Origin of the sequence: Halobacillus sp. HZG1 (assembly GCF_035818575.1) — a bacterium.
Lineage (GTDB): Bacteria > Bacillota > Bacilli > Bacillales > Halobacillaceae > Halobacillus > Halobacillus litoralis.
Genome location: NZ_JAYLVQ010000078.1, coordinates 1 through 44,696 on the forward strand (window position 1 = coordinate 1; position 44,696 = coordinate 44,696).

The 44,696-nt window shown below is 44.0% G+C and carries 44 protein-coding genes; 5 read left to right on the forward strand and 39 right to left on the reverse strand.

Features of this window, described 5'->3' with window-relative positions; all coding sequences use genetic code 11:
* Positions 1–346: 346 nt before the first annotated feature.
* From VKA52_RS15985 to VKA52_RS16000, 4 genes are all read right to left on the reverse strand, one after another.
* The gene (locus tag VKA52_RS15985; RefSeq protein ID WP_160914869.1) at positions 347–1,471 is read right to left on the reverse strand and encodes a M20/M25/M40 family metallo-hydrolase; all 1,125 of its coding nucleotides are present in this window, start codon (positions 1,469–1,471) and stop codon (positions 347–349) included.
* Positions 1,472–1,542: 71 nt separating this feature from the next.
* A complete protein-coding gene (locus tag VKA52_RS15990) occupies positions 1,543–3,117 on the reverse strand; it encodes an acyl-CoA carboxylase subunit beta (protein ID WP_326316415.1) in 1,575 nt (524 codons plus the stop codon).
* Positions 3,093–3,914, reverse strand: a complete 822-nt coding sequence (gene mce / locus VKA52_RS15995) for a methylmalonyl-CoA epimerase (protein ID WP_439108897.1) — start codon at positions 3,912–3,914, stop codon at positions 3,093–3,095. Before mce ends, VKA52_RS15990 begins: the two co-directional genes overlap by 25 nt.
* Positions 3,915–3,920: 6 nt before the next feature.
* A complete protein-coding gene (locus VKA52_RS16000) occupies positions 3,921–5,576 on the reverse strand; it encodes an acyl-CoA mutase large subunit family protein (protein WP_326316416.1) in 1,656 nt (551 codons plus the stop codon).
* Between the two features lie 177 nt (positions 5,577–5,753).
* Between VKA52_RS16000 and prli42 the strand changes: the two genes are divergently transcribed.
* On the forward strand, positions 5,754–5,867 hold the full coding sequence (gene prli42, locus VKA52_RS16005) for a stressosome-associated protein Prli42 (RefSeq protein WP_226590761.1): 114 nt from the start codon (positions 5,754–5,756) through the stop codon (positions 5,865–5,867).
* A 62-nt stretch (positions 5,868–5,929) separates the two neighbouring features.
* Here prli42 and VKA52_RS16010 read toward each other — a convergent pair whose 3' ends face one another.
* The 11 genes from VKA52_RS16010 to VKA52_RS16060 all read right to left on the reverse strand — a co-directional run bounded on the left by VKA52_RS16010 (position 5,930) and on the right by VKA52_RS16060 (position 18,405).
* Complete coding sequence (locus tag VKA52_RS16010; RefSeq protein ID WP_326316417.1) at positions 5,930–6,448, reverse strand: L,D-transpeptidase; 519 nt, start codon at positions 6,446–6,448, stop codon at positions 5,930–5,932.
* A gap of 36 nt (positions 6,449–6,484) precedes the next feature.
* On the reverse strand, positions 6,485–7,435 hold the full coding sequence (locus tag VKA52_RS16015; RefSeq protein ID WP_160914879.1) for an aromatic acid exporter family protein: 951 nt from the start codon (positions 7,433–7,435) through the stop codon (positions 6,485–6,487).
* A 131-nt stretch (positions 7,436–7,566) separates the two neighbouring features.
* A complete protein-coding gene (locus VKA52_RS16020; protein WP_160914881.1) occupies positions 7,567–7,998 on the reverse strand; it encodes a BrxA/BrxB family bacilliredoxin in 432 nt (143 codons plus the stop codon).
* 323 nt (positions 7,999–8,321) lie between these two features.
* On the reverse strand, positions 8,322–9,641 hold the full coding sequence (locus tag VKA52_RS16025) for a dihydrolipoamide acetyltransferase family protein (protein ID WP_326316418.1): 1,320 nt from the start codon (positions 9,639–9,641) through the stop codon (positions 8,322–8,324).
* 19 nt (positions 9,642–9,660) lie between these two features.
* Positions 9,661–10,644 (reverse strand): alpha-ketoacid dehydrogenase subunit beta, encoded by a 984-nt coding sequence (locus tag VKA52_RS16030; RefSeq protein ID WP_160914885.1) that lies wholly within the window; start codon positions 10,642–10,644, stop codon positions 9,661–9,663.
* A 15-nt stretch (positions 10,645–10,659) separates the two neighbouring features.
* On the reverse strand, positions 10,660–11,652 hold the full coding sequence (locus VKA52_RS16035; protein ID WP_206945654.1) for a thiamine pyrophosphate-dependent dehydrogenase E1 component subunit alpha: 993 nt from the start codon (positions 11,650–11,652) through the stop codon (positions 10,660–10,662).
* A gap of 19 nt (positions 11,653–11,671) precedes the next feature.
* Positions 11,672–13,093, reverse strand: a complete 1,422-nt coding sequence (gene lpdA, locus VKA52_RS16040) for a dihydrolipoyl dehydrogenase (RefSeq protein WP_326316419.1) — start codon at positions 13,091–13,093, stop codon at positions 11,672–11,674.
* Between the two features lie 15 nt (positions 13,094–13,108).
* Positions 13,109–14,194 (reverse strand): butyrate kinase, encoded by a 1,086-nt coding sequence (gene buk, locus VKA52_RS16045; protein WP_160914891.1) that lies wholly within the window; start codon positions 14,192–14,194, stop codon positions 13,109–13,111.
* Between the two features lie 14 nt (positions 14,195–14,208).
* Complete coding sequence (bcd, locus tag VKA52_RS16050; protein WP_160914893.1) at positions 14,209–15,312, reverse strand: branched-chain amino acid dehydrogenase; 1,104 nt, start codon at positions 15,310–15,312, stop codon at positions 14,209–14,211.
* An 11-nt stretch (positions 15,313–15,323) separates the two neighbouring features.
* Positions 15,324–16,226 (reverse strand): phosphate butyryltransferase, encoded by a 903-nt coding sequence (gene yqiS / locus VKA52_RS16055; protein ID WP_326316420.1) that lies wholly within the window; start codon positions 16,224–16,226, stop codon positions 15,324–15,326.
* Positions 16,227–16,329: 103 nt separating this feature from the next.
* A complete protein-coding gene (locus VKA52_RS16060) occupies positions 16,330–18,405 on the reverse strand; it encodes a sigma-54 interaction domain-containing protein (RefSeq protein ID WP_160914897.1) in 2,076 nt (691 codons plus the stop codon).
* Between the two features lie 135 nt (positions 18,406–18,540).
* Here VKA52_RS16060 and VKA52_RS16065 point away from each other — a divergent pair, with 135 nt between their 5' ends.
* The 3 genes from VKA52_RS16065 to VKA52_RS16075 are packed head-to-tail and all read left to right on the forward strand — an operon-like array spanning position 18,541 to position 21,468.
* Positions 18,541–18,777 (forward strand): DUF2627 domain-containing protein, encoded by a 237-nt coding sequence (locus VKA52_RS16065; RefSeq protein WP_160914899.1) that lies wholly within the window; start codon positions 18,541–18,543, stop codon positions 18,775–18,777.
* A 43-nt stretch (positions 18,778–18,820) separates the two neighbouring features.
* On the forward strand, positions 18,821–20,728 hold the full coding sequence (locus VKA52_RS16070) for a DUF294 nucleotidyltransferase-like domain-containing protein (RefSeq protein WP_326316421.1): 1,908 nt from the start codon (positions 18,821–18,823) through the stop codon (positions 20,726–20,728).
* A complete protein-coding gene (locus VKA52_RS16075; protein ID WP_326316422.1) occupies positions 20,728–21,468 on the forward strand; it encodes a 3'-5' exonuclease in 741 nt (246 codons plus the stop codon). Before VKA52_RS16070 ends, VKA52_RS16075 begins: the two co-directional genes overlap by 1 nt.
* 233 nt (positions 21,469–21,701) lie before the next feature.
* Here the strand turns inward: VKA52_RS16075 and VKA52_RS16080 are convergent, their stop codons facing one another.
* Positions 21,702–23,051 (reverse strand): aspartate kinase, encoded by a 1,350-nt coding sequence (locus tag VKA52_RS16080; RefSeq protein WP_326316423.1) that lies wholly within the window; start codon positions 23,049–23,051, stop codon positions 21,702–21,704.
* A 207-nt stretch (positions 23,052–23,258) separates the two neighbouring features.
* Between VKA52_RS16080 and VKA52_RS16085 the strand changes: the two genes are divergently transcribed.
* Positions 23,259–23,540 carry a hypothetical protein gene (locus tag VKA52_RS16085; RefSeq protein WP_326316424.1) on the forward strand — a complete coding sequence of 94 codons (282 nt, stop codon included), beginning with the start codon at positions 23,259–23,261 and terminating at the stop codon, positions 23,538–23,540.
* A 40-nt stretch (positions 23,541–23,580) separates the two neighbouring features.
* Here the strand turns inward: VKA52_RS16085 and spo0A are convergent, their stop codons facing one another.
* The 23 genes from spo0A to spoIIIAA all read right to left on the reverse strand — a co-directional run bounded on the left by spo0A (position 23,581) and on the right by spoIIIAA (position 44,065).
* The gene (gene spo0A, locus VKA52_RS16090; protein ID WP_160914906.1) at positions 23,581–24,360 is read right to left on the reverse strand and encodes a sporulation transcription factor Spo0A; all 780 of its coding nucleotides are present in this window, start codon (positions 24,358–24,360) and stop codon (positions 23,581–23,583) included.
* Positions 24,361–24,597: 237 nt separating this feature from the next.
* Positions 24,598–25,848 (reverse strand): SpoIVB peptidase, encoded by a 1,251-nt coding sequence (gene spoIVB, locus VKA52_RS16095; RefSeq protein WP_326316425.1) that lies wholly within the window; start codon positions 25,846–25,848, stop codon positions 24,598–24,600.
* A 234-nt stretch (positions 25,849–26,082) separates the two neighbouring features.
* Entirely contained in the window at positions 26,083–27,804 is a 1,722-nt protein-coding gene (recN, locus tag VKA52_RS16100) for a DNA repair protein RecN (RefSeq protein WP_326316426.1), read from the reverse strand.
* Positions 27,805–27,820: 16 nt separating this feature from the next.
* The gene (gene ahrC, locus VKA52_RS16105; protein WP_089651776.1) at positions 27,821–28,270 is read right to left on the reverse strand and encodes a transcriptional regulator AhrC/ArgR; all 450 of its coding nucleotides are present in this window, start codon (positions 28,268–28,270) and stop codon (positions 27,821–27,823) included.
* A gap of 63 nt (positions 28,271–28,333) precedes the next feature.
* Positions 28,334–29,158: a TlyA family RNA methyltransferase gene (locus VKA52_RS16110; protein WP_160914910.1), complete on the reverse strand. Its 825-nt coding sequence runs from the start codon at positions 29,156–29,158 to the stop codon at positions 28,334–28,336.
* Positions 29,159–29,163: 5 nt separating this feature from the next.
* Entirely contained in the window at positions 29,164–31,056 is a 1,893-nt protein-coding gene (dxs, locus tag VKA52_RS16115) for a 1-deoxy-D-xylulose-5-phosphate synthase (RefSeq protein WP_326316427.1), read from the reverse strand.
* Between the two features lie 18 nt (positions 31,057–31,074).
* A complete protein-coding gene (locus VKA52_RS16120; RefSeq protein ID WP_160914914.1) occupies positions 31,075–31,674 on the reverse strand; it encodes a hypothetical protein in 600 nt (199 codons plus the stop codon).
* A gap of 705 nt (positions 31,675–32,379) precedes the next feature.
* Positions 32,380–33,258 carry a polyprenyl synthetase family protein gene (locus VKA52_RS16125; RefSeq protein WP_326316428.1) on the reverse strand — a complete coding sequence of 293 codons (879 nt, stop codon included), beginning with the start codon at positions 33,256–33,258 and terminating at the stop codon, positions 32,380–32,382.
* Positions 33,259–33,261: 3 nt separating this feature from the next.
* Positions 33,262–33,504 carry an exodeoxyribonuclease VII small subunit gene (locus tag VKA52_RS16130; protein ID WP_442788854.1) on the reverse strand — a complete coding sequence of 81 codons (243 nt, stop codon included), beginning with the start codon at positions 33,502–33,504 and terminating at the stop codon, positions 33,262–33,264.
* Positions 33,488–34,840 (reverse strand): exodeoxyribonuclease VII large subunit, encoded by a 1,353-nt coding sequence (gene xseA, locus VKA52_RS16135; RefSeq protein WP_160914918.1) that lies wholly within the window; start codon positions 34,838–34,840, stop codon positions 33,488–33,490. Before xseA ends, VKA52_RS16130 begins: the two co-directional genes overlap by 17 nt.
* An 11-nt stretch (positions 34,841–34,851) precedes the next feature.
* Entirely contained in the window at positions 34,852–35,703 is an 852-nt protein-coding gene (gene folD / locus VKA52_RS16140) for a bifunctional methylenetetrahydrofolate dehydrogenase/methenyltetrahydrofolate cyclohydrolase FolD (RefSeq protein WP_206945683.1), read from the reverse strand.
* Positions 35,704–35,725: 22 nt separating this feature from the next.
* On the reverse strand, positions 35,726–36,103 hold the full coding sequence (gene nusB, locus VKA52_RS16145; protein ID WP_326316430.1) for a transcription antitermination factor NusB: 378 nt from the start codon (positions 36,101–36,103) through the stop codon (positions 35,726–35,728).
* Positions 36,104–36,263: 160 nt separating this feature from the next.
* A complete protein-coding gene (locus tag VKA52_RS16150) occupies positions 36,264–36,671 on the reverse strand; it encodes an Asp23/Gls24 family envelope stress response protein (protein ID WP_160914924.1) in 408 nt (135 codons plus the stop codon).
* A 15-nt stretch (positions 36,672–36,686) separates the two neighbouring features.
* The gene (gene accC / locus VKA52_RS16155) at positions 36,687–38,045 is read right to left on the reverse strand and encodes an acetyl-CoA carboxylase biotin carboxylase subunit (protein WP_160914925.1); all 1,359 of its coding nucleotides are present in this window, start codon (positions 38,043–38,045) and stop codon (positions 36,687–36,689) included.
* Positions 38,046–38,061: 16 nt separating this feature from the next.
* Positions 38,062–38,571 carry an acetyl-CoA carboxylase biotin carboxyl carrier protein gene (gene accB / locus VKA52_RS16160; protein WP_326316431.1) on the reverse strand — a complete coding sequence of 170 codons (510 nt, stop codon included), beginning with the start codon at positions 38,569–38,571 and terminating at the stop codon, positions 38,062–38,064.
* 437 nt (positions 38,572–39,008) lie between these two features.
* On the reverse strand, positions 39,009–39,560 hold the full coding sequence (locus VKA52_RS16165; protein WP_160914929.1) for a SpoIIIAH-like family protein: 552 nt from the start codon (positions 39,558–39,560) through the stop codon (positions 39,009–39,011).
* Between the two features lie 12 nt (positions 39,561–39,572).
* Positions 39,573–40,202: a stage III sporulation protein AG gene (gene spoIIIAG, locus VKA52_RS16170; RefSeq protein ID WP_326316432.1), complete on the reverse strand. Its 630-nt coding sequence runs from the start codon at positions 40,200–40,202 to the stop codon at positions 39,573–39,575.
* Positions 40,195–40,797: a stage III sporulation protein AF gene (gene spoIIIAF, locus VKA52_RS16175; protein ID WP_326316433.1), complete on the reverse strand. Its 603-nt coding sequence runs from the start codon at positions 40,795–40,797 to the stop codon at positions 40,195–40,197. The genes spoIIIAG and spoIIIAF overlap by 8 nt, the downstream gene beginning before the upstream one ends.
* A 10-nt stretch (positions 40,798–40,807) precedes the next feature.
* Positions 40,808–41,974, reverse strand: a complete 1,167-nt coding sequence (gene spoIIIAE / locus VKA52_RS16180) for a stage III sporulation protein AE (RefSeq protein ID WP_160914935.1) — start codon at positions 41,972–41,974, stop codon at positions 40,808–40,810.
* Between the two features lie 19 nt (positions 41,975–41,993).
* Complete coding sequence (spoIIIAD, locus tag VKA52_RS16185) at positions 41,994–42,386, reverse strand: stage III sporulation protein AD (protein ID WP_160914936.1); 393 nt, start codon at positions 42,384–42,386, stop codon at positions 41,994–41,996.
* 3 nt (positions 42,387–42,389) lie between these two features.
* Positions 42,390–42,596 carry a stage III sporulation protein AC gene (gene spoIIIAC, locus VKA52_RS16190; RefSeq protein WP_008637060.1) on the reverse strand — a complete coding sequence of 69 codons (207 nt, stop codon included), beginning with the start codon at positions 42,594–42,596 and terminating at the stop codon, positions 42,390–42,392.
* Between the two features lie 37 nt (positions 42,597–42,633).
* A complete protein-coding gene (gene spoIIIAB / locus VKA52_RS16195; protein ID WP_160914938.1) occupies positions 42,634–43,143 on the reverse strand; it encodes a stage III sporulation protein SpoIIIAB in 510 nt (169 codons plus the stop codon).
* On the reverse strand, positions 43,088–44,065 hold the full coding sequence (gene spoIIIAA, locus VKA52_RS16200; protein WP_160914940.1) for a stage III sporulation protein AA: 978 nt from the start codon (positions 44,063–44,065) through the stop codon (positions 43,088–43,090). Before spoIIIAA ends, spoIIIAB begins: the two co-directional genes overlap by 56 nt.
* Positions 44,066–44,696 lie beyond the last annotated feature (631 nt).

Sequence of the window (44,696 nt, forward strand, 5' to 3'; positions counted from 1 at the left end):
GAGGGAAACGGTGAGACTCCTATGGGATGTGTGGGACAGGTGAGACCCCGGAAGGCGTAGCCTGAGGAGGCTCACCGCCCGCCCCATGGAAAGTGTTCAAATGCGGAATCGTCCTGGTAGACACGACTGGCATAAGCAGACCAGCAACGGAATGTGTTTTTCATTCCTTTGCTGGTCTGCTTATGACGCGAGTGTCTGGACGATGGAGCTAGACGAACCTTTTCCCGGAGCCCTAAAATCCCACGAACATCTCGAAACTGAGTCTTTCACAATCGGGAGCTTATGTGTAATACCTCAATAGTAGTTCATAAAAAAGACTCCCTGAAATTCAGGGAGTCCTGGCTTATTATTGTGCGACTTCTTCAACGATCGCTGTTACGAACTCTGTAATTTTTTCAAGTTCGCTGACAGGCATACGTTCGTTCGTTGTATGAATTTCCTCATACCCTACACTCAAGTTGACCGTAGGAACGCCGTGTCCTGCGATGACATTGGCATCACTGCCGCCGCCACTTGTTAATAGTTCACTTTCACGTCCGATTCGTTTCGCAGCAGAACGTGCGACTTCTACGACTTGATCTCCCGCCTGTTGCTTAAAGCCAGGATACATAATTTCGACATCAAGTTCGACTTCGCCACCCATTTCTTCCGCTGTTTCCTGGAAGGCTTTTTTCATTTTTTCTACTTGCGCTTCCATTTTTTCAGGATTGAGGGAACGAGCTTCAGCTAAGACCTCGACGTGATCACATACAATATTCGTTTTCTGACCACCTTCAAAGCGGCCGATGTTCGCTGTTGTTTCGTCATCGATTCGTCCTAGCGGCATTTTAGCAATCGCGCGGGAAGCCAGGGTGATTGCTGAGATGCCTTTTTCAGGAGCAACTCCTGCATGAGCGGTCTTCCCTTTCACAATGGCATTAATTTTTGCCTGTGTAGGAGCAGCTACGATAATATTTCCGACTTGACCATCACTATCGAGGGCATATCCGTATTTTGCCTTGAGCATGGAAGCATCAAGAGCCTTCGCACCGACAAGGCCGCTTTCTTCTCCTACAGTGATTACGAACTGCAGGTCTCCATGTTCAACGTTTTGTTCTTGAAGAGAACGGATCGCTTCAAGGATTGCAGCAACTCCCGCTTTGTCATCCGCTCCAAGGATTGTCGTACCATCGGTCACGATATAACCATCTTCAACAGAAGGTTTAACCCCGTTTCCCGGTACCACTGTATCCATGTGAGAAGTGAAATAAATCGGTTCTGCGTCCTTTTTAGATCCTTCTAGATTACAAATAAGGTTGTTTGCTCCATGGCCTGTAACCGAGGCTGCATCATCTTCCAGGACTTCCAAACCTAAGTCCTGAAATTTCTTTTTTAATACTTTAGCGATTTCTGCTTCCTGGGTTGTTTCTGAATCGATTTGAACCAATTCCAGAAATTCATTCAGTAAGCGTTCTTTGTTAATGGCTACCATCTATATTTGCCTCCTTCAATATGTAAACACATTCCTCTTAGTACGTTAGCGGAACGAATGGACTGTGTCAATTATAGAGGGATGTTGCCATGCTTTTTATAAGGACGGTCTTCCTGTTTATTTTTCAGCATATCCAGAGCTTTGATCAGCGTTGAACGCGTCTCTCTTGGATCAATCACATCATCGATCATTCCGAGCCCCGCTGCGACGTAAGGGTTCGCGAAACGTTCCCTGTACTCATTGATTTTATTTTGTCGTGTTTCTTCTGGTTTATCGCTTTCTTTGATTTCTTTTGCAAAAATGATATTGGCCGCTCCTTCTGGACCCATAACAGCAATTTCCGCGTTTGGCCAGGCATAGACGAGGTCCGCACCGATCGATTTACTGTTCAGCGCGACATAGGCTCCACCGTACGCTTTTCTAGTAATAACCGTCAGCTTCGGCACAGTGGCTTCGGAGTAAGCATATAAAATTTTCGCACCGTGGCGGATGATCCCTCCATGTTCCTGTTTGATGCCAGGGAAGAAACCAGTCACATCTTCAAATGTAATGAGAGGGATATTAAAGGAATCACACGTTCTTATGAAGCGGGCTGCTTTATCACTTGAGTCGATATCAAGTCCGCCAGCCATGTACTTCGGCTGATTACAAACAACTCCCACGGTCTTTCCTTGCAGACGCGCAAATCCGACAACAATATTCTTTGCAAAGTCCTTATGAATTTCGAAGAATGAATCCTCGTCAACAAACTCATCGATAACGATACGCACATCGTAAGGGCGGATCGGATCAAAAGGTATTTTATCTGTGATGTCAGGTCTGAAGTCATCATCAAGCTCAACTTCTACTTCTGGTGTCAGTTCTTCATTGTTCTGAGGAAGGTAACTGACCAGATCCCGGACGGCATCCAAAGCGGAGGCTTCATCAGGGGTTTTCAAGTGAGCATTCCCACTCAAAGAATTATGAACACCGGCACCTCCCAGATCTTCTGCGGAAATCTGCTCACCAGTAACGGTTTCAATGACTTTCGGACCGGTAATAAACATTTGCGATGTCTTTTCTACCATGATGACGAAATCAGTGATGGCTGGAGAATAAACGGCACCCCCGGCACATGGACCCATAATGACCGATATTTGTGGGATGACGCCAGAATAAATGGAATTACGATAAAAGACTTGTCCATAACCGTCTAAAGAAGATACGCCTTCCTGAATACGAGCTCCTCCAGAATCGTTCAAGCCAATAAAAGGGGTTCCATTTTTGGCAGCAAGGTCCATGACTGCAGCAATTTTTTTCGCATGCATTTCCCCTAAGGCTCCGCCGTACACCGTGAAGTCCTGAGCGAACAAATACACATCACGTCCATGAATTTTACCAAACCCTGTCACGACCCCTTCACCCGGCGCTGACTTTCCGTCCATCCCAAAAGCATCATGACGATGTTCAATGAATGGGTTCAGCTCTATGAAAGATTCCTCGTCCAAAAGATGTTCGATGCGTTCCCTGGCTGTCCATTTGCCCTTATCGTGCTGTTTGTCGATCCGTTCATCTCCGCCTCCTAATTCAACTTGGCGACGCTTATCATATAGTTCATTGATTTTATCAAAAATATCCACAGTTACTCCTCCTCTCCATACTGGCATAGTTCAAACAGGACACCATTTCCTGCTTTTGGATGCAAAAAGGCAATCTGACTGTCATGTGCGCCCTGTTTCGGTTGTTCATGTATGAGACGTACTCCTTGTTCTTTATACTGATTCAAACGCTTTGCAAGATCGTCTACTTCCAAAGCAATATGATGGACACCTTCCCCTTTTTTCGTTAAAAACGATTGAATAGGCGAATCGTCACTCAGTGGCTCCAACAATTCGAACATCGTTTCACCAATTTTCAGAAAAGCGACGCGGACCTGCTCAGATTCCACGACTTCTACAGCTTCAAGTTCCAACTGAAGGTTATGCTGGTAAAAAGGCAGTGCTGCATCTATGCTTTCCACAGCTATACCAATATGGGCGATTTTCTTCGGTGCCTCTATGGTTTCTTTGTTAAGAAGCTGCTTAATGTAAATGGCGATTGCATCTGTCGGGGACCCGCTGGTGAAGATTTTATTCACTCCTTTTTCCTCAAGAAAAGGAATATCTTCTGCAGGTATAACTCCGCCTCCAATGACGGGAATGTCCGACGCCCCTTGTTCTTCCAGTGCCTGTACCACTTTTGGAAACAATGATTTATGAGCACCGGAAAGAGAAGAAAGTCCGACGACGTCCACGTCTTCCTGAATGGCGGCTCTTGCGATTTGAATGGCGGATTGCCGCAGTCCTGTATAAATAACTTCCATGCCATGGTCTCTGAGTGCCTGGGCGATGATTAAAGCACCTCTGTCATGTCCGTCCAACCCTGGTTTCGCTATAAGTACACGTATTGGTTTCAACCTCATCATCCCTTCCTACATTCCGGTGTATTCTCCAAATTCCTCTCGTAAAACATTCGCGATCTCCCCAACTGTTGCATAAACCTTCACTGCGGCCACAATATGCGGCATGACATTCTCCGACCCTTTCGCCGCTTCCCTAAGGGTTTTAAGGCATTGCTCGACGGATTCCTGATCGCGTGAAGATCTTATTTCCTGTGTTTTCTTGATCTGGGCTTGTTCCAGTGCTTCATCTACACGTAACAAGTCTGCATGTATTTCCTCTTCCAGCTTGAATTCGTTCATTCCGACGACGATATCTTCATTCGATTCAATCCGTTTTTGGGCATCATATGCCGCTTTATGAATTTCACGCTGCATATATCCTTCTTCGACAGCCTGGACCGCTCCACCGAATTCTTTGATGCGCTCTAAGTAAGCATTGGCTTCTTTTTCAATCTGGTCGGTAAGAGACTCAACGAAATAAGACCCAGCGAGTGGATCGATGGTGTCCGCTACCCCGCTCTCATTGGCAATGATCTGCTGTGTGCGTAACGCAATTCGTGCGGAATCTTCTGTCGGAAGGGCAAGAGCTTCATCCCGTGAGTTGGTATGCAAGCTCTGCGTTCCTCCCATAACAGCAGCGAGTGCTTGTAAGGTGACACGCACAATATTGTTGTCCGGCTGCTGAGCTGTGAGTGTACTTCCTCCTGTTTGCGTATGGAAACGGAGCTTCCAGCTTTTTGGATTTTCTGCTCCATAATGTTCTTTCATAATCTTTGCCCACATGCGGCGGGCTGCCCGGAATTTGGCCGCTTCCTCAAAAAATTGATTGTGAGCATTGAAGAAGAAGGCAAGCCGTGGTGCAAATTGATCGACTTCCAGCCCAGCCTCTATCGCCGCATCTACATAAGCCATGCCGTTCGCTATCGTAAAGGCGACTTCCTGCACAGCCGTGGAACCAGCTTCCCGGATATGATAGCCGGAGATGCTTATGGTGTTAAATTTCGGTAAATGTTCCTGACAGTAACCGAATATGTCTGTAATCAGCCTCATGGAAGGTTTCGGTGGGTAGATATACGTACCACGAGCGATATACTCTTTCAAGATGTCGTTTTGAATCGTCCCTGTCAGCTTTTCAGGCGCTACTCCCTGCTTCTCTCCTACAGCTATATACATTGCAAGCAGGATACTGGCTGGAGCATTGATCGTCATCGATGTACTTACTTGATCGAGTGGAATTTGATCGAACAGCTGCTCCATGTCCTTTAGTGAATCAATAGCTACACCGACTTTCCCAACTTCCCCATCAGCCATCGGGTCATCAGAATCATAGCCGATTTGAGTCGGCAGGTCGAAGGCCACTGAAAGACCGGTCTGTCCTTGTTTCAATAAATACCTGAACCTCTCGTTCGTTTCTTCTGCCGACCCGAACCCAGCATATTGACGCATGGTCCAATAGCGACTTCGATACATGGTCGGCTGTATTCCTCTCGTATAAGGATATTGGCCCGGAAAGCCGATCTCCTCTATGTAATCCTCATTCATCTGTTCCGGCGTGTATAATCGTTCGACCGGAATTTCTGAGCTTGTATGAAACGCTTCTTTCCGTTCAGGAAAGCGCTCCGTTGTTTTTTCTACATCCTTTTCCCATTTTTGCTTAGGGTGTTGGTCACTTGATGATCTGTTCATAAGAAAAGCCTCCTTATTCAGTCCATTCACACTACTAGCATACCAGAAATGAAGCGCTTACCTATCTAAAAATTACTATCATTCGCAATTTTATTGTAAATGATTTCACGCCCTTGTCCAATTTCTCTTTTTTAGGTAGAATGTCAGTAGGATTGACTGAGAAGGAGGTTACACACCTTGGCTACAAAAAAACGTTCAAAACGCGAACGCCGTATGAAAGTCGTGATCTATGTCATGATTTTGTCTATGCTTCTATCTAGTGCATTGGCTGGCGCGAGTTTCTTCTTATAATAAATGATTGAATGAAAAAAGCCGAAAAGATGGATCGTCCATCTTTTCGGCTTTCTTAGTTTCTAGAGTTGTTTTTGTAATTTTCTTTCTTCCCAGAAGCGATATAAGTCCGGCATTTTTTTATCCCGATCTACAATCCATACTTCCGCTTCAGCAGGAACAAGGTCAAAAAGAACTTCGACATCTTGATTATTCATCCGGATACAACCCGCAGAGACTGATTTACCGATGGAATCCGGCTGATTGGTTCCATGAATGCCATAAATCCTTCCATCTGTCCCTCGTGCATCAAACCCGATCCACCGGCTCCCCAATGGATTCTTTGGGTCACCACCCGGGATGTTTTTTTTACGATAATATGGATCTTTGGCTTTCACTTTCACATTGAACTGGCCCTCCGGCGTCAAATCCTTCGTCTTCCCTATGGCCGCAGGAGCCTTAAAGACAACCTCTCCATCTTGATAGAGCACAACCTCATGGGTTGCTTTATTTACAATAATAACCGGATCAGCCGGCGTGTGTGGCGGTAGTAATGGGTTTAACAAACTTAATATTAAAAGGAAGCTGTACAAAGCAATCATCCTCTTTTACTAAAAGTTTCCCCTCACATGTACCCTCTATACATCACTCTTCTTGAACGAACGCTTAATGATCAAATAGTCCTCTATCTCATTTAATAAATGAAAGAGACTGGCTCTTACTTCAAACTCTTCCCTTGTTTCCGGCAGTCGGTCTTCACGGAAGTCTTCTTTCATCTCTTTCAACATTCTCAAATAGATCAGGGCTGTATTACCGGGATGAACAGCATCGGCTAAGTCGTCAAAAAACGCTGCCATGCGAATGCCATGTGCATCAGATTTCGATATACGGGAAACGAGAGGAAGCATACGTTCCAATAGTTCAAACTGTTTCGTCCGCATATGAAAATAGTGGTAAAAATGATTGTGGGAACGCAGCAAATGATTTTCTACATCCCGATAAGAAAGGGACTTCGCTTTTTCCAGAAGATTGGCGGTCTCTGTCAGCTCCTTGCCTGACCAATCATTATCTCCATTCCTTAAAAATTGAGCAATTTCTCTCAATATAATGGAAAAGTTGCTTTCCACCTGTTTTCGATACTGATTCAACTTCTTCTCGAGGCTCGGCATATATAAATTGAGAAGCAGGGCGGTTCCAATTCCCACCGTTATTAACAACACTTCATTCCATATAATACTCCAGCCGATATCCCCTGAACCGTATAGATGAAGGATGATGACTGAGCTGGTTACGATTCCAGGTGTGATTTTAAACCACACCGTTGCAGGAATAAAGGCAAACAACATCAATCCAATGGAAATGGGATTGTATCCCAACAGCTCAAAAAAAGCGAATGAAAACCCCATCGCTAATAAACAAGCAGAAAAGCGGTGCCACGCACTTAAAAAGGACCGTTTTCTTGTAATTTGGATACAGAGTATGGTCAAAATCCCTGCTGATGCGAAATTCTCGAGCTGCAGCATCTGAGCAATCCATATGGCAAATGGTGTGCCCAATGCCGTTTTAATGGTCCGATATCCTATTTTCAATCCTGTGTTCACCTCCGTTCTTTCTGGATACGCTGACCTGAGAGGATTAAGCGTCCGATTATGTAAGCTAAAGATTTTACGTAAAAAAGGATCTTTGCTTTTTAAACAAAGATCCTACACTTATTGTATTCTTATACTTCTTTGCAATACTCTTCAAAACTGCGCTGAAGCTTCCCGATAACTTCCATAGGTTCAAAGCCTTCAATGTCGTGACGCTCGACCATTGTCTGAATTTTACCATCCTTCAAAAGAGCAAAAGATGGAGAGGATGGCGGGTAGCCTTCAAAGTATTCGCGGGCGCGATCCGTAGCTTCACGATCCTGCCCGGCAAAAACAGTAACAAGCTGATCCGGACGCTTATCGTAATGAATCGCATGTGCAGCAGCTGGACGGGCAATACCGCCTGCACATCCACATACGGAGTTGATCATTACAAGGGTTGTACCTTCTTTATTTAGTGCCTGATCGACTTCCTCAGATGTCGTCAGTTCCGTATATCCCGCTTGGGTAATTTCTTCACGTGCTTTTGAAACAACATCGTTCATAAAAATATTAAAATCCATTTGACATGGCCCCTTTATAGAAATGCTAAGAACATTTTACCAAGATATCTGACATCTTTCAATTGAATTGTCTATGATTTCTAGATACTTGAAAAAGCTTAGGGACATTTGGAAAGAGATTGTTTTCCTGCTGGGTTTCTTCCTTCCCAAACGCCCCTTACCATATAGAGTTGGTGAAAACGCAAAAACCCTCAATCCATAAGAGCAGTTCCCCTCACATATACCTTCTATAAAAGCTTTGATATGTGAGAAAAATGCCTTGCACTGGTGGAATAGGATGATAAAAAAGCTGTCCTCCATGGTTGGTGGACAGCTTGATTGCATTAGTATACAGATGTGTTGTCTTCTGACATTTTCTCTAAGATCTCTTTCACACGGGCCAGGAAGTTGCCGGCTACGAGACCATCAAGAACCCGATGATCCAAGGATAGACATAGATTGACCATGTCACGCGCTCCGAACATGCCATTCTGGTAAACCGGCTTTTTCACAATGGATTCCACTTGCAAAATAGCGGCCTGAGGGTGGTTGATCACACCCATGGATTGTACCGAACCGAAAGAGCCTGTGTTATTGACAGTGAAGGTACCGCCTTCCATATCTTTCGATGTAAGCTTGCCTTGACGGGCTTTGTTGGCAAGGTCTGTAATGTCTTTTGCGATTCCTTTGATGCTCTTTTCATCTGCATCTTTGATGACAGGAACAAACAATTGGTCATCTTTAGCCACAGCAATATTCAAGTTGATGGCTTTGCGCTGGATGATCTTGTCTCCGGCCCACATACTGTTCAACTGCGGGTATTCCTTCAATGCTTGAGCGACAGCTTTTACAAAGAAAGCGAAATACGTCAGACTGAAGCCTTCCTGCTGTTTGAACTGGTTTTTCTTTGCATTGCGAAGTTCAACTAAATTCGTAACATCTACCTCGACCATCATCCAGGCATGTGGAATTTCGGTCTTCGACTTCACCATGTTTGCTGCAATAGCTTTTCTTACACCTGTCACAGGAATTTCGATGTCGCCTTCCCCCGCTTGTACATCCGGCGTCTGTGATGAAGGAGCTGGTGATGGAGCAGCTTTCTGCTCAGCTTGCGCAGGCTGCTCAGCGGGAGCTTCTGCTTTTGCTTCCCCTGCTTTAGGAATCTCTCCGCTCGCAACAATTTTCTCAATATCTTTGCGCGTAATTCGTCCACCTTTACCGGATCCATCGACTTGATTCAAATCAATGTCATGTTCCTGCGCAAGCGTCATGACAGCTGGAGAATACCGCTTTTTACTTCCTTTGTCCTGTTTCTTCTCAGGTTTCTTGGAAGCTTTTGATGGTTCTTCTTCAGCGACGGGAGTTTCCTGTGCAGGAGCTTGTTTATTTTCTTCTGATGAAGGTTCTTCCGCAGATCCTGCACCTTCCACTTCGATGTAGCACATGAGTTCACCGACTTCAATGGTATCTCCTTCAGATGCGACGAGCTCTTTAATCACGCCGGAAAAAGAAGATGGGACTTCTGCGTTTACTTTATCTGTCATGACTTCTGCAATGGGATCATACTTATTTACCTGATCTCCAGGCTGAACAAGCCATGTGCTGATCGTTCCTTCTGTGACACTTTCTCCAAGCTGAGGCATGTTGATTTTTTCTAAACCCACAGGGAATCTCCTCCTTCAATTAAAATTCCGCGAGATCTCTCATCGCTTTTTCAACTTTATCTGGATTCATCATGAAATACTTCTCCATCGTCGGAGCATAAGGCATGGAAGGGACATCTGGACCAGCCAGACGCTGAACAGGAGCATCCAGATCAAACAAGCAATTCTCACTGATGATTGCGGACACTTCTGAGATGATTCCACCTTCTTTATTGTCCTCCGTTACAAGAAGGACTTTACCCGTTTTGGATGCTGCTTCAATAATACCTTCTTTATCTAAAGGATACACGGTACGCAAGTCGAGGATATGTGCATCAATGCCTTCTTCAGCCAACTTCTCTGCTGCTTGTAGTGCAAAGTGGACACACAAACCGTACGTAATAACCGTAATGTCGGAACCTTCTCGCTTTACATCTGCCTTACCAATCGGTAGCGTATAATCCTCATCAGGCACTTCCCCTTTGATTAGACGGTAGGCACGTTTATGTTCAAAGAAAAGGACCGGGTCATTGTCACGGATGGAGGCTTTTAACAAACCTTTGACATCATAAGGAGTCGACGGCATCACAATTTTCAATCCAGGCTGATTCGCGAAAACAGCTTCAACGGATTGGGAATGGTAAAGAGCTCCGTGTACACCGCCGCCATAAGGGGCGCGAATTGTTATTGGCGCACTCCAGTCGTTATTGGAACGGTACCGGATTTTAGCGGCTTCAGAAATAATCTGGTTGACTGCCGGCATGATAAAGTCAGCGAACTGCATTTCAGCTACTGGACGCATGCCGTACATCGCTGCACCAATTCCAACTCCGGCGATTGCCGATTCAGCTAGTGGTGTGTCCAGAACTCTGTCTTCACCAAATTCATCATAAAGACCATCAGTCGCGCGGAATACGCCTCCACGTTTTCCAACATCTTCACCAAGGACGAACACTTTTTCATCCCGCTTCATTTCTTCTTTCAAAGCTTGAGTGACGGCTTGAATATAAGATATAACTGCCATTATTGCTCCCCCTCCTTACTCTTCGTACACATATTTCATTGCAGATTCCGCTTCCGCATAAGCCGCATTCTCGGCATAGTCAGTCGCTTCATTGACGATTTCACTGATTTCGTCATTCATTTCCTGTTCTTTCTCATCCGTCAGTACACCTGTATCACGCAAGTACTGGGCAAAAGTGACGATCGAATCTTTTTTCTTTGCTTCATCCACTTCTTCCCGTTCACGGTAAGTACGGTCATCATCGTCACTGGAATGTGGAGTAAGACGGTAGGACACAGTCTCAATTAATGTCGGTCCTTCTCCATTACGGCCACGATCGGCTGCTGCTTTCACTGCTTCATATACAGCTAGTGGATCATTGCCGTCCACTGTGAAACCAGGCATGCCATAACCGATGGCGCGATCAGAAACTTTTTCACAGGCCAACTGCTTCGATACAGGAACAGAAATGGCATATTTATTATTTTCAACCATAAAGATAACAGGAAGCTTGTGTACACCCGCAAAGTTCGCACCTTCGTGGAAATCCCCCTGGTTGGAAGATCCCTCACCGAAAGTTACGAGAGAAACGAAGTCTTTTTTCTCCATCTTCCCTGCAAGAGCGATACCTACAGCGTGTGGCACTTGTGTAGTAACCGGTGATGATCCGGTAACAATCCGGTTTTTCTTTTGACCAAAGTGACCTGGCATCTGACGTCCACCCGAGTTTGGATCTTCTGCTTTTGCAAAGCCGGAAAGCATTAAATCCTGAGCAGTCATACCGAATGAAAGAACGACACCCATATCACGGTAGTAAGGCAGAGCATAGTCTTTTTCACGATCAAGAGCATAGGAAGCCCCTACTTGAGCAGCTTCCTGACCTTGACAGGAAATGACGAATGGAATTTTACCTGCGCGGTTCAATAACCACATACGTTCATCGATTCTTCTTGCTAATAACATCGTGCGAAACATGTCCAACACTTGATCATCACTTAAACCTAGAGCTTTATGGCGATTTTCAGCCATGAGGATCCCTCCTTCATATTTATCCATGGATTTGGTTGCCGTCGACGGCCATAGCCGCTTCCCCGATTGCTTCAGAGAGCGTTGGGTGTGGGTGGATCGTTTCAGCGATTTCCCATGGTGTCGCATCAAGAACTTGAGCCAAAGCCGCTTCCGAAATCATGTCCGTGACATGAGGTCCGATCATGTGCACGCCCAACAGATCGTCCGTTTCTTTGTCAGCTACGATTTTCACAAAGCCATCCGTTTCTCCGTGAACGAGAGCTTTTCCGATCGCTTGGAATGGGAACTTGCCTATTTTCACATCAAATCCTTTTTCTTTCGCCGCTTTTTCTGTCAAGCCAACACTTGAAACTTCAGGGTTGGAGTAGATACAGGATGGCACTTGATCCTGTTTCATCGGATGTGGGTGTTGATCAGCCATATGCTCAACGGCAATCATGCCTTCATGAGAAGCCACGTGGGCCAGCTGCATACCACCGATAACATCACCAATGGCGTAAATGTGGCTCTCTTTCGTCTGATAGACATCATTCGTCTTGATTACCCCGTTTTCCACTTGGATATCCGTGTTTTCAAGACCGATATTATCGACGTTGGCTGATCGACCGACAGAAACCAGCATGCGTTCAGCTTCATAAGTAACCGTTTTTCCGTCAACTTCCGCATTTACTTTCACACCATTATCTTTCTCGATTGTATCCGGAAGAACCTTGGCGCTCGTAACGATATCGATGCCCTTCTTTTTCATCTGCTTCAACATTTCCCTGGAAATATCTTCGTCCTCGGTAGGGAGAATGTGCGGCAGGTATTCGAGTACCGTCACTTGCACACCAAAATCCGCCAGCATGGATGCCCATTCAATTCCAATGACACCCCCACCGACGATAATGATGGATTCAGGAAGTTCTTCCATATGAAGAGCTTCATCAGAACTCATGACAACTTCACCATCGATTTCAAGCCCCGGCAGAGATTTAGGACGAGAACCTGTCGCCACTAACACATTTTTAGGAATCAACATTTCATTTTCTTCCCCGTTGTTCATCTCCACAGAAATCGTCCCTGCTGTCGGTGAAAAGATGGAAGGGCCTAAAATTCGTCCAAAACCTTCGAAGACATCGATTTTCCCTTTTTTCATCAATCCTTGAACACCTTTATGTAGTGTGTCTACAATCGATTGTTTCCGTTCTTGGACTCTCGTGAAATTCAAGGTTGGGTTTTCTGTTGACACCCCATATTGATCCGCTTCTTTAGTCTGTTTAAATACTTCCGCACTTCGAAGCAATGCTTTAGAAGGGATGCACCCTCTATGTAAGCATGTCCCACCAAGTTCTCTTTTTTCTACAATCGCTGTTTTGAGGCCTAATTTTGAAGCTCGGATGGCAGCGACATAACCGCCAGTGCCACCTCCGAGAATGACCAAATCGTATTCTTGTGCCACCTTGGACTCTCCTTCCTATTCTTGAAAGTTAGGATATTGTTTTGGAACCTCTTCTTTATTCAGGACACGTAGCGTCCCCTCATTCAATGCTTCCAGCTCATTTTCACCAGGATAGACGAGGACATCTGCAATCCAATGCACACGTTTGGAAATTTCTTCAACGAACGCTTTTCCGTACGCTAGTCCGCCAGTGAGCGCAATGGCATCCACTCTGCCTTCCATAACGGCACTCATACTTCCAATTTCTTTGGCAATTTGGTAAGCCATGGCATCAAAGACAACTTTCGCTTTTCGGTCACCTTTTGCTACCATCTCTTCGACATCACGGGCATCATTTGTACCCAGGTAAGCCATAAGGCCTCCTTGCCCGACCAATTTCTTCATCACTTCATCTCGGTAATACTGGCCGGAGAAGCATAAGGAAACGAGGTCACCTGCAGGAACGGTCCCTGCCCTCTCTGGAGAAAAAGGGCCATCTCCGTGCAATCCATTGTTGACGTCAATCACTCGGCCGCCAACGTGCGCACCGACAGTGATCCCTCCGCCCATATGAGTGACGATTAAGCGGGCATCTTTGTAAGAGAGACTAAGGTCAGCTGCCGCTCTTCGCGCCACAGCTTTCTGATTAAGGGCATGGAATATACTTTTTCTTGGTATTTCAGGAACACCGGAAACACGAGCCAATTCATGGAGTTCATCCACCACAACCGGATCGACAATATAAGCTCCAATATTCAACCCCTGAGCAATTTCATTGGCGATGATCCCTCCAAGATTCGACGCATGTTCTCCATTGTATCCATTTTTCAAATCCTCAAGCATCGCCTCATTGACCTCATACGTCCCACCTTCGATGGGACGCAGCAATCCTCCTCTTCCGCAAACGGCACTCAATTTGCTGATGTTAATGCCTTCGCGGTCAAGCTCTTCAAGAATGACCTGTTTACGGAAATCATATTGATCAATGACGCGCTTATATGAGCTGACCTCATCCGTCGTATGACGGATGGTTTTTTCAAAAACGACTTCCTGATCATCAAAGACTCCAATCTTTGTAGATGTGGAACCTGGATTAATGACCAGAATACGATGTGTTTGCAATTCCTAAACCCCCGTTAACCGTTCTGTCTTCTGCTTAAGATGTGTTGACCATTTTGAAGGAATTGACTGCGGGACCTGCGCATACGTTCAATTCGCTCTTCTGCCATACGGTCTGCGGCTGCATATGTTGGAATGTTATCCCGACGTGAAATTTCAAATACGCGTGATACGTTGTCATAGATCGTTTCTACTCGCTTCATCGCACGATCTTTATTATACCCGTGCAGCTCATCAGCTACGTTGATGACGCCTCCAGCGTTAATGACATAATCCGGTGTATAAACGATGCCTTTTTCATGCAGAATATCGCCATGCTTGGTTTCTTTTAATTGGTTATTCGCTGCACCAGCCACGACTTTCGCTTTAAGTTGAGGAATCGTTTCATCATTAATTGTCGCTCCAAGAGCACAAGGAGCGTAAATGTCGCAATCCACACTGTAAATATCGTCCGGATCAACCGCTTTTGCTCCAAATTCTTCTACTGCACGCTGAACGGCTTCCTTATTGATATCTGTAACAATAAGGTTGGCTCCTTCTTCATGAAGGTGACGGCAAAGAGTGAAGGCGACATTTCCGACACCTTGGACGGCTACTGTTTTTCCTTCCAATGAATCTGTGCCGAATCCTTCTTTTGCTGCTGCTTTCATCCCACGATACACTCCGTAAGCAGTCACTGGAGATGGGTTTCCGGAAGAGCCGAATGCTGGAGAGATCCCTGTCACATAATCCGTTTCTTCATGAATCAAGTCCATATCCTGGACAGTTGTTCCTACATCCTCTGCAGTAATATAACGACCATTCAAGCCTTGAATATAGCGACCGAATGCACGGAACATTTCTTCATTTTTCTCTGTTTTAGGGTCTCCGATAATGACGGTTTTCCCTCCGCCAAGATTAAGTCCCGCTGCAGCATTTTTGTACGTCATCCCTTTTGCCAGACGCAGAGCATCTTCCACGGCATCATCTTCAGAAGCATATGTCCACATACGTGTGCCTCCGAGAGCCGGCCCTAGTGTTGTATCATGAATGGCAATGATTGCTTTCAAACCGGATTGTTCATCTTGACAAAATAACAATTGCTCGTAATCGTACTCTTGCATATAGCTGAAAATTTTCATTATGTTTCCTCCTATTGTTGACTGGCTTGTAGAGCTAAGGCCAGTGAATAAATTTTACTTTGAGCATCATCTGCCCTAGACGTCAATACGATCGGAGCTTTAGCCCCGCTGATGACGCCCGCCACTTTTCCTTTGGCGAAATATATAAATGATTTGTACAAGGCATTAGCCACTTCAATGGATGGCACGACGAGAATATCCGCCTGCCCCGCTACTTCGGATACGATTCCTTTTTGTTCTGCTGCTTTTGGATCGATGGCATTGTCAAAGGCAAGGGGACCATCTACGATACAGCCCTTCAGCTGCCCACGCCTGTTCATTTGAGTAAGCATCGCAGCATCTTGAGTAGCTATCATGGAAGGATTCACTACCTCTACAGCTGCTAATGGGGCTACTTTCGGGTTTTCCCACCCTGCACGAGTAGCTACCTCTACGGCATTATTGATGATTTGGACTTTCTCCTCCAAATTAGGAGCGATATTCATCGCAGCATCTGTAAGGTAGATCAGTTTATCCCTGCCAGGAATTTCAAATAATGCAACGTGAGACAGCACCGAACCTTTCCTGAGTCCGTACTCTTTATCCAGGACCGCTTTCAACAAAGATTTTGTATCAATATGGCCTTTCATGACCACATGAGCTTCACCGGAATGGACAGCTTTCACAGCAACTCCTGCACTATCCCTTTCACTGGCATGAATCACTTCAATGCCCTCCTGAGATAAATCCAACCCCACAGCTTTTGATTTGTTTTCAATCTCCATTTGATCTCCTACAAGAAAGAAATCAGCAAGGTTGGAAGCCCGGGCCATTTTTACTGCCTTCAATACTTCATCATCTGCTGCTTGAGCAACAGCGACCGTTTTAGGTGAACGGCGGTCTATTTGATCGACTAACTCATCTAACTTTTTCATGCGTCACCTCTTCCCCTCTTCATAAACATGCAATATTCATGCCAACTCCACTACCCATTAAAACAGGTTAGTCTTGAAGATTTTCACCTTGCAAAAGATTGCATTATGAAAAATTCTGCATGCTGTTTTTGTCTAAATTATATTTTTCTAATTTGTAATATAAGTTTCGAATCGATATCCCTAAAGCCTTGGCTGTCTTTGTTTTATTAAAATCATGAGAGCGGTAAGCATCAGCAAGCAAACTTTTTTCATATTCATCAACGGCCTGCTGTAAGGTCTCTCCCAGCCAAGGAGCCTCTTCCTTTTGTCTTGCTGATTCAGTTGAGGCTTTTTTCAGTCGAGGAAGGTGCTCTACCTTGATGGTATCTTCCATATTTTCCATATAAATCATGGCCCGGCCGATAATGTTTTCCAGCTCTCTGACATTTCCAGGCCAATCATATTCTTTCAACAAACGAAAAGCTTCCTCATCAATTGAGGTTACATGCCTTCCATAATCTTCATTCAATTTTTGGATCAAATGGTAAGTCAGAAGTTTGACATCTTCGATCCTTTCACGAAGGGGTGGAATGTATATCGGGAGCCGGTTCAGGCGATAGTACAGATCTTCTCGGAAGTTCTTGTTCATAATTGCTTTTTCCAAGTTGACATTCGTTGCAGCAATTACACGGACATCTACATGAACAGGCTTTGTACCTCCGACACGGATCATTTCATTCTCTTGGAGAACCCTCAGCAATTTCGCCTGCATCGGCAATGTCAATTCACCAATTTCATCAAGGAAAATACTCCCATGGTTCGCTTCTTCGAACAGACCTTTTTTACCACCGCGTTTTGCACCTGAAAAAGCACCATCTTCGTAGCCAAATAGTTCACTTTCCAGTAAGGATTCAGCTATGGCCGCACAATTGACTCGGATAAACTTATTATGGCGCCGCTTGCTCTCGTTATGAATCGCATGGGCGAAAAGTTCTTTCCCTGTCCCGGACTCTCCTCTCAACAATACAGAAGCAGGTGTACGCGCACCAACTTTCGCTTGTTCAAGAGCCAAGGTCATTTCCTGAGAATCACCAATAATATCATCAAATGTGTACTTGGCTTCCAAACTGCGAATGATTTGTCTGGCTCTTTTGAGTTCGCTCGTCAACGCCTGAATTTCGGAGACGTCATGAAGAACGCCGACACTACCCTTCAACTTCCCATCAACAATGACAGGGGCCACATTAACGAGGACGTCTTTTTTTGAGGGGCCAACCTTCATCCGCACCCCTCGGACAGGCCTTCTGGTACGAAGGACTTTCATATGCATACTTTCGCCTTCAGATATGTCGACCGTTGCCGGCTTCCCAACGATTTCTTCTTCTGAAAGTCCGGTAATCCTTGTATAAGCAGGGTTTATCATTAAACCGCTTCCATTTTCATCGACAACAGAAATCGCCTCGTCTGAAGAATAAATGATGGCTTCGAGCATCGTTTTCACTTCTTTTAGGTCTGTGATTTCCTCAGCAAGGTTGACCACTTCCGTAATATCTTTGAAAACGGCAAACGCCCCAATCACTTTCTGATCCTGTCCAATCAGCGGAATACGAGTGGTTACTACTTTCTTCCCATTGCCTAAGGCAAGCTTCTGGTTCACTTCTTCCTCCCGGGAAGCAAGCACTTGGGGAAGCCTCGAATCCGGTATGATTTCATTTATGGGTTCTCCAATCATGGATGAACGCCCCATATCTACAATGCGCTCTGCACTACGATTGATGAACGAGATTTCGCCTTTTTCATCAATAACAATCATACCGTCGTGAATGCTGTTCAAGATCAAATGCTGGTTTTCTGTCTGCTGCTTCAATTTTTGCACAAGCGTTTCTTTTTCTTCCAACAATTCTGCAGTTACATAAGCCACTGAACCTGGAATCACGACCGTCGAACGCTTTCTGGTTTCCCGGATCTCATTGAACACGCGCTCTTCCCCTGTAGCTTCGATCACAATATCAATTTCTTTATGTATCCAATCCTGCCAACGGCGGTCTGTAGCAATTCCGTAACTCTCAGCAAGCGCGATCCCTGGTGCTTCCGGGTCGATGTCTGTTACCGCAACCACTAACATACGGTCCATTTTCTTTAACAATTTCAACAGGGCGGTTCCGCCTTTCCCCGCTCCGACAATCAACACACGTTTCATTTCACCACACCCTGCAAATTTTTGCGTAACTTCATCGTATCCTATTCTGCATGTTTTAGCAAGTGTGTCTATAGTTCCAACGTGCCGTTCCATTTGATATACTTATTCATGGATTGAAATAAAGGAGTTACGAACATGCGATTAATTGCTTTACTTTTATTAGTTACCCCAGGTGTCCTCGCCGTTTATGGAATAAAATTGATTCGCGATGCTCTTTTCGGGGAATTTCACCCCATCTTTTTTCACATCGCCATTCAAGGACTTGCAGGGATTCTATTTGTCGTTGGAGGTTTGGCCTTCATTGGTGGCTTCATCCTCCACAGGGACAGAAAGCGAAACTTGACCAAAGGTCGATTCAAACAAAAGGATTAGACCGTCGTGAAATACAACAACTGTGATGAAGGAGTTTTGCTCTGTGACAGAGTTTGAAATGTTTAGAAAGCAATATCCATTCGATTTGCTTTCTGAGGAAGAGTTTGATGAAGTTTTTGGTAAAGCCATGGTCAGGGAATTTTCAAAGAATGAATTCATCATCCATGAAGATCAGGAAGATGACACGATTGATATTCACTTCATGGTCTCTGGACTTGCTAAGAACATCATGCACCGGTCGAACGGTCGACAATTATCGGTGAGGTTCTATTACCCGGGAGACCTGGTAGGTGTCATGATCCTACTCACAAGTGGAGAAATGCGTTTTTCTGTTCAAGCGTTAGAACCAATCAAGACCATTTGCTTTGAACGCGAATCCTTCTTGAAAGTGATGTCCAACAACAACCACTTTTCGAAAGTGGTGATGGATGGCATCAGTCATCTGATGAAAAGCTTATATGATGAAGTAAAATATAAAAGCTCTACAACAGATGAGCAGGATGATCGTGAACTTTACAAAAAACGTGCAGACGCTTATATGGAACCACCTACGTTCATCCACCCGGAAGCCTCAATCGAAAAAGCTGCCCGCATGTTACAACAGCAAAAGATTGAAGCTCTGATTGTGAGCGATGATCAGCAATCGTTGCTTGGTATGATTGGATATGGTGAAATACTAAAAGCTTACTTTGAGAACGATCACAAAAACCCAGTCAAAGCTTATATGTCTGAAGAAGCCTATGAGATTAATGAGCAGGAATTCATCTATGATGCTTTAAGTTATTTGAAACACCACCCTACTGAAATCATTCCAGTTCTTCATAAGGACAAGGTCGTTGGAATTTTGAGGCAGTCCTCGTTTTTCACTATTAAAAATTCCGTGTACTTCGACCTCACTTATAAAATTTCAAATGCGATTTCTATTGAAGAAATTAAACCGTTGTCACCGATTCACAATGAAAGGTTCCAAAAATTCGTGGCGAGCTTGATTAAAGATCACATGTTCGCTTATGACATTGCAGAATTGATGACCAACTATAATGATCGTATTCACAAACAAGTGGTGCAGATTGCAGAAGATGAAATGATTCGCGAAGGGTATGGAGCACCACCTGTGAATTATTGTTTCCTGGTTATGGGCAGCGAAGGACGTAAAGAACAGGCATTTTCTACTGACCAGGACAACGCCATCATTCTTGCTGACTATGAGAACAGTAAGCATAAAGCGAAAATAGAAAAATACTTTGAAATCTTCACTAATAAAATTAACGATATGTTGAATGAATGCGGTTTTCCTTACTGCACAGGCGGAATTATGGCTAAGGAACCCAAATGGCGTCAGCAAATGAGTGATTGGCACGGGAGTATCGACCAGTGGATCAATAAGATGGATGCAGAAGAAATCCGGGATTTCACTATTTTTATGGACTTTCGTCCGATCACAGGTGATTATTCCCTTGCGTATGATTTAAAGAAATATGTAACCAAACGTGTTCAGAAATCCTTAAATCTTCATCAGTTACTTATGAAAGATACACTTCGTTTCCGGGTCCCTGTCCAACCATTCGGAAGAATTTCAGGGATTGGTAAGAAACGGACGCTCAACTTGAAGAAATCAGCGATTATGCAAATCGTCAATGCGATCCGTATCTACAGTATGAAATATGGAATTGAAGAGATTAATACCGTCAATCGGTTAGAAGCATTAGCCGAACAAGAGCGTTTCCACCCCCGGGATGTGGAAAATGCAAAAACAGCTTTGCACCGGCTCATGTTGTTCCGGTTAAAGGCTAATCTCCAACAGCTGGACGACGAAGAACCATTGAGCAATGATTTAAAACTCGGGCCAATGAAAAAAGAAGAACGTCGATCACTCAGAGAAGCGCTCATTATCGCTAAGCGCCTGCAGCAGGTGCTGGAATTGAGCTATAACCGAAATCGGGTGGTATGATGCTTCCAGTTGACTTACAAATCATCAAGTATCTGCTTTTTGAGAAACCTATGTACTATTTCAAGATAAAACCTTATTTGAAATGGCACACCTACCATGAATTAGAAAAGCAGCTGACCGTTTTCAATAAGAAAGGAAGCTTTCACGAGAAGTCATTAAAGGACATGGACTATACCATCTTTGACCTTGAGACAACCGGTTTCCTACCAGAAATTGGGCATGAGATCATCTCCATAGGTGCCATCAGGCTACAGGGACTTCACGCTTGCCGAATGGAGAAGTTTCATCAGGTGATCCGCCCCATTCGTCCTGTTAACAAACAAACGCTGCGGTTAACAGGGTTATCCCGCGATCGTCTCGATAATGCCAGTCCTTTTATTGAGGGTTTCCAAAACTTCATGCAGTTCAGTGAAGGATCCGTTCTTGTAGCCCACCCTGCAAAATTTGATATGCGGTTTTTAAAGGCCATGCTGAGAAGATGGAAGCTTCCTGATTATGAGCCACACGTGATCGACTCCCAGCTTATGGCGCAATGGCTCCTGCCGAATGTCAGGCACCAGCTTGATCCTTTGCTAAAATATGTAGGTATTGAAAAAAGGGAACGTCACCACGCATTGAATGATGCTATTATGACAGCCGAGTTATTTCGGTACTTGCTTTCAAAAACGATTGACTATGACGTTCACACATTAGAACAATTAAATAAAGTATTGGCCCAACAGAAAAAAACGAAGCAGTGAATATCACTGCTTCGTTTTTCTTTCTTATTGAGCAAACGCTCTTTATACTTGAAGACTCAGTTTCGGGATGTTTTTGGTTTCGTTCCCTGTGTTGAGCGTCAGCGGCGGTCGCTCCTGCGGAAAGCGAGCTATTCCCTGCAGCCCCCATCTACTCACCAAAGAATCAAAATCAAGTCTTTAAAAACCCTGCCATATTCTATAATAACTTCCCTCACCAATAAAAGTTAAGCTACCTATTCAAAAAACGTTCGATACAACGACTGGACAGCTTTGCCTAAGCTTTCGGACTTGACCCCGAACATCATCGAAACTTCCGAAGATCCTTGGTTAATCATTTCAATGTTAACCTCTGCTTCGCGGAAAGCTACGGCTGCCCGGCTGGCGATACCAATCGTTTGGTTCATCCCTTCCCCTACAATCATAATCATCGCCATTTCCCTTTCTATCAAGACCGTATCTACTTCCAATTCATCTTTTATCCGCCTCACGACTTTCTCCTCTTTTTCAGGAGGGAGCTGATGTTCACGAATGACGACGGACATGTCATCGATTCCGGAAGGCGCGTGTTCAAAAGATACTTCTTCATCTTCTAAAATCTGAAGCAGTCTGCGACCAAATCCGATCTCACGGTTCATTAAGTATTTACTCACATATAAGTTCAAAAAACCATCATCACTTGCTATACCTACCACATGACTTTCTCTTTCAGGTAGATCAGCCACAATCATCGTTCCAGGAGCCGCAGGATTATTTGTGTTTTTTATGCAGACAGGAATCTTTTCTTTAAATGCAGGAATCAGAGCTTCATCATGAAAGATGGAGAAGCCTGCATAGGAAAGCTCACGCATTTCTCTGTAAGTCAATGAAGTCAGCTCTTTTGGTTGATCTACGAACATCGGATTGACGCAATAGACCGAATCAACATCCGTAAAGTTTTCATACAGATCTGCTTTTAACCCTGCTGCAACAATGGAACCGGTAATATCTGATCCTCCGCGTGAGAATGTTACCAATTCTCCTTCAGGTGTAAACCCAAAAAATCCAGGAATGACTAAGATTTCGTTTCGATGCCTTAAGCTATACAATTTTTCAAAGCTTTCTTCTAACACCAACGCCCCGCCAGGTTGGTCCCGGACGAGAATCCCCGCCTCTTTGGGGTTCACATACGATGCATCCGTACCCATCTTTTGCAAATAAGCACTTACAATATGAGCGGAACCATCCTCTCCACAAGCTTTTAAAGCATCAAGTGCATGCACAGAACCATCTTTCACCAACTTAATGGCCTCATCAATTTTATCCTTCACTTGTTCTGCTACATGAAAGGAGAGATTCAACTCCTCTGTCATCGATTGAAAACGATCAATGATTTTTTTATAGACGGCCTCATCCATCTGGTCCATCTGTATGGATGTACCTAATGCAATGAGGAGGTCCGTCACTTTTTCATCTTCACTATGACGTTTTCCCGGTGCTGACACCACAACCACACGGCGATCATCATCCAAATCAATAATATTCTTTACTTTTTTAATCTGCCCGGCATCTGCAAGAGAACTGCCTCCGAATTTTACGACTTTCATTGATACAACACCCCATTAGAGAACGAAAGTAATTAATAATTAAGAATTGTATCACAAAAGGGGAGCAAAATTGAATAATTTTTAGAAAAAAATCAGTTGAACGACGAAATTTGACGGAAACATGGGAATTTTTACATTTATTCTACAAATTTGTTACATCTTTTGGTATTTTTAGATATGATGGATGATAAGAGGAAGGGTGGTTCTATGGTTTTAACAAGGGATGGTTTTGGGGGATGCAGGTATTATCCCGAAAATAGCGAATTATCCATACTATGTACATATGAAGATCAAGGACACACCTTTGTCATTATTCAATACCTGGACCTTCCTTTCAGTTACCGGCTAATCAATAGAGACGGCATATTTTTATTAGAGGAAGAGCTTTTCAATTTCTTGGATAACCATATTGACGACATTGATGCAGGTATATATGAAGATGTTACTCTTGCCCAAGAGATCACTAAATTGATGAAAACACAAAAATAAAAGCACGAAAGATGTTTTTACATCTCTCGTGCTTTTTCGTTTAACTCGCTTTATGTTCCAAACGAAGGCGGTCCGCCACCATGGCGATGAATTCGCTGTTTGTCGGTTTTGCTTTTGTATTGGAGATTGTATAACCGAAGAGAGAAGAAATCGCATCGATATTTCCTCTATTCCAGGCTACTTCAATGGCATGCCGGATGGCACGTTCCACACGGGATGCTGTTGTGTTATATTTCGTTGCAATGTCGGGATAAAGGACTTTTGTAATGGAACCTAGAAGTTCAAGATCATGGTAGACCATTGTTATGGCTTCCCTTAAATACTGATACCCTTTAATGTGTGCAGGTACTCCCACTTCATGAATAATGTGAGTAATACTTGTATCAAGATCAGGCTTTTTCGATTTGGTTGAGGTGTAACTGTTCCCCAGTGCACGATTAATCGGATCACCGGCGTGTTTAATTTGACGAACCTGCTCGCCAAGATGGTCAAGGTCGAATGGTTTCATCATGAAATAAGCTGCTCCAAGTTCCACCGCTTTCTTCGTGACTTCTTCCTGACCGAAAGCCGTCAACATAATAACCTCAGGATGCTTGTCCATATCTTTTAATTTATTCAACACAGCAAGACCGTCTAAATGAGGCATAATGATATCCAATATTAGGACGTCCGGTTTCTTCTCCTCAACCATTTGAAGACAATCTTTTCCGTTATAGGACGTGCCCACAACATCAATATCCGACGCATCATCAAAATATTCCTCAAGTAGCTTTACAAGCTCACGGTTATCATCAGCAAGACAGACTCGAATCTTTTCCATTTATTTTCCTCCTTACAAAATAGTCCTTCTTTTTTCCGTAATACACATATTCGACATCCAGGAATTTAACCCTCTTTTATTATAACAAAAAAATTTCAATATTTGAGATTATCTTGAAAATGCTTTAAAATACTCACGAATTCGCATATATTCGACATCCCTAATCATCTTTTGTCGAATTTTGTCGAATATAAATTATTGAAAGGTATAAAAAAGAAGAGCCTTAGGTAGGCTCTTCTAACTTGCTTTTTGCTTATTGGCATGATCTTCGTATAATTCTATTCCGGCTTCTTGTAGCATCCACTCAATGTGTACACCATACCCACTGGTTGGGTCATTGACAAACACATGGGTGACTGCACCAATGATTTTTCCATTTTGAATAATCGGGCTTCCACTCATTCCCTGGACAATCCCGCCTGTTTTATCGAGAAGTTCAGGGTCTGTGATTTTGACAATCATCCCTTTTGTTACTGCGGATTTTTTCGGCATGTTACTGACGATTTCCACATCAAAGGTCTGCATTTCTTCACCATCTAACACAGTCATAATCTGCGCAGGTCCTTCTTCGACTTCTTCTGCAAATCCGACAGGGACACCTTTAGGATACGTTTCATTCTCCATATCCCCATCCAATTCACCAAAAATTCCGAAAGGCGTATTTTTCGTTATAGTGCCTAAACGGTCATCGCGCAACGAAAACTTCGCTTTTTTCTCACCGGGAATTCCCTGGCTTCCTTTTTCTATAGAAGTTACGTGGGAGCGAACAATCGTGCCTTCATGGATTTCAATAGGCTTCTTCGTATCCATATCCGAAATTACATGGCCAAGAGCTCCATATTTCTTTGTTTCCGGATCATAAAATGTCATTGTCCCTATACCTGCAGCCGAATCACGAATATAGAGACCGATTTGGTATTCCTTTTCTTGGGCGTTAAAAACAGGGGTTAAAGAGGTTGAAATCATCTCTTTCCCTCGTTTGATCTTTAGTTCTATGGGTTTCTCCGCCTCGCCAGACTTTTTGACGATGGTGGAGAGCTCTTCCATACTATTGAGTTCTTCTCCGTTCCCTTCAAGGAGAATGTCACCAACTAGGACATTCGCTTCCTCCCCTGGTGATTTTTTCGTCTCTGTTTCTCCATTTACTAAATGGTGGCCGACGACGAGAACTCCTTTTGTATGCAATTCAACACCCACCGACTGTCCGCCAGGGATCAAACGGATATCACGCATCTGAGTGACATCTGTTTTCTTAAGCGGCACTCCAGCGAACTCATAAAAAACTTGGTGATCATCAGTGGATGAAAATGCAGTCAACGCTTCTGTCTCTTCCAATTCAGTAAGGGCTTCTGATTCATTGGATGCGCTGATTTTTACATCGGTAGGGATGGACAGATAATCATGAACAGGGGCGATCAAAGGTAAAATGAGCATGAACAGCAGGAGAACGGAACCGCATATATATTTAAATGTCTGTTGATCTTTCACGGGTTCACACTCCTTATCACTCCAGTACCAACTAAATGGCTTACTTATAATGTGGTCTTCCATAAGCTTTTTTAAACGAGCATAATCACAGTAATTATAGTACCCTTTCCCTTCTGTAGAAACATTCTCCAACGTATATGTAAAGATTGGAATATCCAATGAAATTTTGTGGAGACTAAGAATACATAAAGAAAGCGTATGGATTTTACATCCATACGCTTATCCTTTGTTCATTTATCTTTTCTTATGTTTATCAGCCATGAGGAGCAATTCACGTGCATGTTCCACCGTTGTTTCTGTAAGCTCTGCACCTGTAATCATCCTGGATATTTCATCCGCTTTTTCATCATATGTCAATTCTTTTGCTGCTGTATGAGTTCGATCATTATCTACTCTTTTCTCAATTCTTACGTGAGTGTCGGCCATAGCAGCCACTTGTGGGAGGTGTGAGATGCACAAGACTTGTGAACCTTCCGATATCCCGTAGATTTTTTCAGCAATTGCCTGGGCTACTCGACCGCTTACGCCTGTATCTACTTCATCGAAAATCACACTCGTAACGCCTTGGTGACGAGAAAATATTCGCTTCAAAGCAAGCATAATCCGTGACATTTCTCCCCCCGATGCAACCTTATGTAATTCTTTTAATGGTTCTCCTGGATTTGTAGTAATTAGAAATTTAACGATATCTATACCATTAGGGAGCAGTTGTACGGGATGCCCATCAAGCTCAGGATCAGAGTCACGCCCTTCTTTCAAGTTGATATCAACAGCAAAAGATGCTTTTTCTAAATATAAATCCCTGAGTTCTTCATGGATATATTCTGATAAAGTGACCGCTGAATTTGTTCTGATATCGTGAAGGGTTTTCGCCTCCATTACGGCATCCTGACCAAGCTCATGGATTTCACTTTCCATCTTATTCAAATGAGAATCCTTATTTTTAATCTCATCAATTTCTTCTTCAATCCTTGACGCGTATTGAAGCATATCATCGACCGTAGCTCCATACTTCTTTTTCAAACGGTTCAACTCGTTTAAACGTGATTCAATTTGATTTAAGCGTTCAGGATCAAATTCAAGCGCTGCCATTTGATTGCTTAATTGGAAGGTCAATTCTTCAATAATATAGTAGGAATTCGACATTTCTTCAGAAAGCTTGCTCAGTTCGTCATCCACGTCTGCTGTGCTCTCAAGCGATGTCATGGCATGGCTCAGCCAGTCCAAGCCTTTTTGCTCCCCATATAAGGAATAATAAGCATCATGGATTCCTTGATAAATCTTTTCATAATTCATCAGCTTTTTTCGCTCTTCTGAAAGTTCATCATCTTCCAATGGCTGCATTTCGGCTTCTTGCAGTTCTCTCAGTTGAAACTCAAGCAAATCCAACCGTTGTGCCATCTCCTGCTCATTTTCGCTCAATTCCTTGTAACGCTTTTTCAGTACACGGTATTTGTCATATACCCGATGATATTCTTCCAAAGAAGACTTCATATCGTCCGAAAAAATATCGAGCAGCTCGATGTGACGGTCCGGATCCATGAGTGATTGTGTTTCATGCTGACTATGGATGTCGATTAAAGAATGACCGAATTCTTTCATGATGGCTAGTGTAACCAATTTCCCATTCACCCGGCAAATGCTTTTTCCTTGATGGGTGATGGTGCGTTGCAGGACGACCATTCCATCTTCATCAATATCCACACCGAATTCTTCACCCACTTTATGAATGGGATGATTGGTTCCAACAGTGAACAATCCTTCAATCTCCGCTTTTTTTGTTCCATGACGCACGAACTCGACAGACCCTCGTCCACCAGATAGCAGTTGAATGGCATCGATAATGATCGATTTACCCGCACCTGTTTCCCCTGTGAGTACGGTGAGACCCTCTTTGAACGTAATTGAAATTCGATCAATGATTGCAAAATCACGAATAGACAATTCTGTTAGCATGAAACTTTCACCTCAGTTATAGCATATTGAGCAGCTGCTCACTAATCGTTTCTGTTTGTTCTGCACTGCGGCAAATGATCAAGCATGTATCATCCCCGCAAATCGTACCCATGATCTCATCCCACTCTAAATTGTCGACGAGTGCACCTACCGCATTCGCGTTTCCTGGAAGAGTTTTTAGAATAATGAAATGACCCGCTCGATCGATGCTCACAAAGGCGTCCATCATCAAGCGTTTCAGTTTTTCAAAAGGATTAAAACGCTGATCTGCCGGCAGGCTGTACTTATAACGTCCATCCATCATCGGTACTTTCACAAGGTGCAATTCTTTAATATCCCTTGAAACTGTAGCTTGAGTAACATTATAGCCCATACCCTTTAATCGATCGACTAACTCATCCTGGGTTTCAATGTCGTCATTCGTAATCAATTCCCTGATTTTGATATGACGTTGTCCTTTGTTCATGACCATCCTCCGTTTCCAGTCCTTCCATAAGAAAAGGGCTTTTCATAAGCCCTTTTACGTTCATTATGCGTTTTTACGATGCGCTTCATGCGCTTCTTCTACAACCGCCCCGATATTGATTCCTTCGGAGATCCCAGCTGGTCCTTCCTCTTTCAAACGTAAATGGACGAGGAATTCGATATTCCCATCACCGCCTGTAATCGGCGAAAAAGTGAGTCCATGTACAGAATAGCCGTGATGAGTTGCGAAATCAAGAATATTCTCAATCACCTGTCTATGTATGGACGGGTCTTTGATAATTCCTTTTTTTCCTACCTGCTCACGTCCAGCCTCAAACTGAGGTTTGATTAAGGCTACAACATCGCCTTCCTGGTCTAAAAGTGTCGCCAGTACGGGTAGAATGATTCGTAACGAAATAAAGGAAACATCAATAGAAGCAAATTGCGGCTGTCCTTCTGACAAATCGTCTTTCGTCACGTACCTGAAATTGGTCCTTTCCATAACAATGACTTGTTCATGGTTACGAAGACGCCAATCCAACTGGTTATAACCGACATCAATTGCATAACTGAGCTTGACTCCATTTTGCAGACCACAATCTGTAAAACCACCGGTTGACGAACCGATATCCACCATCACTTTATCCTGGACGGAGAGATCGAAAACTTTTAAAGCTTTCTCAAGCTTCAGTCCTCCCCTGCTCACATAAGGAATAGCTTTACCCTTGACTGTGAGCTCAGCGTTTTCCTCGATTTTTTGGCCAGGCTTATCCAGGCGGACTTGATTATGAAAAACAAGCCCTGCCATAATGGTCCGCTTCGCCTTTTCCCGTGTTTCCGCGTACCCTTTTTCTACTAACAATACATCTAGTCTTACTTTTCTTCCCATAAAATTTAAGCCCTTTGCTGTTTATTCGGTATCATTTGCTTTAAATTCTGCTCGATGTGATCGGTGGTCAATCCAATTTCTTCCCAAAGCTTTTGGACACTGCCGTGTTCGATGAAGCGATCCGGCACACCCATACGCTTAATCCACTGTGAGGAGTAGTCATTTTCTTCTGCAAACTCTAAAACGCTTGAACCGAATCCACCTTGAAGGACACCTTCTTCTACAGTAAGGATTGGGAGACCAGCTTTCATGATGTCATGAAGCATGGCATCATCCAATGGCTTGATGAATCGCGCATTCACGACTTTTACGGAACGGCCATCCTTTTCCATTTTTTCACTAGCTTCAAGAGCCATATCAATGGTCGTACCAAAGGTTAGGATTACAGCATCCTTTCCTTCTTTTAAGACTTCCCAGCTTCCTATAGGAATGATTTCCGCCTGGTCATCTGTTTGTACACCTTTTGCATTGCCCCTTGGATAACGTATCGCAAATGGACCATCATCATAATGAGTGGCTGTGTGAACAAGGTGTTGCGCTTCATTTTCGTCTTTAGGCATGGAAATCACGAAATTCGGAACAGAGCGTAGAAATGCGATATCGAAGACACCCTGATGTGTCTCACCATCAGCTCCTACTAATCCCGCTCGATCGATTCCGAAAATCACATTCAATTTTTGTCTTGCTACATCATGGACGACCTGGTCATATCCTCTTTGTAAAAAGGTGGAATAGATAGCCAAAAATGGTTTCATACCCTGTGTTGCAAGACCGGCAGACATGGTCGTTGCATGCTGTTCAGCTATGCCCACATCAAAGAGACGATCCGGAAACTCTTCACCGAATTTCTCCAGTTTAGATCCAAGAATCATTGCTGGTGTTACGGCAACGATTCGATCATCTTTCCTTGCTTCTTTGCTTAAAGCATCACTGATAACAGAACTCCACGCAGGTGGAGCATCCACAGGTTTTATTTTTTCACCGGACTCCATCTTATATGGTCCTACCCCGTGCCATTTGTCTTTCACGTCACTCTCTGCCGGATGATAGCCTTTTCCTTTTTGTGTCATCACATGAACGATAACAGGTCCGTCCGTCTTTTTCGCGTAATTCAAATTCTCGATGAGATCATCAAAATCATGACCATCTACAGGGCCATAGTACGTAAAACCAAGCTCTTCAAAGAACATACCAGGGACAACAAAATATTTCATGCTGTCCTTCAACCGTTCAGCAGCCTGTGCAATTCTTCCTCCTACAGCAGGAATTTTCTTTAATACCCACTCAAGGTCGTCTTTTACGCGATGGTATTTCCCAGCGCTTCTCATTCTTCCCAGCGCACCGTGAAGAGCCCCCACATTTTTAGCGATCGACATTTCGTTGTCATTAAGGATAACGGTTACATTCTTCTTCTCATGTCCAATATGGTTCAAGGCTTCTAAAGCCATTCCACCTGTAAGTGCTCCATCACCGATGATCGGTAAAATGGAATGCTTTTCTTTTTTCAAATCTCTGGCAATGGCCATTCCCATCGCTGCAGATAAGGATGTGGAACTGTGGCCCGTCTCCCAGACATCATGTTCACTTTCGTCGCGTTTCGGGAAGCCGCAAAGTCCTTTATACTGGCGGAGGGTTTCGAATTGACCACCACGTCCAGTCAAAATCTTATGGATATAGGATTGGTGCCCCACGTCCCATAAAAAACGGTCTTCCGGGCTTTTATATACTTTATGAAGAGCGAGGGTCAACTCAACGACTCCGAGGTTCGCGCCAAGGTGTCCTCCTGTTGTGGCAAGGTTTTCAATGAGAAACTGCCTCGTTTCATCTGCCAATTGCTCTAGTTGGTTTGTATTCATATCCTTCAGAATTGAAGGGTCTTTAATTTTACACAGATCCATTGAAGGACCCCCTTGTATTTATCTTGATTTTTTAGTGGACGACGGCGCACTTGTTACTATTCTAACTTTCAGTCGCTTTTCTAACCATGAAATGACCTTTGCAGCGAAGAAAATAATATCCGTCGACTTATTGATGGCAAAAAATTTCCCTAGCGCTTTTCCACCGACAGTAAGTGCAGCTACAATACTTGTCAGGATCACAGATATTACGATTTGGACTGTTGATCCATCACTATAGCCGAAGTTATTGGCCAGTTGGATGACCACGACCGCAGATGCCGTACCACTAACTATACCAGATATATCCCCTATTACGTCATTACAGAAACTTGCAAATCGATCCGCATTTCTGACTATAGCAATCGCTTCTTTAGCCCCGTTCACCTTTTCAGACGCCATCGCATGGAAAGGCTGCTCCTGTGCAGCGGTTGCTGCGATACCCAGCATGTCGAAAACGACACCCGTAAAGACGATAAGGAACACAAGGACGAGTCCGATGATCCATACGACACCACTTAAAACGGAAGAAGATATAACTGAAAAAATAGCCGCTAACACGAATGTGATAACGGCGATACTCAAACTGAATTTTAAAGATTTTTTTAATTTGTTATCCATATATACCCTCTATATCACTAAATTGACGTGTCTTATGTAAGGAAAGGAATGGTCATGATTTAAGTAAAAATTGCGGCTTAGGTCTAGTAGGTTTTCCCAGTCGAGTACCGAATGTCACCATCCTGGCGGTTCCCCTTTAAACTCGACTCAGCCCCGTCTCCGGCAGCTGGACTAGATTGCCACTTAGTCCGCACTATAATTCCTAAATCATGTCCTTGGAACAGTCTAGGGGATTTCCCCGACAGCCTTTAGCCGTTCCTTAGCCTCTTTTGCAGTTCTGATTTCATATAGTTTCTGCACCAGCACCTCAGTGGCCATCTGAAGCTGCATGATGTTCACTGACTATAATCCCCTCAAGAACCACTCAAGGCAGGCTACGCTGCGCATATAGATGTTACTCCATATGCTGCAGGTTCATACCCCATTTCATAACAGCATCTGGCTCAGATGCCATTACAATAATGGGCCTCCGCGGAAGCAGGGTCAACGCCCACATGCCTTTGTGGATCGCCCTGCGACCTTAACTCCCAGCATCGACCCAAGGCTGGGCGCCTCAAGCCAACACAAGGAACTTCATCGATGTGCCCTTCGGCGGATTTTTAGGCCCGCCTTCAGGAACGGAGGGCCGACTAGAATACTGCACCATTCCTTCTGTAATGATAATATATCACATATTGTCACGTGGCTCAATCGAAATCATTCACGTCAATGATCACGATTGCTTAAATAGTGTATGAGCTCAGAAAGAGTGGTTCCCTCTACTCCTGCATTTTTAAGAGCTTGCTGTGCCTTTTGGACGTATCTATCCTTTTGTGCTATAGCTCCACCTAATCCCAGAAGCTTGGGGTAAGTGCTTTTATGGTTGCCTTCATCACTTCCTGCAGGCTTACCGATAACCTCCGAATCACCAGTGACATCAAGAATGTCATCTTGAATTTGGAAAACAAGACCCAGGGCTTCAGCCATCTCGGTCATTTCTTCTAGTACTTCTGCTGACGCTCCGCCTAAATACGCTCCAGCGAGGATAGAGAACCTCAGCAATTGCCCTGTTTTATTTCTATGAATATGTTCAAGGGCCTCTAAAGAGATTTCAGTACCTTCACTGAGCATGTCCTGCATTTGACCTTCAACCATACCTCTCGCACCGCTGGCTTTCGTCAATTCTCTGACTAAAAAGACCCGCTCAGCATCACTTAAACCCGCATCTTCAGTAATCACCTGTGAACTCAGCGTCAATAGTGCATCTCCTGCAAGGATTGCGGTTGCTTCATCGAAGCGCTTGTGATTCGTTGGTTTTCCTCGTCTTAAATCATCATCGTCCATGGCAGGTAGATCGTCATGAATCAGGGAGTAGGTATGGACCATTTCAAGGGCTGAGGCTACTCCTATCACTTTCTCTTCAGGAACACGAAAAGCTTGTGCTGTGGCCATTAATAAGATAGGGCGCAGCCTTTTTCCTCCCGCGTGAATGGAATATAACATGGAATCCTGAAGACGCCCTGAAACCGTATAGTCGCGCACAAGCATTTCCAGCTGCTGATTAATTCGTTGTCTATTTTCTGTAAGATATTCAGCTAAATGCACGTTTCAGTCTTCCTCCTGGACAGAGAACGCTTCCAACTCTCCGTGTTCATTCATGATCTGCTGCATTTGAGTCTCCACATTTCCAAGCTTTTCACTGCAAAGCTTGGAGAGCTTCATACCTTCCTGATAATACTGGATCGCTTTTTCCAAAGGAACTTCTCCTGTTTCTAACTTCTCAACGATTTCTTCGAGTTGTTTCATCGCTTCCTCAAAACTGATGGTTTCCTGCTTATCTGTCATTTTCATCCTCCTTTACCTCCGTTACGTGACAATCAACGATTCCGTCTTGCATTTTCAAGGAAAGGGATTGACCTTTTGTAATCTCAGAAGTACTTTTTATGACGTCTCCTGCTGAATTAAAGGGAACAGCGAAGCCTCGCTTCATAATGTCTAAGGGATTGACTAAGGTCAGTTTATCGACATTCGTATAGAAGCGTTCCTTTTTTTGCTGAAAAAGGGACTCAAACCGCTTCTGCAATTGTTTCTTTTGGCGTTCCAGAGATTCTGCACCTTCTTTAATCTTCAATTCCGGGCCTTGCTGTCGTAACCTTCGAGCCATGTTCCCCCACTGAACATGGCTCGCTTGATGGAGGTGCTTCATTTGGATTGCCATACGTTCAATAATCCGATCCAAATCCTGCTCTTTTTGCTTCATCATCTGTTCAGGATATTTAAAAGCATATGATTTTTTCAGACGTTCCAATTGCTGCTTGGCCTCTGTCTTTCTCACTTCCATTACCCTATGTAGACGATGATCCATAGACTTGACCTGATCCTTCAACTCTACAATGGACGGAACAGCAATTTCAGCAGCTCCTGTAGGAGTCGCTGCCCTTACATCTGCCACAAAATCACTGATGGTCGTGTCAGTTTCATGACCCACAGCTGAGATGATGGGAATTTCAGAGTCCGCGATCGCTCTGGCAACCACCTCTTCATTAAACCCCCATAAATCTTCAATAGAACCACCGCCCCTGCCAACAATAAGCACATCAACATCCATTTTTTCGTTCGCATATTGAATAGCATTGACAACAGAAGAGGCCGCTCGCTCACCTTGGACAAGGACAGGCAAAACTGTGACAGGTACGATAGGATAACGCCTTTTTATCGTTGTCATGATATCCCGTACAGCTGCTCCCGTCGGAGAAGTAATGACACCAATGTGTTTTGGGTATGTAGGGAGAGGCTTTTTACGTTCAAGTGAAAATAAGCCCTCTTTTTCCAATCGTTCCTTTAATTGCTCAAAAGCGTAATAAAGGGCTCCGATCCCGTCGGGTTGCATTTCTTTAATATACAACTGATATTGTCCCATAGGTTCATAAACATTGATTTCCCCTTTAACGAGGACATTCATACCATTTTCAGGAATGAATTTCAGGGACCGGTTGTTCCCAGCAAACATAACAGACTGAATTCGAGCCTGGTCATCTTTTAAGGAAAGATACATATGCCCTCGGCTGTGGTGTTTGAAATTCGAAATTTCTCCTCTGAGCCAAACCGTTTTCAAATGCGGATCCCCTGAAAGTTTACGTTTAATGTACTTCGTTAGTGCCGTAACGCTCAAGTACTGATCCTGCATACCCATCCTCCTTACTGATTATGAATTCGCTTAGCAGCTTTAATCGTATTATGGAGGAGCATAGTGATAGTCATTGGACCTACACCCTTAGGAACGGGAGTGATATGGGAAGCTACTTCTTTCGCAGACTCAAAGTCCACATCCCCTGTCAGCTTACCATCCACACGGTTAACTCCAACATCGATCACAACCGCTCCTTCTTTGATATCCTCGCCAGAGATCAAGGAAGGTTTACCTGCAGCAACGATAAGAATATCTGCCTGCTTCGTGTGTGACTGCAAATGTTTAGTACGGGAGTGACAATGGGTAACGGTTGCGTTTTCGTTAAGCAGTAATTGACCTACAGGTTTCCCTACCAGGTTACTTCGACCAATGATGACCACATGCTTCCCTTCAAGCTTAATGTCTGCGCGTTTAAGCATGACAAGGATTCCATAAGGTGTACATGGATAAAAGGTGTCCTGGCCTGTCATCATTTTTCCGACATTCGCCGGATGAAATCCATCCACATCTTTATCTGGATGGATGGCTTCAATGATTTTCTGGTCAGAAATATGGTCAGGTACTGGTAACTGAACAAGAATTCCATGAACAGTATGGTCCTGGTTTAACTTTTCAATCAAGTCCAGCAGTTCTCGTTCGGAAGTTTCTACTGGTAATTCAATCAGATCAGAATCCATACCGATTTTCTCGGAAGCGCGCTGCTTTCCTTTTACGTAAGACATGGAAGCAGGATCTTCACCTAAGATGACAACGACCAGTTTCGGGCGAATATCTTTTGTATGCAGTTCACTCACTTCATTTTTCATTTCTTGACGCAGATCTTCTGCCAGTTGTTTTCCATAGATCACTTCTGCTGACATATCCCATTTCCCCCTTATTTGTTTAAACCATTTTAGATAATACGCCGTTCACAAACTTACCGGATTCTTCTTCTCCGAAAATTTTTGCGAGCTCTATCGCTTCATTTATCGCTACTTGCGAAGGGACGTCTTCTTTGTATTTCATTTCGTAGGCTGCCATTCGCAGGACAGTCTTCTCTACTTTGGCTAACCGTGGGAACGTCCAATTGTCAAGATTGTCAGAAATCCACTGATCCAACTCTTCTCGATTTTGGATGACTCCATGTACAAGATCATATAAAAACTCGTCCACTTCCTGGCCTTCGATTACATGAGCAATGGCCTCATCGGTTTCAATATCACTCGTAATCGTTTGAAAAAGCGCCTGGAAAGCTTTTTCACGTGCTGTGCGTCGTTTCATCTTCATTCTCCTTTAAGGTAATATCCGTTAGAATAATAACATTTTAGCTTGATAAAAGCCATTGTAATCAGGTGATAGCAAAATTTTGCCGCTCATCAAATCGAAAGGGCCAGGAGTAAAACAAAAAATCAGAAAGGGGTCTCCCCCTTTCTGATTACTCTTACAATTCTTCTACTTCCACTTCTTCCTCTTTCCCTGTTTCCATTTGTACGCCGACAATGTGGACATTGATTTCATTAATATCAAGTGCTGTCATGTTTTTAAGCGCCTGCCTTGTGTTGTCCTGAATTTTCTGTGCCGTGTCAGGTATGGAAATTCCATAATCCATGACTACATAAGCATCAATCAAGACACCATTCTCAGTGAGCTCCACCTTCACGCCTTTTCCGTGGTTCTTCTTACCACCAAGACGCTCAGCTACGCCTGATGCGAAATTGCCCCTCATCGAAGCAACACCAGCCACTTCTGAAACAGCAATTCCAGCGATCACTTCAATGACTTCAGGAGCAATCTCGATGTTACCTAATGTCGATCCATCTGTCACATTCAACAATTGCTTATCACTCACAATGACCACTCCTTTTTATGATTCATCCTTCATTATAGTATATTTCTCTAAAAACTTTGTGTTAAAGTCTCCGCCAACAAATACTTCATGTTCCATCATCCGTTGGTGGAAAGGAATTGTAGTATGAACCCCTTCAATGACGAATTCATCAAGGGCACGCTTCATCCGGCGAATCGCTTCATCTCTATCACGACCATACGTAATCAGCTTAGCGACCATAGAATCATAATAAGGCGGGATCATGTAGCCAGGATACGCTGCTGAGTCCACTCTGACACCCAGACCTCCAGGAGGAAGGTACATATCGATTTTACCCGCTGAAGGCATAAAGTTTTTGTGAGGGTTTTCTGCATTGATCCTGCATTCAATGGACCAGCCTTCGAATTCAATCTCTTCCTGTTTGAAAGAAAGTTCATTGTTGTCTGCAATTAATAACATTTCTTTAATCAAATCAACACCTGTAACCATTTCCGTAACCGGGTGCTCCACCTGAATTCTTGTATTCATTTCCATGAAGTAGAAAGAATCATCTTCTTTGTCATAGATGAACTCAACGGTACCCGCACCTGAATAGTTGACGGCAAGAGCTGCTTTTACTGCTGCATCTCCCATTTTCGCACGCATTTCCTCCGTGATCGCTGGAGACGGCGTTTCCTCAATCAACTTCTGAAGGCGGCGTTGAATGGTACAGTCCCTTTCACCAAGGTGTACGGCGTTACCATGGTTATCGGCAAGTACTTGAATTTCGACGTGGCGGAAATCTTCAATGAACTTTTCGATATAGACGCCAGGGTTACCGAAAGCTGTCTCTGCTTCCTGCTGCGTCATACGAATTCCTTTTTTCAAGTCTTCTTCGTTGCGGGCTACACGAATACCTTTACCGCCCCCGCCTGCTGTTGCCTTGATAATGACTGGGTAACCGATCTCTTCAGCTACTTTCAGCCCTTCCTCTTCATCCTTGATAATACCTGATGAACCAGGAACAACCGGTACCCCTGCTTCTCTCATCGTTTCACGAGCGACGTCCTTCGTCCCCATCTTTTGAATGGCGTAAGAGGATGGCCCAATGAAAGTAATATTACACTCTTCACACATCTCAGCGAACTCTGCATTTTCCGAAAGGAAGCCGTATCCTGGATGGATCGCATCTGTCTCCGTCAATGTAGCCAGGCTCATAATGTTCGTGTAATTCAAATAACTATCTTTACTGAGCGTCGGTCCAACACAATACGCTTCATCAGCCATCTGAACGTGCAACGCTTCTTTATCAGCTTCGGAATAAACCGCTACCGTTTCAATCCCCATCTCTTTACAAGCGCGGATGACACGCACAGCGATTTCTCCTCTGTTTGCTATCAGAACTTTTTTAATCAACGTCTCAAACCCCCGTTTACTTGGACTTCACACGGAACAACGGCTGACCATATTCCACTAGTTCACCGTCTTTAACGAGAATCTCAACGATTTCCCCTGATACTTCCGCTTCAATCTCATTAAATAATTTCATCGCTTCAACGATACAGACGACGGAATCTTCTTTAACTGAGTCTCCGACTTTCACATAAACATCCTCTTCAGGTGAAGGAGATGCATAGAAAGTTCCGACCATCGGTGATTTCACCTCTGCATCGTAATCGGCACTACCTTGGGCTTTTGGAGCTTCGCTTTCAGCTGCTGCTTCTTTGACCTCTTGTTTAGGCGCTTGCTCGGCAGCTTCTTGTTTAGGCTCTGTTTTTGGTGGAGCTTGTACTGGCTGTTGGACTTGTACTGGTTCAGCAACAACCTGTCCCTGTGGCTTTTTCATGTGAACTTTAGTTCCGTTTGCTTCATAAGAAAACTCATCGATATTGGATTGATCAATCAATTTAATGATTTCTCTGATTTCTTGTACCTTTAGCATTTGTGGCACCCCTCTTATGTAAAGTTACTTTTTATAAACTGGTACTAATACCTCTTCATATTCTATTATACATTACCACCTCCCTGCAACTCGCTACAAGAATAACCTCCAGTAATATTCTGACAACTATCCCACAATAGCTCCCATTTCTGGAACGCTCAGTACCGATACTTTTGTCGAGTTGATGGGGGATGCGAGACTCTTGTTAGAATGGATGGGCCGGCAAGACCCCATAATGCGAAGAACGAGAAGGCTTGCCGTCATCTCCCCAGGAAAGTGAGTAGCTTCCCTGCCACTCATGACACTCCATACAGCAACGAACCACAAACATTCCGAAACTGAGTCTCCTACAATCCTGCCAGATAGCTTAATAAATGAAGATAAATGACAAAAAAGCCTCACTCCTTTTTTGAAGGAGTGAGGCTTCTGTTTTATTTTCAGCCTGCTGGCTGGAATTGTACTTGGACTTCTTTCTGTCCAAATTCGTCAGAGACCATTTGGATGATGTTGTTCGTTTCTGTTTTCGATAGTTCAGCCGCTTTCACCGTAACGTGGACGACATCATCTTCCGCTCTTACTAGTACATCATCATAGGATGCACTGGCACGGATGGTATTTTCGATGATGGATTCTTTGGATTGGTTTGCTTTGATTGTCTCCATTTTTTCTAAGGCTTCATTCTTCTCTTCTGTACTAAAATCACTGGAGGCAACGATTTCTGATAGCTGTTCTTGCATTTGATCCCGTTGATTTTGCATGTCGAGACGGATGGCGGAGAAAAGCTCATCAGTAGAAATCTGAGAGATGACTGTGCCATCGCCAGTAGTTTCTACCCCTTCCTCGCCAGCAGCATCTTCTGTAATCTCTGCCCATTCATCTTCCTGTATAAAGGCCATTTCACCATTGTCCGGGGAAGTCATGTAATATACGCTCAGCACAATCAAGAGACTCAACATTGTCAACAACCAAACCGTTTGTTTTTTAACCAAAGTAACCCCTCCTTATTGTTTAGGCAAAACAGAAATCCTGTGAGTCGGGACATCCAAAACTCTAGAGACAGCTTCCACCACCCACGCTTTCACCTGCATTTGATCGACCCCCGCAGCTGTTACGAAAACTCCGCTTACCTCCGGCTTAGATGTTTGCGTTAGCAGCGGAACCTCCCGATCGCCTTGGCGGACGAGAACTAGCTGCTGTTCTCTTGAATAATCCTCAATTTCACGTTCCCCTCCGTTCTTATCATTTTCCTTGGTTGTTTGTTTTCCGACGATTAAATTTTTATCGTACACTTTTTTATGTGTCGATGACAGGTTGATCATAATGTCCACAGCGGATACCCCTTGAATGTTTTCAAGAAGAGGCTTAAGCTGTTTTTCATACTCTTTTTCCAACTGGGAAATAGAGTCCGTCATTTCAGGAGTCTGTGCAGACGCTGCGTTCTCCCCGGCTTGACTTGGCACATTTCCTTCATCGAGGGCCGGTGAAGGAGAATCGCTCGGCTGGAACCAATTGCTTGTTAGAATTATCAACACTCCGATAATACCAATGGCGATTAAATACTTCGTCTTATTCAGCTTTCTCCCCTCTTTGTTAGATAGAGGTTCCGTCAGCTTGTTCCACCATTTATTCATCCTCATCCTCCCAGCGGATAATGATTTGTTCCTTGTTCAAGTCAAGATAGTCAGCGATCCATTTTAATAATTCTGGATCTTGTTTTTCTTCTTCTGTCTCCCCTTCTTCCATGATAGAGATCTCTACATCCTCGACCGACTGGGTCTGTTCATCACGTGAAAGTGTGAGGGTCAGCTTGTCCAACGTTTCTAAACTGTAAGGCTGTTGATGGAAGGTCATTTCAGCATTGACGAGAACCAGGTTTTGTTCTTCTTTCAATGGCGTTTCAATTTCAGCTGCAAGCGCCTGGGTAACTTGTTCTAATTTATATGCATCTTGTCCTTCGAGTATTTCATTTTTCTTTGCTTCTACATTTTCCTCAAATACTTCTGCGTCCATTTGTTGCTGCATGGTCTGGTCAGCGCGTTGTATAAGACTCTCAGGATCAATGTTTAAAATTTGTAAGAGTGGCCCCATAAAGATCAGTAGCAGCAGTATAGACATGACCAGACGGGCGTACTTCTTCATGACACCTGACGGGAGAAGAGCGTCTGCTACCATCGCCAATAAAAGAAAGAGAACAATCTTTGTGATCCACTCAATGAGATACTCCATATTCACCACCCTATCTGACCATCATCGTAATGTTACTAGCCGCCACCATAATAACGATAACAAGAAAGAACATCATAGAAACCATTAATAGTGCGGCAAAGATATAAAGAATATGCCTGCTGACAACGTCCATCGCCTGAATGATCGGCCCGTCCCCGAGTGGCTGAAGAAGAGCTGCAGCAATTTTGTAAATGAGAGCTATGGCTAACACCTTAATAGCTGGAAATATTGCGATTCCAAGTAATATGACCACTCCGGCAATCCCCAGGGTGTTTTTTAGTACAAGAGAAGCCCCAAGGATTGTATCCGTGGCATCCGTGAACAACCTCCCCACAACAGGAACAAAATTTCCGGTAACAAAACGAGCGGTTTTCATTGTAATCCCATCCTGTACCGCAGTCACTGTACCCTGAACAGATATCACACCAAGAAAGATAGTTAAAAACACGCCCATGATCGCCATCCCTGTTTTTCTTAGAAGTTCAGCCAGTTGATCTACTTTGTATGTCTCATTCAAACTTCCCACAATTAACAATAGAGCGGAGGAAGCAAACAATGGAATTAGTAAGTACTTGACCAGCAGGCCGCTTGATTGGACAAGAGCAATAATAATAGGGTGAAAAAAGGATATGGACATCAGGTGACTGAAGGAAGCCATGATTCCAAGAAGCAGAGGAATCAACCCAATCATGAAGCTGCTCATTCGTTCAATGGCCCCTAGTGTATATTCAATGACTTGCCTAAAACTCTCCAGTGCAAGCGTCAACAAAACAAGGTAAACCACCATGTATGCAATCTTACTGACTACAGAATCTTCAAATGCCGACTGCACTGAGTGAAGCAAAGTACTGAAAAGTGTTAAGAACAATAAGGAAGCAAGTAACTTTCCGTTGAAGAGGAGCTCATGGAAGAAGAATTCCAGTATTCCTGAAAACCAATCCGATGATTCAACTGAACTTTCACTTTGGATAAATTCACGAAAGTTATTCGTATGAAAATTGGGAAGATACTCTCCATACTGCTGGTTCAATTCATTCCAATTGTCCTCCAACTCTTCTGTAGATATATGATCGAGCATAGAAATATCAGGATCTGCAGGGGAGGGAGATGCAGCAACGATGATTGGAGAGTTCAAGCAACCGATCACAATTAGACAACACAACAACATCCGTTTCATGGCATCCCTCCCGTGTTTCCTATGCACCTGGAATGAAATTCAAAATGGTCTCGATCACAGCTGTTACAATCGGTATGGCAAGCATCAATATAAACAATTTCCCTGCTAATTCCACTTTAGAAGCCAGGGAGTTGAGCCCGGCATCTCGAATAAGTTGGGCTCCAAATTCTGCGATATAGGCAATGCCGATGATTTTCAAGATCGTCTTGAAATACATAGGTTCGACCTGAGCCTTTTCAGCCATGTAAGACAATAGTGCAAAGATATGCCTGACCTGATCAAGAATGGTTAAAAACAGGATGATGACCGTGAATAAAAGGAGAAGAAAAGCGACCGAAGATTTGTGTTCCTTTAATAGTAGAATCAACAGGGCCGCTACTAATCCTAGTGAAACAATTTGAATAATATCCATGGGTTACCCCTGATAAAGGAAAACAGACTTGATTTGCTGAAACAGATCAGCGAGCCTGTGGAGTACAATAAATAAGACAATGATGAAACCCGTCAAGGTCACAGCCTGTGCAATTTCTTCTTTACCCATCTGTTTCAGGATGCTGTGGATCATCGCGACAATAATACCTACACCAGCTATTTGGAATAATATCGTTGCATCTTGGAGCACAATGCCTCTTCCCCCTTTTGTAAAATGCCTATTCCTTCTAAATGATTAAAATAATGACAAGCAGCCCGCTTAATATCCCCATTCCTTTCGCCATCTTTTGATATTGATCGCCGACTTCCAGGGCATCATTCAGTTCGCGATCCAGGTGATGAATGGTTAGTTGGATCTGTTTTTGCTGCTGCTCCAGATCGTGCTGGCCAAGCGTTCTTCCAAACTGCATCAGTATTTCTAATTCGTTTTTCCCCATCGCGTTTAATGACCAGTGTTTCTTTAGCTGCTTCGACCACAAGGAATAGAAGTCATCCCAAACTCCATTTTCATTCAGAATACCTTCAAAAAACTGGTTAATGGGTTTCGGTAAATGTCTGGATAAATTCTCACACACTTCCAGCAACGAAGATTGTCCAAAAACCATCTCAGCTTCTATCATCTGTAAAGCGTTTTTCCATTGCCGAATATGCCCTGGACGCTTTTTGAAACGGGAAGCCATATCAAACCCTGCCCAGGTCGTAACGGTTAACACGATGACAGCCCCGATCCATTGCATTTGATTCCCTCCCCTTCCCATGGCCTAGTACTTCTCCCGATTGATCAAATACTGTCCATCTTCTTTCTTTCTGAGGAGACATCCGATCCAAGACAACATATCGTTGGAACACTTCCTCCTCCATCAACTGTTTTGCTGATGGACGTTTCCTGATTCCAGTAAAACTCTGACCATGAATACTGCATATAACTTCTACACCTGTATACGTCGCCTCACGGACAGCTTCGGCATCTTTCTGTCCACCTATTTCATCTACAATTAACACTTCTGGTGACATGGAACGAATCATCATCATCATGCCTTCCGCTTTAGGACAAGCATCCATCACATCTGTGCGGAACCCAACATCCAGTTGAGGGACTCCCTTCATGCTTGCTGCTATTTCGGAACGCTCGTCCACAATGGCGACTTTCGCTGCGCTGTATCCCTTTTGATCAGATCCAATGTAACGCGCCAATTCCCGAAGGAGTGTGGTTTTCCCTGAATGTGGAGGTCCGATAACCATCGTACTCATCCACCGCCCCGCTTGATAAAGGTATGGGATAAGAGGCTCCACATTCCCTGAAGTAGCTCTAGCAACCCTAATGTTCATAAATGATATGTGCTTTAGTGTTTCGACATGATCTTGATGGGTGTTCGTCTTTCCAGCCAAACCTACCCTGTGGCCACCCTCAATCGTAATGAAACCCTCTTTCAACTCTTCCTTAAAACGGTAGAGGGAGAACTGACTGATCTGGTTCAGGACGAAAGAGAGGTGATCAACAGTCATCACTACAGCCTCAATGGAATCATGACGATTATTTTCAAGAACCTCTATCGGACGACCAATCCTTAAACGGATCTCCTGCACACTCTTCCACTGGACCTCGCTTTTTAAGAGATGTTGGATAGAGGGTGGGAACAAACGTATAATCTCCTTCATCCTCTCCTACTCCTTTATTAGGTTTACTTCATATGTATGTGCTTCTTACAGGCTTATGACTGTGAAATGGTATAAAACTAGAAGATTTTGAGAGAGGAACTAGAGGGGTGATAGAGCAATTGATAGAAACTATTTACCACAATCATATTAAGCTATATGGCAGGATTGGTGAAAACTCAGTTTCGAGACTTTCCAGGGTTCGTTGCCCGGGTTGAGCGTCAGGGGTGGCTGGGAAGCTACTCGCTTTCCTGCGGGGATGACGGCAAGCCTTTCCCGCGGGAGTCTCGCAGCTTCCCAACCACCCCATTCAAAGAGGGGGTTAACGAAGCCCTTCACCAAAGTTGGATGGTCTTCCACTATCCCGGTTTTTGTAGGCATAAAACGCTCTGTATCAAGCTTTCAGGGTTCAAGTACCTCGGCTTGGGAGTATTATCCTTATACTCTCATCAAATAGAATAGCTGATTATTCATGAAGTGGTTTCGACACACTGATATAGCAAAGGGGCGGAGGGGAATGGCGAGACTCCTGCGGGAAAAAAGTGCAGGGTGAGACCCCACAGGACGCAGTCCGAGGAGGCTCACCGCGCTCCCGCGGAAAGCGAGCTATTCCCCGCAGCCCCCATCCACTCAA

Bases quoted from the DNA above. Each gene is read 5' to 3' on its own strand.
- VKA52_RS15985 (WP_160914869.1), bottom strand. From the start codon at position 1,471: ATGGTAGCCATTAACAAAGAACGCTTACTGAATGAATTTCTGGAATTG.
- VKA52_RS15990 (WP_326316415.1), bottom strand. From the start codon at position 3,117: ATGCCAGTATGGAGAGGAGGAGTAACTGTGGATATTTTTGATAAAATC.
- mce (WP_439108897.1), bottom strand. From the start codon at position 3,914: ATGATGAGGTTGAAACCAATACGTGTACTTATAGCGAAACCAGGGTTG.
- VKA52_RS16000 (WP_326316416.1), bottom strand. From the start codon at position 5,576: ATGAACAGATCATCAAGTGACCAACACCCTAAGCAAAAATGGGAAAAG.
- VKA52_RS16010 (WP_326316417.1), bottom strand. From the start codon at position 6,448: ATGATTGCTTTGTACAGCTTCCTTTTAATATTAAGTTTGTTAAACCCA.
- VKA52_RS16020 (WP_160914881.1), bottom strand. From the start codon at position 7,998: ATGGATTTTAATATTTTTATGAACGATGTTGTTTCAAAAGCACGTGAA.
- VKA52_RS16030 (WP_160914885.1), bottom strand. From the start codon at position 10,644: ATGGCAGTTATATCTTATATTCAAGCCGTCACTCAAGCTTTGAAAGAA.
- VKA52_RS16035 (WP_206945654.1), bottom strand. From the start codon at position 11,652: ATGGCTGAAAATCGCCATAAAGCTCTAGGTTTAAGTGATGATCAAGTG.
- bcd (WP_160914893.1), bottom strand. From the start codon at position 15,312: ATGAAAATTTTCAGCTATATGCAAGAGTACGATTACGAGCAATTGTTA.
- yqiS (WP_326316420.1), bottom strand. From the start codon at position 16,226: ATGAAAAAGTTAGATGAGTTAGTCGATCAAATAGACCGCCGTTCACCT.
- VKA52_RS16060 (WP_160914897.1), bottom strand. From the start codon at position 18,405: ATGAAACGTGTGTTGATTGTCGGAGCGGGGAAAGGCGGAACCGCCCTG.
- VKA52_RS16065 (WP_160914899.1), top strand. From the start codon at position 18,541: ATGCGATTAATTGCTTTACTTTTATTAGTTACCCCAGGTGTCCTCGCC.
- VKA52_RS16075 (WP_326316422.1), top strand. From the start codon at position 20,728: ATGCTTCCAGTTGACTTACAAATCATCAAGTATCTGCTTTTTGAGAAA.
- VKA52_RS16080 (WP_326316423.1), bottom strand. From the start codon at position 23,051: ATGAAAGTCGTAAAATTCGGAGGCAGTTCTCTTGCAGATGCCGGGCAG.
- VKA52_RS16085 (WP_326316424.1), top strand. From the start codon at position 23,259: ATGGTTTTAACAAGGGATGGTTTTGGGGGATGCAGGTATTATCCCGAA.
- spo0A (WP_160914906.1), bottom strand. From the start codon at position 24,360: ATGGAAAAGATTCGAGTCTGTCTTGCTGATGATAACCGTGAGCTTGTA.
- recN (WP_326316426.1), bottom strand. From the start codon at position 27,804: ATGCTAACAGAATTGTCTATTCGTGATTTTGCAATCATTGATCGAATT.
- ahrC (WP_089651776.1), bottom strand. From the start codon at position 28,270: ATGAACAAAGGACAACGTCATATCAAAATCAGGGAATTGATTACGAAT.
- VKA52_RS16110 (WP_160914910.1), bottom strand. From the start codon at position 29,158: ATGGGAAGAAAAGTAAGACTAGATGTATTGTTAGTAGAAAAAGGGTAC.
- dxs (WP_326316427.1), bottom strand. From the start codon at position 31,056: ATGGATCTGTGTAAAATTAAAGACCCTTCAATTCTGAAGGATATGAAT.
- VKA52_RS16120 (WP_160914914.1), bottom strand. From the start codon at position 31,674: ATGGATAACAAATTAAAAAAATCTTTAAAATTCAGTTTGAGTATCGCC.
- VKA52_RS16130 (WP_442788854.1), bottom strand. From the start codon at position 33,504: ATGAAAATGACAGATAAGCAGGAAACCATCAGTTTTGAGGAAGCGATG.
- xseA (WP_160914918.1), bottom strand. From the start codon at position 34,840: ATGCAGGATCAGTACTTGAGCGTTACGGCACTAACGAAGTACATTAAA.
- folD (WP_206945683.1), bottom strand. From the start codon at position 35,703: ATGTCAGCAGAAGTGATCTATGGAAAACAACTGGCAGAAGATCTGCGT.
- nusB (WP_326316430.1), bottom strand. From the start codon at position 36,103: ATGAAACGACGCACAGCACGTGAAAAAGCTTTCCAGGCGCTTTTTCAA.
- accB (WP_326316431.1), bottom strand. From the start codon at position 38,571: ATGCTAAAGGTACAAGAAATCAGAGAAATCATTAAATTGATTGATCAA.
- spoIIIAG (WP_326316432.1), bottom strand. From the start codon at position 40,202: ATGAATAAATGGTGGAACAAGCTGACGGAACCTCTATCTAACAAAGAG.
- spoIIIAF (WP_326316433.1), bottom strand. From the start codon at position 40,797: ATGGAGTATCTCATTGAGTGGATCACAAAGATTGTTCTCTTTCTTTTA.
- spoIIIAE (WP_160914935.1), bottom strand. From the start codon at position 41,974: ATGAAACGGATGTTGTTGTGTTGTCTAATTGTGATCGGTTGCTTGAAC.
- spoIIIAD (WP_160914936.1), bottom strand. From the start codon at position 42,386: ATGGATATTATTCAAATTGTTTCACTAGGATTAGTAGCGGCCCTGTTG.
- spoIIIAB (WP_160914938.1), bottom strand. From the start codon at position 43,143: ATGCAATGGATCGGGGCTGTCATCGTGTTAACCGTTACGACCTGGGCA.
- spoIIIAA (WP_160914940.1), bottom strand. From the start codon at position 44,065: ATGAAGGAGATTATACGTTTGTTCCCACCCTCTATCCAACATCTCTTA.